The sequence below is a fragment of the uncultured Brevundimonas sp. genome (genome assembly GCF_937870815.1).
Classification (GTDB): domain Bacteria; phylum Pseudomonadota; class Alphaproteobacteria; order Caulobacterales; family Caulobacteraceae; genus Brevundimonas.
In genome coordinates this window covers 1-57671 of the sequence record NZ_CALMZS010000185.1, presented here as the reverse complement: position 1 = coordinate 57671, position 57671 = coordinate 1, and the positions used below count along the sequence as shown (strand labels likewise).

The 57671-nt window shown below is 69.0% G+C and carries 44 protein-coding genes, 3 tRNA genes and 1 riboswitch (1 of these 48 running past the window's edge); of the genes, 30 read left to right on the top strand and 17 right to left on the bottom strand.

Annotated features, from left to right (window positions below):
• A protein-coding gene (metB, locus tag Q0588_RS12480; protein WP_298746560.1) for a cystathionine gamma-synthase crosses the window boundary here: on the bottom strand, positions 1–616 show its 5' portion. The gene continues 560 nt to the left of window position 1, outside the view; only the first 616 of its 1176 coding nucleotides appear in the window; it begins with the start codon at positions 614–616; the stop codon falls past the left edge of the window.
• Positions 613–1677 (bottom strand): homoserine O-succinyltransferase, encoded by a 1065-nt coding sequence (locus tag Q0588_RS12475; RefSeq protein ID WP_298746558.1) that lies wholly within the window; start codon positions 1675–1677, stop codon positions 613–615. Before Q0588_RS12475 ends, metB begins: the two co-directional genes overlap by 4 nt.
• A gap of 77 nt (positions 1678–1754) precedes the next feature.
• Positions 1755–1871, bottom strand: a riboswitch (SAM riboswitch).
• Between the two features lie 435 nt (positions 1872–2306).
• Here Q0588_RS12475 and Q0588_RS12470 point away from each other — a divergent pair.
• The 4 genes from Q0588_RS12470 to Q0588_RS12455 all read left to right on the top strand — a co-directional run bounded on the left by Q0588_RS12470 (position 2307) and on the right by Q0588_RS12455 (position 8128).
• The gene (locus tag Q0588_RS12470) at positions 2307–4037 is read left to right on the top strand and encodes a Gfo/Idh/MocA family oxidoreductase (protein ID WP_298746555.1); all 1731 of its coding nucleotides are present in this window, start codon (positions 2307–2309) and stop codon (positions 4035–4037) included.
• A gap of 3 nt (positions 4038–4040) precedes the next feature.
• Positions 4041–5024, top strand: coding sequence for a homoserine kinase (thrB, locus tag Q0588_RS12465; RefSeq protein ID WP_298746552.1), 984 nt, complete (start codon positions 4041–4043; stop codon positions 5022–5024).
• A complete protein-coding gene (gene thrC, locus Q0588_RS12460; protein WP_298746549.1) occupies positions 5021–6415 on the top strand; it encodes a threonine synthase in 1395 nt (464 codons plus the stop codon). Before thrB ends, thrC begins: the two co-directional genes overlap by 4 nt.
• 420 nt (positions 6416–6835) lie before the next feature.
• The gene (locus Q0588_RS12455) at positions 6836–8128 is read left to right on the top strand and encodes a sugar MFS transporter (RefSeq protein WP_298746546.1); all 1293 of its coding nucleotides are present in this window, start codon (positions 6836–6838) and stop codon (positions 8126–8128) included.
• 207 nt (positions 8129–8335) lie between these two features.
• Here the strand turns inward: Q0588_RS12455 and Q0588_RS12450 are convergent, their stop codons facing one another.
• Both Q0588_RS12450 and Q0588_RS12445 read right to left on the bottom strand, forming a co-directional pair.
• A complete protein-coding gene (locus Q0588_RS12450) occupies positions 8336–9007 on the bottom strand; it encodes a TorF family putative porin (RefSeq protein WP_298746543.1) in 672 nt (223 codons plus the stop codon).
• 106 nt (positions 9008–9113) lie between these two features.
• Entirely contained in the window at positions 9114–10529 is a 1416-nt protein-coding gene (locus Q0588_RS12445; protein ID WP_298746540.1) for an ammonium transporter, read from the bottom strand.
• 488 nt (positions 10530–11017) lie between these two features.
• Here Q0588_RS12445 and Q0588_RS12440 point away from each other — a divergent pair, with 488 nt between their 5' ends.
• Together Q0588_RS12440 and gltB are read left to right on the top strand one after the other, a co-directional pair.
• Positions 11018–12448 (top strand): NAD(P)-dependent oxidoreductase, encoded by a 1431-nt coding sequence (locus Q0588_RS12440; RefSeq protein ID WP_298746537.1) that lies wholly within the window; start codon positions 11018–11020, stop codon positions 12446–12448.
• On the top strand, positions 12445–16995 hold the full coding sequence (gene gltB / locus Q0588_RS12435) for a glutamate synthase large subunit (RefSeq protein WP_298746534.1): 4551 nt from the start codon (positions 12445–12447) through the stop codon (positions 16993–16995). Before Q0588_RS12440 ends, gltB begins: the two co-directional genes overlap by 4 nt.
• A 21-nt stretch (positions 16996–17016) precedes the next feature.
• Here gltB and ppc read toward each other — a convergent pair whose 3' ends face one another.
• The 3 genes from ppc to Q0588_RS12420 form a co-directional block, all read right to left on the bottom strand.
• Positions 17017–19725, bottom strand: a complete 2709-nt coding sequence (gene ppc / locus Q0588_RS12430) for a phosphoenolpyruvate carboxylase (protein WP_298746532.1) — start codon at positions 19723–19725, stop codon at positions 17017–17019.
• A 233-nt stretch (positions 19726–19958) separates the two neighbouring features.
• Positions 19959–20033: transfer RNA gene (locus Q0588_RS12425), tRNA-Asn, on the bottom strand.
• 482 nt (positions 20034–20515) lie between these two features.
• Positions 20516–20589 (bottom strand) — tRNA-Cys (locus Q0588_RS12420).
• A gap of 142 nt (positions 20590–20731) precedes the next feature.
• Here Q0588_RS12420 and Q0588_RS12415 point away from each other — a divergent pair.
• From Q0588_RS12415 to Q0588_RS12395, 5 genes are all read left to right on the top strand, one after another.
• Positions 20732–21361 carry a protein-L-isoaspartate O-methyltransferase gene (locus tag Q0588_RS12415; RefSeq protein ID WP_298746529.1) on the top strand — a complete coding sequence of 210 codons (630 nt, stop codon included), beginning with the start codon at positions 20732–20734 and terminating at the stop codon, positions 21359–21361.
• 126 nt (positions 21362–21487) lie between these two features.
• Entirely contained in the window at positions 21488–22966 is a 1479-nt protein-coding gene (locus tag Q0588_RS12410; protein WP_298746526.1) for a TolC family outer membrane protein, read from the top strand.
• A gap of 167 nt (positions 22967–23133) precedes the next feature.
• On the top strand, positions 23134–23760 hold the full coding sequence (locus Q0588_RS12405) for a DUF2497 domain-containing protein (RefSeq protein WP_298746523.1): 627 nt from the start codon (positions 23134–23136) through the stop codon (positions 23758–23760).
• Between the two features lie 91 nt (positions 23761–23851).
• Positions 23852–26584, top strand: coding sequence for a valine--tRNA ligase (locus tag Q0588_RS12400; protein ID WP_298746521.1), 2733 nt, complete (start codon positions 23852–23854; stop codon positions 26582–26584).
• The gene (locus Q0588_RS12395; protein ID WP_298746518.1) at positions 26581–27315 is read left to right on the top strand and encodes a TlyA family RNA methyltransferase; all 735 of its coding nucleotides are present in this window, start codon (positions 26581–26583) and stop codon (positions 27313–27315) included. The genes Q0588_RS12400 and Q0588_RS12395 overlap by 4 nt, the downstream gene beginning before the upstream one ends.
• A 227-nt stretch (positions 27316–27542) precedes the next feature.
• Here the strand turns inward: Q0588_RS12395 and Q0588_RS12390 are convergent, their stop codons facing one another.
• Complete coding sequence (locus tag Q0588_RS12390) at positions 27543–28232, bottom strand: glycine zipper 2TM domain-containing protein (protein WP_298746513.1); 690 nt, start codon at positions 28230–28232, stop codon at positions 27543–27545.
• A gap of 159 nt (positions 28233–28391) precedes the next feature.
• Between Q0588_RS12390 and Q0588_RS12385 the strand changes: the two genes are divergently transcribed.
• Positions 28392–29636, top strand: a complete 1245-nt coding sequence (locus tag Q0588_RS12385) for an RNA methyltransferase (RefSeq protein WP_298746510.1) — start codon at positions 28392–28394, stop codon at positions 29634–29636.
• A gap of 43 nt (positions 29637–29679) precedes the next feature.
• Here the strand turns inward: Q0588_RS12385 and Q0588_RS12380 are convergent, their stop codons facing one another.
• Genes Q0588_RS12380 through Q0588_RS12370 form a run of 3 tightly spaced genes read right to left on the bottom strand, consistent with a single transcriptional unit; the run spans position 29680 to position 32084 of the window.
• Positions 29680–30030 carry a hypothetical protein gene (locus Q0588_RS12380; RefSeq protein ID WP_298746507.1) on the bottom strand — a complete coding sequence of 117 codons (351 nt, stop codon included), beginning with the start codon at positions 30028–30030 and terminating at the stop codon, positions 29680–29682.
• Positions 30031–30058: 28 nt separating this feature from the next.
• The gene (locus Q0588_RS12375; protein ID WP_298746503.1) at positions 30059–31294 is read right to left on the bottom strand and encodes an FAD-dependent oxidoreductase; all 1236 of its coding nucleotides are present in this window, start codon (positions 31292–31294) and stop codon (positions 30059–30061) included.
• Positions 31295–31337: 43 nt separating this feature from the next.
• Positions 31338–32084 carry an FCD domain-containing protein gene (locus tag Q0588_RS12370; protein ID WP_298746500.1) on the bottom strand — a complete coding sequence of 249 codons (747 nt, stop codon included), beginning with the start codon at positions 32082–32084 and terminating at the stop codon, positions 31338–31340.
• A 199-nt stretch (positions 32085–32283) separates the two neighbouring features.
• Here Q0588_RS12370 and Q0588_RS12365 point away from each other — a divergent pair, with 199 nt between their 5' ends.
• The 14 genes from Q0588_RS12365 to Q0588_RS12300 all read left to right on the top strand — a co-directional run bounded on the left by Q0588_RS12365 (position 32284) and on the right by Q0588_RS12300 (position 46660).
• Complete coding sequence (locus tag Q0588_RS12365; RefSeq protein ID WP_298746497.1) at positions 32284–33222, top strand: alpha/beta fold hydrolase; 939 nt, start codon at positions 32284–32286, stop codon at positions 33220–33222.
• The gene (locus tag Q0588_RS12360) at positions 33212–33562 is read left to right on the top strand and encodes a 2Fe-2S iron-sulfur cluster-binding protein (RefSeq protein WP_298746494.1); all 351 of its coding nucleotides are present in this window, start codon (positions 33212–33214) and stop codon (positions 33560–33562) included. Before Q0588_RS12365 ends, Q0588_RS12360 begins: the two co-directional genes overlap by 11 nt.
• 15 nt (positions 33563–33577) lie before the next feature.
• A complete protein-coding gene (locus Q0588_RS12355) occupies positions 33578–34525 on the top strand; it encodes a catechol 2,3-dioxygenase (protein ID WP_366872949.1) in 948 nt (315 codons plus the stop codon).
• Between the two features lie 36 nt (positions 34526–34561).
• The gene (locus Q0588_RS12350; RefSeq protein ID WP_298746488.1) at positions 34562–34912 is read left to right on the top strand and encodes a non-heme iron oxygenase ferredoxin subunit; all 351 of its coding nucleotides are present in this window, start codon (positions 34562–34564) and stop codon (positions 34910–34912) included.
• Between the two features lie 43 nt (positions 34913–34955).
• The gene (locus tag Q0588_RS12345) at positions 34956–36281 is read left to right on the top strand and encodes a Rieske 2Fe-2S domain-containing protein (RefSeq protein WP_298746485.1); all 1326 of its coding nucleotides are present in this window, start codon (positions 34956–34958) and stop codon (positions 36279–36281) included.
• Positions 36281–36772 (top strand): aromatic-ring-hydroxylating dioxygenase subunit beta, encoded by a 492-nt coding sequence (locus Q0588_RS12340; RefSeq protein ID WP_298746482.1) that lies wholly within the window; start codon positions 36281–36283, stop codon positions 36770–36772. The genes Q0588_RS12345 and Q0588_RS12340 overlap by 1 nt, the downstream gene beginning before the upstream one ends.
• Positions 36773–36803: 31 nt before the next feature.
• Complete coding sequence (locus Q0588_RS12335) at positions 36804–37889, top strand: alcohol dehydrogenase catalytic domain-containing protein (protein ID WP_298746479.1); 1086 nt, start codon at positions 36804–36806, stop codon at positions 37887–37889.
• Complete coding sequence (locus Q0588_RS12330) at positions 37886–39349, top strand: benzaldehyde dehydrogenase (RefSeq protein WP_298746475.1); 1464 nt, start codon at positions 37886–37888, stop codon at positions 39347–39349. Before Q0588_RS12335 ends, Q0588_RS12330 begins: the two co-directional genes overlap by 4 nt.
• A 63-nt stretch (positions 39350–39412) precedes the next feature.
• Positions 39413–40522, top strand: a complete 1110-nt coding sequence (locus Q0588_RS12325) for an alkane 1-monooxygenase (protein ID WP_298746472.1) — start codon at positions 39413–39415, stop codon at positions 40520–40522.
• 69 nt (positions 40523–40591) lie between these two features.
• Positions 40592–41593 (top strand): 2Fe-2S iron-sulfur cluster binding domain-containing protein, encoded by a 1002-nt coding sequence (locus Q0588_RS12320; protein ID WP_298746469.1) that lies wholly within the window; start codon positions 40592–40594, stop codon positions 41591–41593.
• 29 nt (positions 41594–41622) lie between these two features.
• Entirely contained in the window at positions 41623–42726 is a 1104-nt protein-coding gene (locus Q0588_RS12315) for an NAD(P)-dependent alcohol dehydrogenase (protein ID WP_298746466.1), read from the top strand.
• A gap of 80 nt (positions 42727–42806) precedes the next feature.
• Positions 42807–44189, top strand: a complete 1383-nt coding sequence (locus tag Q0588_RS12310; protein WP_298746463.1) for an outer membrane protein transport protein — start codon at positions 42807–42809, stop codon at positions 44187–44189.
• 67 nt (positions 44190–44256) lie between these two features.
• Positions 44257–45741 carry a 2-hydroxymuconic semialdehyde dehydrogenase gene (locus tag Q0588_RS12305; RefSeq protein ID WP_298746459.1) on the top strand — a complete coding sequence of 495 codons (1485 nt, stop codon included), beginning with the start codon at positions 44257–44259 and terminating at the stop codon, positions 45739–45741.
• 115 nt (positions 45742–45856) lie between these two features.
• Entirely contained in the window at positions 45857–46660 is an 804-nt protein-coding gene (locus Q0588_RS12300) for a fumarylacetoacetate hydrolase family protein (RefSeq protein ID WP_298746456.1), read from the top strand.
• Positions 46661–46684: 24 nt separating this feature from the next.
• Here the strand turns inward: Q0588_RS12300 and Q0588_RS12295 are convergent, their stop codons facing one another.
• Both Q0588_RS12295 and Q0588_RS12290 read right to left on the bottom strand, forming a co-directional pair.
• On the bottom strand, positions 46685–47308 hold the full coding sequence (locus Q0588_RS12295) for a 2-hydroxychromene-2-carboxylate isomerase (RefSeq protein ID WP_298746453.1): 624 nt from the start codon (positions 47306–47308) through the stop codon (positions 46685–46687).
• A 66-nt stretch (positions 47309–47374) separates the two neighbouring features.
• Entirely contained in the window at positions 47375–48190 is an 816-nt protein-coding gene (locus Q0588_RS12290; RefSeq protein WP_298746580.1) for an IclR family transcriptional regulator, read from the bottom strand.
• Positions 48191–48287: 97 nt separating this feature from the next.
• Here Q0588_RS12290 and Q0588_RS12285 point away from each other — a divergent pair, with 97 nt between their 5' ends.
• The 3 genes from Q0588_RS12285 to dmpG are packed head-to-tail and all read left to right on the top strand — an operon-like array spanning position 48288 to position 51054.
• Entirely contained in the window at positions 48288–49070 is a 783-nt protein-coding gene (locus tag Q0588_RS12285; protein ID WP_298746450.1) for a fumarylacetoacetate hydrolase family protein, read from the top strand.
• Positions 49067–50011 carry an acetaldehyde dehydrogenase (acetylating) gene (locus Q0588_RS12280; RefSeq protein ID WP_298746447.1) on the top strand — a complete coding sequence of 315 codons (945 nt, stop codon included), beginning with the start codon at positions 49067–49069 and terminating at the stop codon, positions 50009–50011. The genes Q0588_RS12285 and Q0588_RS12280 overlap by 4 nt, the downstream gene beginning before the upstream one ends.
• On the top strand, positions 50008–51054 hold the full coding sequence (gene dmpG, locus Q0588_RS12275) for a 4-hydroxy-2-oxovalerate aldolase (protein WP_298746444.1): 1047 nt from the start codon (positions 50008–50010) through the stop codon (positions 51052–51054). Before Q0588_RS12280 ends, dmpG begins: the two co-directional genes overlap by 4 nt.
• Positions 51055–51145: 91 nt before the next feature.
• Here the strand turns inward: dmpG and Q0588_RS12270 are convergent, their stop codons facing one another.
• The 3 genes from Q0588_RS12270 to Q0588_RS12260 form a co-directional block, all read right to left on the bottom strand.
• Positions 51146–52213: a PA0069 family radical SAM protein gene (locus tag Q0588_RS12270; protein WP_298746441.1), complete on the bottom strand. Its 1068-nt coding sequence runs from the start codon at positions 52211–52213 to the stop codon at positions 51146–51148.
• 180 nt (positions 52214–52393) lie between these two features.
• Positions 52394–52478 (bottom strand) — tRNA-Leu (locus tag Q0588_RS12265).
• 94 nt (positions 52479–52572) lie between these two features.
• Positions 52573–54180 carry an amino acid permease gene (locus tag Q0588_RS12260; RefSeq protein ID WP_298746438.1) on the bottom strand — a complete coding sequence of 536 codons (1608 nt, stop codon included), beginning with the start codon at positions 54178–54180 and terminating at the stop codon, positions 52573–52575.
• Positions 54181–54369: 189 nt separating this feature from the next.
• Between Q0588_RS12260 and hrpB the strand changes: the two genes are divergently transcribed.
• Complete coding sequence (gene hrpB / locus Q0588_RS12255) at positions 54370–56808, top strand: ATP-dependent helicase HrpB (protein ID WP_298746435.1); 2439 nt, start codon at positions 54370–54372, stop codon at positions 56806–56808.
• A 3-nt stretch (positions 56809–56811) separates the two neighbouring features.
• Here hrpB and Q0588_RS12250 read toward each other — a convergent pair.
• The coding region (locus tag Q0588_RS12250) for a M23 family peptidase (protein ID WP_366872942.1) at positions 56812–57671 on the bottom strand (860 nt) is incomplete at its 5' end.

The window sequence follows — 57671 nt, the reverse complement described above, 5'->3', positions numbered from 1 at the left end:
CGTCGGAATGGCCGTTGATGTATTTGGTCGTCGAGTGGACCACGAAGTCGGCGCCCAACCGGATCGGCTGTTGCAGGGCCGGCGACAGGAAGGTGTTGTCGGCCACGACCTTGGCCCCGACCGCATGGGCGCGGGTGCAGATGTCGGCGATGTCGACCACCCGCAACAGCGGGTTCGACGGCGTCTCGATGAACACCAGCCTGGGCTTGAGCGCCAGCGCGGCCTCAACCGCCCCGGGGTCCGCCTGGTCGATGAACAGAACCTCGAAATGCCCCTTCTTCGCCCTGGCGCAGAGCAGCCGACAGGTGCCGCCGTAACAGTCGTGCGGGGCGATCAGCAGGTCGCCCGGCTCCAGCGTCACCAAGGCCAGATCGACCGCCGCCATGCCGGTGGCGACCACCACGGCGCCGGCGCCGGCCTCCAATTCGGCGAGGGTCTCGGCGAGCTGGTCGCGGGTGGGATTGCCGGAGCGGCTGTAGTCGTACCGCCGCTTCTGCTGAAAGCCGGCGAACGAATAGTTCGACGACAGATACAGCGGCGGCATGACGGCGCCGTGGGCCGTGTCCTGATCGACGCCGGTGCGCGCGGCGATGGTGCGGGGGTTCTGGATGGTCATCGGTCGATCTCGCGGAGGGCGGTGCGGAGCATTTCGCCGACCAGGGCGTCCTCCTTCAGGAAGGCGTCGTGGCCGTAGAGGGACGGGGCCTCGATCAGGCGCGACAGAGCCGGCAGCCGGGCGGCCAGTTCGCGGACATCGTCGATCGGAACCAGCCGGTCGGATGTGAAACCGACCAGGGTGACGGGCGTGGCGACGGCCTCGGGCGTGACCCGGTGGCGATCGATGGAGTCCGACAACGACAGCCAGCGCGCCGGGGTCGTGTGGGTGCGATAGGCTTGGCCGCGCGCCGTCAGATATTCGCATACGGGGTATGGATCGCCGGCCGCGGCCGGAGCGGCGCCGGCGAACCGGTGGCCGAACTCCTCGGCGGTGCGGTAGGTCGTCATGGCCAGTTCGCGGGCCAGGGCGACGCCGTCCTCGGGACGGCCGGCGGCGGCGGCCAGCCGCAGGATGCGGCGCTGGATGCCCCGCCAGGCGGTGGCCTGCGGATGGGTGCGATGGGCGGCCGACACCACGATCAGCTGTTCGGCCCGGCGTGGGAACAACTCGCCGAAGGCCAGGGCGATCATGCCCCCGTACGAGGCGCCGACGAAGGCCGCGATCCTCTCCACCCCGAGGTGATCGAGCATCAGGGCCAGCAGCCGGGCCTGATCCTGCGTGGTGATGGTGACCGGCGACCGGGCGCCCTCGGGCGCGAAGTCGAAGGCCAGGACCTGGACGCGGTCGAGGTCGATCGGTCCGCGCCGGGCCACGGCGCCGGACCACCAGCCCAGGCCGTTGGTCTCGGTGCGGTGGACGAACCGGCCGCTGGAGATGCCCCCGGCGACGACGACCAGCGGAGCGCCGGCGCGGCCATGCAGCCGGCCGCGGAAAACCTCCTGGCCGAGCCGTTCGCCGGAGGCGAGACGGAAGTCGTCGGGAACGGCCACGACGATGTCGCGGGCGACCTTGGCGGGGTCGGAGTCCCGCATCGCCTTCGCGGTCGGAATCGCGGCGGAAACAGACGCCGGCGCGGGACTGCGAGGGGCGACGGGAGCGGGGGCGAGGGTGGTCGTCATGGCGGTCTCCGCATCATCCTGCTCGGCAAGACTCTGGTGCGGTGACAGACCGTGGACGCGCCGCCTAATCGACGCTCCACTCATCTCTCGCGGCCGTCCGGAGACGTCCTCGCAGGAGTTGGCACCGTTCGGGTTGGAGCCCGATGGTTGCCCCGGCGTCAAAGGGCCTATCCCTCAGCCGGTCTTGATGAGCGGGTCTAGGTTGCGGATGCGAAGGCCGCGGGTCAAGAGAAATATTCAACCTCAACTCCACGACCGAAAGGGTGCGACTGTGGCAACAGTCCATCTGTCATCCTGGTTTACGCAAGTTTTGTGCTTTTCCAGGGTTGACGCCTTGTGCGGCGCGGGACATCGTAACGGCTGAACCTCCTTCTGGGGACGCCCGTCTTGTCGCTGCTCGCGCACATCGCCGGAACGACCGCCGCCACTCCCGGACCGGCGCGTATCGGCCTGTCCGACACCGGGCTCGGTATGACCATCACCCTCACCCGCACCACTACGTCCATCGGGGCGGAGACGGGCTAGCGCGCCACCAGACGACGCGCACAGACCCTGACCCGCCCGGCCCCCCGGCCGGGTTTTTTTATTTTCGACCTTCATCTTCCTTTCCGTCGATCCCAGAGCCCGAAATGTCCCATCTCGCCGTCCTCCCCGCCGAACCCGATCTTCGGCCTGTTCTCGCCCCTCCCGAGGTGGTCGTATTGAAGTTCGGCAGCTCGATCCTGCGGAGCCCGGCCGATGCGCCGTCGGTGGCCTCGGAAATCTATGGCCATGTCCGGCACGGGCGAAAGGTCGTCGCGGTGGTCTCGGCCTTCGATGGTCATACGGACCGGTTGCTGTCGGACGCGCGGGCGCTGGGACTGGGCCACGAGAACGACCTGCTGCCGGGCTATGTGGCGCTGGGCGAGGAGAAGGCCGCGGCCTTCGCCGCGATCGCTTGCGACCGCATCGGTCTTGACGCCGTGGCCCTTACGGTGCGGGAGTTGGGAATCGTGGCGGAGGGGCCGCTGGAGCACGCCCATCCGTGCGGTCTGCAGGGGGACCGGCTTCGCGAGGCGCTGGCGCGGCACGATGTGGTGGTGGTCCCCGGATTCGGCGCTGTGCGGCCGGACGGCCGGGTGGCGCTGCTTGGACGTGGGGGATCCGACCTGACGGCGGTGTTCCTGGCCGCCGAACTGGGCCTGTCGAGGGTCAGGCTGGTGAAGGATGTCGATGGACTCTACGATCGCGACCCGGCCTCGGCCTCAGGTACGCCGCTGCGGTATTCGCGGGCGTCATGGGATGTCGCGCTCCGGTTGGGCGGGGACCTGGTGCAGCCCGGCGCCATCGACCTGGCCTGCGAGCGCGGCTTGGAAATCGAGGTGGCGGCGCTGGGCCGCGCGGATGCGACGGTGGTGGGCCGTCAGACCGCCCCTCCGGGACCGGCCCCGAAGATCGAGCCGGTCCGTGTCGCCGTCGCCGGTTGCGGCGTGGTGGGCGGAGGATTGCTGGCCCGGCTGCTGAACGACAGCCGCTACGAGGTCGTCGGCGTGCTCGTGCGGAACCCGACCAAGGCGCGCGACGTGGCTTGCCCGGCCCACCTGTTCACCGCCGACCCCGTCGACCTCCTCGGGCGGCGGCCGGACCTGGTGCTGGAAGCCATGTCCGAGGGCGCCGCGGGCCATGCCCTGATCCGCGCCGCCCTGGAACGCGGGATCGACGTGGCCAGCGCGAACAAACAGGCTATCAGCCTCGATCCGGCGGGATTGCGCGATCTGGCGGCGACCAACAACGCCCATCTGGCCTATTCCGCCGCCGTGGGCGGCGGGGCCCCGATGATCGAAACCGTACGGGCCGCCCGCGCGGTCGGGCGGATCACCGGCTTCGAGGCGGTGCTGAACGGCACGGTCAACTTCATGCTCGACCGGCTGGGGCAGGGCGCGTCGTTCGAGGCGGCCCTGGCCGAGGCCCGGATCGCCGGCTTCGCGGAGGAGGACCCTTCGTCCGATCTCGAAGGGCATGACTCGGCCGCGAAGGTCCGGCTGCTCGCGTTCGAGGCGTTCGACCGGGACCTGGAGTCAGACGCCGTGGCGCTTGACGCCCTGACGCCCGACAGTGCGCCGCGCCGGGAAGGCGTCAAGCAGATCGGAGCCTGCCACCAGGTCGATGGCGTGCTGGTCGCGCGCGTATCGCTCGACGAAGGCGGCGCCGATCCCCTCTTTCTCGGCCTCAGGGGCGAGCGCAATGCGCTTAAGGTCTTCGGGGAGAATGGCTGGACGTGGATGTGCAAGGGGCGAGGCGCGGGTCGCTGGCCGACCACCGAGAGCGTGCTGGCCGACCTCGCCGACATCGTGCGCCTCCGCCGACAGCGCACGGCCTGACCGATGGCGATCTTCACCCCGGTTTCGCATGACGAGGCCGCGGCCTTCCTGGCGACCCATGACCTGGGCGGCCTGATCGCCATGGAGGGGATCGTCGAGGGGGTTGAGAACACCAACTACCGGCTGGACACGAGCGTCGGCCGCTTCATTCTGACCCTGTTCGAAGGGCGCACGGACGCCGCGTCGCTGCCGTTCTGTCTCGGGTTGACCGACCATCTGGCGGAGCGCGGTTATCCGGCGGCGCGGGTGATGCGGAACCGGTCCGGGGCCCGGATCGGCGAGATCAATGGAAGGCCCGCGGCGATCCTGGAATGGCGGGACGGGGTGTGGCTGCGCCGGCCCGGGGCGCCGGACGTGGCGCTGGCGGGGCGGCGACTGGCCGACCTGCATCGGCTGGGCGCGGACTTTCCGCTGCGCCGCGCCAATCCGGTCGGCCCCCCCGCCTGGCGGGACCTGGCCAGACGCTGCGCCGAACGCGCCGGGGAGGCGGATCAACCGATGCTGGAGTCGCTCGTTGCGGAACTCGACCGGGCCGAGGCGGTGTTCGAGGGGGCCGCCAGGCTGCCGGGCGGGGCGATCCACGCCGACTATTTTCCGGACAACGTGCTGTTCGCGAACCGTGATATCGGCGGGGTGATCGACTTTTATTTCGCCTGCGACGGAGCCTATGTCTACGACCTCGGGATTGCGTTGAACGCCTGGGGCTTCGACGCCGAGGGGCGTCCCGACCGGGAGGCGATGGGGGCCTTCGTGCGAGGCTACGAGCAGGGCCGGCGGCTGTCGCGGGCGGAACGTGAGGCCCTGCCGGCGCTGGCCGCGGCCTCGGCGCTGCGTTTCACCCTGACCCGGCTGCACGACCGGCTGTTCCACGATCCCGCCTGGGTCGTGACGCCCAAGGACCCGGCGCCGTTCTTTCGGCGGATCGCCTTCCACGCGGCGGCGGACGCGGACACCTATGGCCTGGCGCCGGCGGACGGTGTCCCGTGAAATACATCAGCACACGCGGCGAGGCCCCGGCGGTCTCCTTCACCGAGGCCCTGCTCGGCGGCATCGCTCCCGACGGCGGCCTCTATCTGCCCGAGACCTGGCCGAAGCTGGCCGCCGCCGACATCGCCGCGGCGGCCGGGCGACCGTACGCCGCGCTGGTGCGCGAGGTGCTGGCTCCCTTCGTCGGCGGGACGCTGCCGGGGACGGTGATCGCCCGGGCCGCGGCGCGGCTGGAGGAGACCTTCCATCATGCGGCGACAGCGCCCCTGGTGCAGCTGGAGCCGAACCTGTGGGTCCTGGAGCTGTTCCACGGTCCGACCTCGGCGTTCAAGGATCTGGCCATGCAGCTGATGGCGGGTCTGGCCGATGCGGCCCTGGCCGGGACCGGCGAGCGGCTGCTGTTGCTGACGGCGACCAGCGGCGACACCGGGGCCGCCGCCGTGCGGGCCTTCGCGGGGGCCGACAACATCGACCTGGTGGTGCTGCATCCGCTGGATCGCGTGTCTCCGGTGCAGCGCCGGCAGATGACGACGGTCGGGGCGGACAATGTGCTGAACCTGGCGGTGCGGGGGGATTTCGACGACTGCCAGACGCTGGTGAAGGGCCTCCTGGCCGAACCGTCGCTGCGCGAGGGCCGGAGGGTCAGTTCGGTCAATTCGATCAACTGGGCGCGGCTGGCGGGTCAGATTCCCTACTATCTGGCCGCGGCGTCCGCCCTCGGGGCGCCGGCGCGATCCGTGCGGTTCGTCGTGCCGACCGGCAATTTCGGCGACGCCTTCGCCGGCTGGGCGGCCCGGGCGATGGGCGTGCCGCTGGACCTGATCGCGGCGGTCAACCGCAACGACGCCCTGGCCCGGGCGATCAACGCAGGACGATATGAGCGGACCAACGCCCGGGCCACGGCCAGCGTCAGCATGGACGTGCAGGCGCCCTCCAATTTCGAACGCCTGGTGTTCGAGGCCGGCGGACGCGACGCCGGCCTGACGCGGCGGCTTTTCGAACGCTTCGCCCGCGACGGCGCCGTCGATCTCCCGACCGAACTGCTGGAGGTTCTTCGCGCCCAGCTCGCGGTCACATCGATCGACGAACAGGCGACCCGCGTCGAGATCGCCACGGCCTGGCGCCGCTATGGCCGAACAGTCTGTCCGCACACCGCCGTGGCGCTGGGCGCCGCGCGACGACTGGATCCGCGGGAGGGACCCGTGGTGGTCCTGGCCACCGCCCACCCGGCGAAGTTTCCGGACGTGATCGCCGACGTCCTCGGCTTCGCGCCCGCGGAGCCCCCCACCTTCGCCGCCCTGAGCGGCGGCCCCGAAAGACTGGTCCCGATCCCGGCCGAATACCGCGCGGCGCTGACCGAGATCGGGCGGCTGCTGTCAGGTGATCGCTAGATTCAGACACCCATGGCCAGGGGCCGGAAGAGGGCGAAGCTGACGTTGCCGTTCCGGACGCGCGAAGCGGCCGACGCCGCCCTTGGTGAACCAGTTGAACAAGGCCGCGCCCGCCGGATCGGCCAGGGCGACGCGGATGGCGGGATCGCGCTCCTTCAGGAAGGACCCGACCCCCGAGATGGCGCCGCCGCTCCCGACCGCGCTGTCTTGTCGTCGGCGCCCGAAGCCGCGCTTGCAGCACCTGACGATCCTCCGGCGTCGGCCGGACCAATGCAGCCTTGGGAATCATCCCAATGCTGCATTATGAATCACCACCCAGCGATAGCGAGTTAGTCATCACCTTCATCCGACGTGTGGAATGAAACCGATGCCGCAAGTCCAGCCGCCTGGAACCCTCAACCCTGGAACGGAACTTCGGCGATGATCGACAGCACCAACCCACCGGCCCCGGGCCCGGCCCGGCCCGTGGGACACAGCCACGGCGACGTCGGCTATCTACAGTGGTTCGTATTCGGCCTGTTCTTCATCTTCGGCGGCATCACCAGCTTGAATGATGTGCTCGTGCCCAAGCTGAAGCACCTGTTCGAGCTGAACTATTTCGAGGCCATGCTGATCCAGACGGCCTTCTTCGCCGCCTATTTCATCGTCTCCCTGCCGGCCGCGGCCCTGGTGCAAAGGATCGGCTATATGCGCGGCGCGGTGGTCGGTCTGCTGGTCATGATGGCGGGCTGCCTGTTGTTCATTCCGGCGGCGGGTTCGGGCCTGTTCGCCACCTTCCTGGCGGCTCTGTTCGTTCTGGCCGCGGGCGTGACCCTGGTGCAGGTCGTGGCCAATCCATTGATCTCGATGCTGGGCGAGCCGCGCAGCGCCTCCAGCCGTCTGACCTTCGCCCAGGCTTTCAACTCGCTGGGCACCACCATATTCCCCTACGTCGGCGCCATCCTGATCCTGGGGTCGCTGGCGACCGTCGATGAAACGACCCTGACCGGCGCGGCCCTGACCGCCTACCGCGCAGCCGAGTCAGCCGTCATCACCCACGCCTATACCGGCATCGCCATCGCCCTGGCCCTGGTGGCCCTGGTGGTCTGGTTCAACCGCCGCCGGCTGGTCGAGGAGACCATCCCGGCCACCGGCATGCTGAAGGCCTTCAACCTGCTGCGACGGCCGCGCTTCGCCTTCGGCGCGCTGGGCATCTTCGTCTATGTCGGGGCCGAGGTGGCGATCGCCAGCCTCATGACGAACTATCTGATGCAGTCCGACACCCTGGGCCTGGCGGCCGAAAACGCGGCCAAGCTGCTGTTCTTCTACTGGGGCGGAGCGATGGTGGGGCGGTTCGTCGGCGCGGCCGTCATGCGCGTGGTGGCGCCGTGGAAGGTGCTGACCACCGTGGCGCTGGTGGCCGTCACGCTGATCGCCGTGTCCGCCCTGACCACAGGGACGGTGTCGGGCGTGGCCCTGCTGGCCGTCGGCTGTTTCAACGCCATCATGTTCCCGACCATCTTCACCCTGGCCTCGGCCGGGCTGGGCAGGCGGGCGGCGGAGGGGTCGGGCATCATCTGCATGGCCATCGTCGGCGGGGCCATCGTGCCGCCGCTGACCGGGCTGGTGGCCGACGCCTCGACCCTTCGGATCGCCCTGATCGTGCCGGTCGTCTGCTATGTCGTCATCGCCCTGTTCGGCCATTACTGTCGGCATGAGGAGGGACTGGCGTGACGCCTTCGTCCGATCGCAGGGTCCGTCGTGTGGTCATCGTCGGTCAGTTCAGCCATGGCCCGTTCCCGAAGCGGCCACACACCATCACAACCGCCGACGCCGTCGAGGCATGGGCCTAGGGTCCATACTCAATGCCGCTCATCCCCGCGGGGATGAGCGGCACGGGAGAAATCTCAAGTCCCGCTCGATCCGAATTGAGTCCGGACCCTAGAACAGGACCTTGACCGTCCCCACGACGCGATCATCCGAGATTGGCGACTCCACATCCGTTCCGTGATAGCGCACGTCCACCGCGAGATTGTCGGTGAAGGCGTAGGCCGCCCCCAGGTTCCAGGTCGTATAGTCGTCGGTCAGGTTCAGGAACTGCTCGCCCACCGCGCCCGACACGGTCCATTTGTCCGCCGGGACGAAGGCCCCGTTCAGCTCGACATAGGTCGCTTCCTCGTCGATTCCGAAGAAGTCCGGTGAGAAATAGACCGCGACCCCGGCGGTCACGGGACCCACGGCCCTCGACACCGCCGCCTTGACCTCGACGTAGTCATAGTCCGCGCCGCTGTCGCCGACATAGAGATAGGCCACCAGGCCGACGTCATAGGCGAACCCAGACGCCTCGCCGCGGACACCGCCGTAGAGGTCGATCTCGGCGTCGGTCTCGTCCCCGAAATCGACGTTGGAGGCCCAGGCGCCGGCGTAGAAACCACCGATGGCGACGTCCACCGAGCCCTGGAGCGCCGGTTCCTCGTCGGTCTGGCTGAAGCCGCGGAACACATAGTCGCTGGTGACGACGACATTGGCCGATACGTCCGCGTCCTGGGCCGAGGCGGTCCCGGCCGAGGCGAGCAGCGCCACAGCGGCGGCGCAGGCTGAAAACAGTCTCATGATGCTATCCCCTTGGTGTGCTTGATGATGTTTGACGCTTACCGGTCGATGACCCGACGGGCCGGTTGGGCCGGGCGCGGGGGAGGACCGCGCCCGGCCCGGCTCCTCAGGCGTGCTCGAGAGCTTCGCCGTGGAGCGTGGAGTCCAGCCCTTCGGCCTCCTGGGCCTCGCTGACGCGCAGGCCGGTGGTGAACTTGCAGATCACCAGGATCACGAAGGTGCCCACCGCGCTCCAGGCGATCGTCCACGCCAGGCCGATGGCCTGGGTCGGCAGGTCGGCGCCCTCCGACAGGCCGTTGATCGCGGTGGTGGCGAACACGCCGGTCAGCAGCGCCCCGGCCAGACCGCCGGCGCCGTGAATGCCGAAGGCGTCCAGGCTGTCGTCGTAGCGCAGCAGCTTCTTGATCCAGACCGAGGCCGCATAGCAGACCGGCCCGGCGATCAGGCCGATCATCACCGCCCCCTTGGGATCGACGAAACCGGCCGCCGGGGTGATGGCGACCAGACCGCCGACCATGCCCGACAGGACGCCGATCAAGGACGGCTTCTTCTTCTCCATCACCTCGACCAGCTTCCAGGTCAGGGCGGCGGCGGCGGCGGCCAGCACGGTGTTGGTCAGCGCCACGGCCATCAGGGCGTTGGCGGCCCCGGCCGAGCCGGCGTTGAAGCCGATCCAGCCGACCAGCAGCAGGCTGGCCCCGATCATCGTCAGCACCGGGTTGTGGGCCACGATGGGGCTGTCGCCATAGCCGGTGCGCCGGCCCAGGAACAGGGCGCAGACCAGGCCCGCGACACCCGAGTTGACGTGCACCACGGCGCCGCCGGCGAAGTCCAGCACGCCCGCGGCGCCCAGGAAGCCGCCGCCCCAGACCCAGTGGGCGATCGGCGCATAGACCACCAGCGACCACAGGGCGGTGAACAGCAGCAGGCCCGAATATTTCAGCCGCTCGGCGAAGGCGCCGGTGATCAGGGCGGGCGTGATGATGGCGAAGGTCAGCTGGAAGGCGATGAACAGGAATTCGGGAATGCCGGGCAACAGACTGTGCGCCGTCTCCATGGTCACCCCGTTCAAGAAGATGGCGTCGAAGCCGCCGATGACCTGGTTGACCGTATCGCCGTCATAGCCGCCCAGCGCCACGGCCTTGCCGAAGGCGATCGAATAGCCGGCGACGAACCACACCAGCGAGACCACGGCGAAGACGCCGACCGACTGGGTGATGGTGGCGATGACGTTCTTGCGCCGCACCATGCCGCCGTAGAACAGCGCCAGGCCGGGCAGGGTCATCAGCAGGACCAGCGCCGTGGACGTGCCCAACCAGGCCGTCCCCGCGCCGTCGAGCGCCAGCGCCGCCTGGTGGCCCAGAAGAACCGGCGCGGCCGGCGCCTCAACGGTCGGCGCCACGATGGCCGTGGCCGCCGCCTCGACCGGCGCGGCGGCGAAGGCCCCGCCCACCGTAAACAGCATGGCGATGAGCAGACAGAGGGCGACGACGCCCGGTAGCCGATTCCAGAACTGCGACATGTGAACCCCCTTCATATATCTCGCATTTGCGAACCATTTACCGCATTTGCGAGATGCGCAAGAGGCTTTCCGCATTCGGCGGCAAATTCCGTGCTGTGTTATCAATTCAGACTGGGGTGGAGGGGCAGCTTTGTCCGAATCGTCCAAGGACGGTGCACGATCACACCTCCTTCGCAACGGTCAGGGCGGGACCTGTCCATCCGTGCGCGGGCCAGGCGCCGGGTCGCCGGACGCGCGCCGCGGCGACTGGAGGAGGATGGGGGGGCGGTTCGGGTCACACGTGGCCCCGCCGCGCCAGGGGGCAGACCAAGGATTGAGCCGAAAATGATCCGGTCAGGGCGTGTCGCTGTCATGCGCTGACATATGTTACCAGCAAGCAACGATCCACAATCGGCCAAAAATCGGCATTATGTTGCCGTGCAGGACCAATTTTGTCGCATGTGAAGAATGCGTTTGCCGGTCTCCCCGTAGTTTGCTTTTATGTTGCCATGCAGCATGTCGGTCCAAACGCCTCTCGGGGTTTCGTCTCGGAGCCTCGTCGTCTCGCCAAGAAGACGGCGATGGAACGCGTGTCTGCGTTCGATGAGATCATGGCGCCGCCCCCGCTCGCGACGGTCGAGACCCAGGCCGGGCGCTGCACCGACTGCGGCGTGCCCTTCTGCCAGAGCGGCTGCCCGCTGCAGAACAACATCCCCGACTGGCTGCGGCTGACCGCCGACGGCGACGCGCGCGAGGCGTGGAACATGGCCTCGGCCACCTCGACCATGCCCGAGATCTGTGGCCGCATCTGCCCGCAGGACCGGCTGTGCGAAGGCGCCTGCACCCTGAACGTCTCGGGCTGGGAGGCGGTCACCATCGGCTCGGTCGAGGCCTGGCTGGGCGACCGGGCCTTTGACAATGGCTGGGTCGAGCCGATCCGCCCCGCCCATGATCGGCTGGAGTCCGTCGGCATCGTCGGAGCCGGCCCCGCCGGCATGGCCGCCGCCGACCGGCTGAGAAGCGCCGGCTATCGGGTCACCGTCTATGACCGCCACGACCGTCCCGGCGGCCTGCTGATCTACGGCATCCCCGGCTTCAAGCTGGACAAGGCGGTGGTCCAGCGTCGCGTCGACCGCCTGATCGAGGGCGGTGTGACCTTCGTCACCGGCTGCGAGGTCGGCAGGGATGTCACCCTCGACCAGCTTCGCGAACGCCATGACGCGGTCCTGTTGGCCATGGGGGTGTACAGGCCGCGCACGCTGTCGGCCCCGGGCTGCGGGCCGGGCGACACGGTCGCGGCGCTCGACTTCCTGATCCCTCAGAACCGTCGCGACCTGGGCGACGCCGAATCCGACCGCTGGCCTCACGCCAGGGGGCGCCGCGTGGTCGTCGTCGGCGGCGGCGACACGGCCATGGACTGCGTCCGCACCGCCGTGCGCCAGGGCGCCGAGAGCGTGGTCTGCCTCTATCGCCGCGACCGCGACAACATGCCCGGTTCGGCCCGCGAGGTGGTCAACGCCGAGGAGGAGGGGGTCCGCTTCGAATGGCTGGCCGCGCCCAGGGCCCTGATGTCGCGGGACGGCGCCGTCACCACCGTCCGGGCCGCGCGCATGAGCCTGTCCGAGCCCGTCTTCGGCCGCAGGCGGGAGGTCGTCCCCGTCCCCGGCGCCGATTTCGACCTGCCCGCCGACATGGTGATCGAGGCCCTCGGCTTCGAACCCGAGGCTTTCGCCGAGCATTCCGCCGATCTGGCCCTGACCGACCGGGGCGCGGTGGTCACGTCCCCCGGCGGTTTCGCCACCAGCCTGCCCGGCGTGTTCGCCGCCGGCGACGCCGTGCGCGGGGCCTCGCTGGTGGTCTGGGCCGTGCGCGACGGCCAGGACGCCGCCGCCGAGATCGACCGCCATCTGCGCGCCCGCGTCAGGGAGGTTGCGGCATGAGCTGGAAGGCCACATACGAAACCGGCCGCGCCCGCCTCATTGACGGCCACGCCTATCAGTCCTCCTCCGAGCGCGACGCCTGCGGCGTCGGCCTGGTCGCCGCGATCGACGGCAGGCCGCGCCGCGAGGTGGTCGAACTGGCCATCCGGTCGCTGAAGAACGTCGCCCACCGCGGCGCCGTGGACGCCGACGGCAAGTCGGGCGACGGCGCCGGGCTGATGATCGAGGCGCCCCAGGGCTTCTTCGCCGACGAGATCCGCGCCATCGGCCAGATCCCGCGCCCCGGCCCCATCGCCATCGGCCAGATATTCCTGCCGCGCACCGACCTCTCGGCCCAGGACCGCGCCCGCGCCATCGTCGAGACCGAGGTGCTGCGCGCCGGCTTCTATATCCATGGCTGGCGCCAGACCCCGATGGACCTGTCGGTGGTGGGCTCGAGGGCCGACGCCACCCGGCCCGAGATCGAACAGATCATGCTGGCCCCCCCGGCCGATCTCGAGGGCGAGGCGCTCGAGCGCGAGCTTTACCTGTGCCGCCGCCGCATCGAGCGCGCGGTGCAGGCGGAAGGCCTGCCCGGCTTCTACATCTGCTCCCTGTCGGCGCGGTCGCTGGTCTACAAGGGCATGGTTCGGGCCGAGCTGCTGGACCGGCTCTATCCCGACCTGCTCGATGCGCGCTTCGAGGCGGCCTACGCCATCTTCCACCAGCGCTATTCGACCAACACCTTCCCCGAATGGCGTCTCGCCCAGCCGTTCCGGATGCTGGCCCACAACGGCGAGATCAACACGCTGAAGGGCAATCTCAACTGGATGCGGTCGCACGAGATCCGCATGGCGGCCCAGGCCTTCGGCGACCGCGACGGGGAGGTCAAGCCGGTGGTCCAGCCGGGCGGCTCTGACTCCGCCGCGCTGGACAACGTCTTTGAGGTGCTGGTCCGCGCCGGCCGCCCCGCCCCCATGGCCAAGGCCCTGCTGATCCCGGAGGCCTGGGCCCGCGACGACGGCCTGATGAAGACCGAACACCGCGCCCTCTACGCCTATTGCAATGCGGTGATGGAGCCGTGGGACGGTCCGGCCGCCGTCTGCGCCACCGACGGCCGCTGGGTCGTCGCCGGCAAGGACCGGAACGGTTTGCGTCCGCTTCGGGCCATGGAGACCGTCGATGGCCTGCTGCTGGTCGGCTCGGAGGCGGGTCTGGCCGGCCTGCCCGAGAGCCGCATCAGGCGGCGGTTGCCGATCGGCCCCGGCCGCATGATCGTGGCCGACCTCAAGGAAGGCCGGCTGCTGGACGAGACCGAGGCCGTCGACGCCCTCGCCGCCGATCATCCGTATACGGATTGGCTCGGCAATATGGTCGATCTGGAGCCCCTGATCGGCCCCGGACCCGAGCCCCGCGCCGCTGTCGGCGAGGTCCTCACCCGGCGCCAGATCGCCTCGGGCTTCAGCCGCGAGGATCTGGACCTGCTGCTCGACCCCCTGGTCAGGGACGGCAAGGAGGCGGTCGGCTCCATGGGCGACGACACGCCGCCGGCGGTGCTGTCGGATCAGCCGCGCCCGCTGGCGCATTATTTCCGCCAGAATTTCAGCCAGGTCACCAATCCGCCGATCGATCCCCTGCGCGAGGCCGGGGCCATGAGCCTGAAGACCCGGTTCAAGAACCTGGGCAATATCCTGGCCGAGGAAGAGGCCCAGACCGATGTCTTCGTGCTGGACAGCCCGGTCCTGACCACCGGCATGTACGAGCGGATGCTGGGGGTCGTCGGCGCCGGCTCCACCGTGGTGATCGACTGTTCCTACCCCGTCCCCGAGACGGCCCAGGCAGGAAACCGCCCCGCGGCGGGCGACAGCCACGAGAACGACGCCCGTCCCGGCGCGGCGCTCCGCGCGGCGCTGGACCGCGTCAACGCCGAGGCCGAGGCCGCCGTGCGTGGCGGCTGCGGCCTGATCGTCCTGACCGACGAGCGGGCGTCGGAGACGCGCGTCTCCATCCCCATGATCCTGGCCACGGCGGGCGTCCACGGCCGCCTGACCGACACCGGCCTGCGCTCCTTCGTCTCCATCGTGGTGCGAAGTTCGGAAGTGCTCGATCCCCACGGTTTCGCCGTGCTGGTCGGGGTCGGCGCCACCGCCGTCAACGCCTGGCTGGCCCAGGAGCTGTTCCAGGAACGTCTGGACCGCGGCGCCTGGCCGGGTCTGAGCCTTCACGACGCCTGTCTGAACTACAAGGCCGGCATCGAGGCCGGCCTGATGAAGATCATGGCGCGCAAGGGCATCAGCGTCATCTCGGCCTATCGCGGCGGCTGCGAGTTCGAGGTTCTGGGCCTCAGCCGCGCCCTGACGAGCGAATTCTTCCCCGGCGCCCCCTCGCGCATCTCCGGCATCGGCCTGGCCGGGCTGGAGCAGGCCTCCCTGCGCCGTCACGCCCTGGCCTGGACCGGGGCCGCGCCCTCCCCGGCGATCGGCGGCTTCCTGAAGATTCGGGCGGGCGGCGAGACCCACGCCCATGAAGCGAAGACCATCCACCTGCTGCAGGACGCCTGCAACCGGGGCGACTATCGCCGTTTCAAACAGTATTCGCAGGCCGTCCACGACCAGCCCGACCTGGCCCTCCGCGACCTGCTCGACTGGCGCGAGGGCCTGACCCCCGTCCCCGTCCACGAGGTCGAGAGCGTCTCCGACATCCGCCGCCGCTTCCTGACGCCCGGCATGTCGCTGGGCGCCCTGTCGCCCGAGGCCCACGGCACGCTCAACATCGCCATGAACCGCATCGGCGCCCGCTCGGTCTCGGGCGAGGGCGGCGAGGACCCGGAACGCTATGCGACCCGCCCGGACGGCGACGACATGAACTCGGCGGTCAAACAGGTCGCCTCGGGCCGGTTCGGGGTCACCGCCGAATATCTGAACCAGTGCCGCGAGATCGAGATCAAGATCGCGCAGGGCGCCAAGCCCGGCGAGGGCGGCCAGCTGCCCGGCTTCAAGGTCACCGAATTCATCGCCCGGATGCGGCACTCGACCGTGGGCGCGACGCTCATTTCACCCCCGCCGCACCACGACATCTATTCGATCGAGGATCTGGCCCAGCTCATCTACGACCTGAAACAGATCAATCCCGAGGCCCGGGTCGCGGTGAAACTGGTCTCGGCCTCGGGCATCGGCGCCATCGCCTCGGGGGTCGCCAAGGCCCGGGCCGACATCATCCTGATCGCCGGCCACAACGGCGGCACCGGCGCCTCGCCCCAGTCCTCGATCAAACACGCCGGCCTGCCGTGGGAGATCGGCCTGGCCGAGACCCATCAGGTGCTCAGCCTCAACAATCTGCGCAAGGACGTCGTGGTCCGCGCCGACGGCGGCATGAGGACGGGCCGCGACATCGTCATCGCCGCCATTCTGGGGGCCGAGGAGTTCAACATCGGCACCGCCAGCCTGATCGCCATGGGCTGTCTGATGGTGCGCCAGTGCCATTCCAACACCTGTCCCGTCGGCGTCTGCAGCCAGGACGAACGGCTGCGCGAGAAATTCACCGGCACGCCCGACAAGGTCGTGAGACTGTTCAGCTTCATCGCCGAGGAGGTGCGCGAAATCCTCGCCGGCCTCGGCGCCCGCACCCTGGACGAGGTCGTCGGCCGCACCGATCTGCTGCGTCAGGTCCGCCGCGGCGGCGGCCATCTGGACGACCTCGACCTCAACCCCCTGCTGGTCCGGGTCGAGGCGCCGGAGAAGAAGGCCTGGGCCGCCAAGGGCCGCGCCGAGGTCGCCGACACCCTGGACGCCCGGGTCCTTTCGGACGCCGGCGCCTTCCTCGACCGGGGCCAGAACCTGCAGCTCAGCTATCCGATCGCCAATGTGCAGCGCACCATCGGCGCCCGCGTCTCCTCGGCCATCGTGCGCCGCTGGGGTCCGGCGGGACCGCCGGGCGCCCTGCTGCTGCGGCTCGAGGGCTCGGCCGGCCAGAGCCTGGGGGCCTTCGGGGCCAGGGGCCTCAAGCTCGAACTCACCGGCGAGGCCAACGACTATGTCGGCAAGGGCCTGTCCGGGGCCGAGATCGTCGTCAAACCCATCGAGTGGCGTGAAAACCAGCCGCTGATCGGCAACACCACCCTTTACGGCGCGACCTCGGGCCGGCTGTTCGTGGCGGGCGCGGCGGGCGAGCGGTTCGCGGTGCGCAACTCCGGCGCCGACGCGGTGGTCGAGGGCGCAGGCGCCCATGCTTGCGAATACATGACCGGCGGCTGCGTGGCGGTGCTCGGCCCGGTCGGCTGGAACCTGGCGGCCGGCATGAGCGGCGGAGAATTGTTCGTGCTCGATCAGGACGACCGCGTGGCCCTGGCGCTCAACGGCGACCTCGCCTCGCCCGCGCCGATCGACGAGGCGGCGGCAGGGCGCCTGTGCGCGCTGGTCCAGGCCCACGCCGCCGCGACCGGCTCCCCCCTGGCCCGGCGTCTGTTGTCGGCCTGGACCGACAGCCTGACCCGCTTCGTCCGCATCGTCCCGACCTCCGCCGCGCGACAGGTCGAACCCGTACCCGCTCCGTCAGCCTTGTCGGCTTGACGCTGTCCGTGTTCCGCGGCCTCAGCCGCTGTTTCTCAGACCCGCCGCCACGCCGTTGATGGTCAGCAATATGCCCGCGCGCACGCGCGGGTCGTCGTCGCCGGCCCGCCGACGGCGGATCAGCTCGATCTGGACGTGGTTCAGCGGCTCGACATAGGGCATGCGCAGCCGGATCAGCCGGTCCAGCTCGGGCTGGCCGCCCAGCAGGCGGTCATGGCCCGTAATGGCCAGGACGGCGTCGCGGGTGCGCTCCCATTCGGCCTCGATGACTCCGAAGATGCGTCCGGCCAGGGCGGCGTCCGGAACCATGGCGGCGTAACGGCGGGCGATGCTCATGTCGGCCTTGGCCATGATCATCTCCATGTTCTGGATCAGGGTCCGGAAGAACGGCCAGTCGCGGGCCAGGACCTGAAGCTCCTCCATGTCCGCGTCCCGCACCGCCGAGCCGAAGCCGAACCAGCCCGGCAGCATGACCCGCGACTGCGACCAGCTGAACACCCAGGGAATGGCGCGCAGGTCCTCGATGGCGGTGGAGGATGTGCGCGAGGCCGGGCGCGAACCGATCTTCAGTTCCGAGATCTCGGCGATGGGGGTGGCGGCGTGGAAATAGTCGATGAAGCCCTGCGTCTCATAGACCAGGGCGCGATAGGCGCGCATCGAGGCCTGGGACAGGGCCGCGACAGTGGCGCCGTGCCGGGCGGTCAGGGCGTCGTCCGGCGGCGGGGCGAGAGAGGCCAGCAGGACGCCGGCGGTCAGGGCGTCGAGGTTGCGGCGGGCGACATCGGCTTCGCCATATTTGTTGGCGATGACCTCGCCCTGTTCGGTGATGCGGATGCGGCCCGCCACCGTGCCCGTCGGCTGGGACAGCACGCCCTCGAAGCTGGAGCCCCCGCCGCGCCCGACCGCCCCGCCCCGGCCGTGGAACAGCTGCAGCCTCACTCCAGCGGATTGGGTCACCTCCAGCAGGGCGCGGGAGGCCTGGTGCAGTTCCCAGGTCGAGGTCAGGTAGGAGCCGTCCTTGTTGGAATCCGAATAGCCGATCATCACCTCCTGCACCCCGCGCGCGCGGGCGACGGCGAGGGCGGACGGTTCCTTCAGCAGGCGCTCCAGGGTCGACCTGGAGGCGCGCAGGTCGTCGATGGTCTCGAACAGCGGGGCGGCCTGGATGGGGCAGGCGCCGGGGTCATCGGGCCGGTACAGGCCGACCTCCTTGAGCAGCAGATAGACCTCCAGCAGGTCCGAGGCGGCGTCGGTCTTGGAGACGATATGGGTGCGTATGGCCTGGGGTCCGAAGCGGGCGAGGGCCTCGACGGCGGCCTGGAGGATGGCGCGTTCCTTCAGCGTCTCCGCCGCATAGGCCGCATAGGGGTTGAACAGCGGGCGGCCGGAGGCCAGCTCGGCGGACAGCAGGGCCAGGCGGGCGTCTTCGTCCAGGGCGGCGTAGTCGGGCGCGACGCCGGCGACCCTCAACAGGTCGGCCACGACCCGTTCGTGCACGTCGGCGTTCTGGCGCAGGTCCAGGGTGGCCATATGGAAGCCGAACACGTCCACCGCCGTGATCAACCGCGCCAGCCGGTCGTCGGCGAAGACTTCGCCGTGGGCGGCGGTCAGGCTGGCCCGCAGGATCTCCAGATCGGCGCGGAAGGCGTCCGGCCCGGCATAGGGATCGGCGGCGAAGGCGGCTGGGCGCGGCGCGGTCTGGCCGGTCAGCAGCGGGTGCGCCGCCGACAGCCGGGCGTAGATTTCGCTGAGCGCGCGGCGATAGGGTTCGTCCGCGCGGTGGGGCGAGACGTCGCCGGACGCCTGGGCCAGCGCCTTCAGTTCCGGCGTGATCCCGGCCATCGAACCGGACAGGCTGAGTTCGGCGCCCAGCGCGTTCACCTCGTCCAGATAGAAACGCAGCACCGCGCGCGCCTGGGTCCGGAAGGCGGCCGTCAGCACCGTCCCGTCGACATTGGGATTGCCGTCCCGGTCGCCGCCGACCCAGGTTCCGATGCGGATGAAGGGGCCGAGGTCCGGCGCCGCGAGGCGGCGGCGCCAGTCGGCCAGCTGTTCCGGCGCGACCTTCAGGAACACGCGGTCGAGGAAGGAGACGACGGTGTCGATCTCGTCCTGCACCACCAGGCCGGTCGTCCGCACCAGCCGCGTGGCCCACAGGATCGTCGTCTGGCGGCGCAGGCCCCGGGTCAGGACGTCCGGCGCGCAGGAAAGGTCCTCCCCCGTTCCGGGCGGGTCGCAGGCGTCGAGCAGATCGGACACCGCGGCGATCCGGTCGATGACGCTCTTGCGCCGCACTTCCGACGGATGGGCGGTGAGCACCGGGGAGATCAGGGCGCCTGAAAGCAATTCCCTGGCGTCGTCCAGGGAGCGGCCCGCGGCGGTCAGGCGAACCAGCGCCCCTTCGGGCGTATCGGCCCGCGCGCCCTGGGCGGTCTGCGCCCGGGCCAGACGCTTGCCGGCCCGGTCCTCGGCGATGTTGGCCAGGAGCGAGAAGACCGCGAACCCGTGCGCCAGCCCCACCGCCTGATCCAGCGACAGCTCGGCCAGCAGGGCCTCCAGCTTCGATGCGCCGTGAGAGGCCGGATCGCGATGGTAGGCCACCGAGGCTTGCCGCACCGCCTCGATGCGGTCGTAGAGCTCAAGCCCGCCCTCGGCGCGGATGACCTCGCCCAGCAGCCCGCCCAGCAGGCGGACTTCGTCGCGAAGGCGGTTGTCGGCGGTCGGTGACATGGCGGGTCTCAAGGCGGGGAGATTCGGACCCATAGTGCTACTTCCATTCGCCGGAAAAGGTTGCACCCATCAAACTCCGGGACCAGACGCAAATCAGTCCAGCGGGTGGGGGCCGGCGCCGACGAAATCCGGATCGGGGGGCGAAGCCAAGGCTCCTCCAGACGCTCGTGACGTCCGGAGGAGGCTGTGGAGTGGAAACGGCGACGCACGACGTTCGCGGTTTCGTTCCGAAATGGCTCCGCGGGTAGGATTCGAACCTACGACCAGCCGATTAACAGTCGGCTGCTCTACCACTGAGCTACCGCGGAATACTTCCTCTCGGGAAGGCGGGCGCTATAGCAGCGCGAGTCAGGCTCGCGCAACGGGAAATATCCGATTGGCCGTCGCGAAGCGGCCGGGCGGGGGCGGGGGCACGGCCGTCGTCCCGGGATCGGAGGGGCCGGGGCCGCCGGCCGACCTGCCGCGGGGCCGCGACACCCCCGGCATGCCGATGTCGGGGTGTCGATTCGCCCGATGCGGCGACTGCGGGGGCGATCGCCCTGCATCATTTCACCCGACAGGTGATTGGCCTTCACCAAACCGCGATTAACCCCTCGTATACGTTGATGAACGGCGCGATCTGCGACGCGCCTCTCAGTCCGGGGGAATTGACCATGTTCGGCAGCATTCTGTTCTTCGTGAACCGCAACGCGCGCGGCGCCGTGGCGCTGACCATCGTGGCCGCGACGGTGGGCGCGGCCACGGCCATCGGCTGGATGACGGCGCCGGTCTGATCTGTCGGGGATCGCGATGGAGGCCTGACCGAGAATCGAACTCGGGTACACGGATTTGCAGTCCGCTGCGTAACCACTCCGCCATCAGGCCGTGGCCCCTCCGGATGAGGCGCCGCGTCGTCGCGAGGCGCGTTCGCTATCAGATCGGATTGTCGCCCGCAACGCACAGACCTATAAGCGCGCCAGATTTCCGGCGCGGTGTCGCGCCTTCGCCTGAACGGGACGACCGACAGATGGATTTCGCCGCCGCGCGCAAGGTCATGGTGGACAGTCAGGTCCGGGTCAATGACGTCACGGACCGAGACCTCCAGGCCGCCCTGCTTGCGGTGCCGCGGGAACGCTTTGTCCCGGCCGGGCGCGCCTTCGCCGCCTATGCCGAGATCGAGCCGGAGATCGCCGGCGGCCGCCGGCTGATGCTGGCGCGTGACCTGTCCAAGCTGCTGATGGCGCTGGACCTGCGGGCCGGCGAGACCGCCCTGGCCGTCGCCGGGCCCTACGCCGCCGCGGTGCTGGCCCGGATGGGGCTGAAGGTCACGGCGCAGGAGGCCGACCCGGCGGTGCTGGACGTGGTCGGTCCGGCCCTGGCCGAGGCCGGCGTCGCCGGCGCCGTCGCCCCGTTCGACCGGCCGGTCGGGGCCGGCTACGACGTCATCGTCTCCGAGGCCGCCGTGCCGGCGCGCCCCGACGCCTGGCTGGCGGCGCTCCGGGTCGGCGGCCGGCTGGCCGTCGTCGAGCGGACCGGGCCGGCCGGCAAGGCGGTGCTGTATGTGAAGGGCGCGTCCGGCCTGTCGCGGCGCGAACTGTTCGACGCCGCTCCGCCGGTGCTTGCGGAACTGGCCCCGACCCCCACCTTCGCCCTGTAGCCGCCGGCCGCCGCCTTCGCGGAGGGGGTGAAAAAATCTTAACTGGCGTGGGAGGAAACCGTCCCGCATCAGGCCCATGGGATACAAGGGGCGCGCGATCCCCGTGCGCGCCAGGCAGGAACAGTCATGCTGAAACGCTCTCGCGCGCTCGCCTCGGTCGCCCTCATCGCCGTCGCCGCCGGGTTCGCCGCCCCCGCCTGGGCCGAAACCCTGCAGGAAGCCATCGCCCTGGCCTATCAGACCAATCCGTCGCTGCTGGCCCAGCGGGCCAACCAGCGGGCCCTGGACGAGTCGATCGTCCAGGCCCGCGCCGGCCTGCGCCCGCGGCTCGACGTCACCGTCAGCGGCAATCACGCGCAGAGCTACGGCGATCTGGCCGGCTTCGAGGGCGACAGCGCCTCGGCCAGCATCGGCCTGTCGCAGACGCTGTGGAGCGGCGGCCGCATCGGCCACGGCATCACCGCCGCCGAGGCCGGCATCCTGGCCGGGCGCGAGAACCTGCGCGACATCGAACAGGCCGTGCTCGCCGCGGTCATCCAGGCCTATGCCGACGTGATCCGCGACACCGAAATCCTGCGCATCCGCCAGGCCAACCTCGGCGTGCTCCGGCGCCAGCTCGAGGAGGCCTCGGCCCGTTTCGAGGTCGGCGAGATCACCCGCACCGACGTCGCCCAGTCGGAAGCCCGCCTGGCCCAGTCCGAAGCCGACCTGGCCAACGCCCAGGCCCAGCTGTCGGTCTCGCGCGCCGCCTACGCCGCCGTGGTCGGCCAGTCGCCGGGCGATCTGGCCCCGATGCCGGACCTGCCGGGCGTGCCGGCCGATTTCGACTCCGCTCTCGAGGTGGCGCTGCGCGACAATCCCGGCGTCCGCGCCGCCGCCTACAACCTGCGCGCGGCCGAGGCCAATGTCGCCGCCGCTAAGGCCGAATACATGCCGTCGGCGCGGCTGACGACCACCTATGGCGGCTCCAACACCGACTTTGACCAGATCGGCGACATCGCCGACACTACCCGGTTGACGGCCGGGGCGACCGTCTCGGTTCCGCTGTTCACCGGCGGCCTCAACGGCTCGCGCGTGGCCCAGGCCTTCGAGCGCGCCAACGCCGCCCAGATCAATGTCGAGGGCGAGCGCCGCAACGCCCTCCGCTCGGTCAGCTCGGCCTACGCCCAGGCGCTGTCGGCGCGCTCCAGCCTGGAGGCCGGGAGCGAAGCCGTGCGGGCGGCCACCGTGGCCGCCGAGGGCGTCCGGCAGGAGGCCCAGGTGGGGCTGCGCACCACGCTCGACGTCCTCAACCAGGAGCTGGAGCTGCGCAACGCCGAGGTCACCCTCGCCAGCGCCCGGCGCAACCAGTATGTCGCCCAGGCCAACCTGCTCGCCGCCATGGGGCGGCTGGAGGGGCCCGATCTCGATCCGACCCTGGCCGTCTATGATCCGGCCGCCAACTACCAGCGCGTCCGCAACCGCGGGGCCCTGCCGTGGGACGGCCTGATCGAGGCCGTCGACCGTCTCGTCGCCCCGCCGATCGTCCCCGCCGTCGACGCCGCCGACGCCCCGATCGACCGGCAGCTCAAGTCCGAGATCGTCCAGACCGCGCCGCGGGACTGAGCCGGCGGTCATCCCGGACGGGCGACGCGGACGCGGCCCGTTATCCCGCGGGGCGAAAACGCCCGTTGATTCCAGCGGGCTGAGATGCGACGACGGGGCGGGGCGGGGTCGCGATCCCGCGCCGACCGTTCTGACTTTGCGTACGCCGCGCGCCTCGGGGTTTCGACATGACCGACCAGACCGCCCAGGAACCGACGATGGAGGAGATCCTGGCGTCGATCCGCCGGATCATTTCCGAGGACGACGCGCCTGCGGAAACGGCCCCGGCCGCGGCCGCGTCCGATTCGGAGGCCGGGGCGGCCGCCGTTGACGCGGCCCCGGCCTCCACGGCCCTGATGGACGAGACCCCCTCGGTGCAGGAACCCGCCGCCTCCGAGGAGGACGTGCTGGAGCTGACCGACACCTATGAGGCGCCGGCCGCCGAGAGCATCGGCGACCTCGAGGTCTCGCCCGCGGAGCTCGACATCGAGCCTTTCCCGGTCGAGGCGGTCAGCGAGTCCGTGTTCGCGCCGGAGCCGGACCATGGGGCCGCCGCCGAGGCTCCGAAGACCTATGACACCCTCGTCGGCGACAGCGCCGCGGCCAGCGCCGCCTCCGCCTTCGCCGGATTGGCCTCCTCCCTCAAGAAGTCCGAACCCATGGAAACCTCGACCCCTTCCGGCCCCACCCTGGACGAACTGGCCCGCAGCCTGCTGCGCCCGATGCTGAAGGAATGGCTGGACGCCAATCTGCCGGCCATCGTCGAGGCCCAGGTACGCAAGGAAGTCGAACGCATCGCCCGCAACGCCGGCTAGCTTCACCCGCGACCTGATCAAGGCTAGATCGTTCCGGGGCGGCTCCAGTCGGGGCCGCCCTTTCTCATTCTGCGCGAAACCTTGCCTCCCCATGCTCGACAAGACCTTCGACCCGAAAGCCGCCGAACCGCGCCTCTATGCGATGTGGGAGGCAAGCGGCGTGTTCGCGCCGAAGACCGACGCCGCGGCCGAAGCCTATTCGATCGTCATCCCGCCGCCCAATGTGACCGGCTCGCTGCACATCGGCCACGCGCTGAACAACACCCTGCAGGACATCCTCGCCCGTTATCACCGGATGCGGGGCAGGGCGGTGCTGTGGCTGCCCGGCACCGACCACGCCGGCATCGCCACCCAGATGGTGGTCGAACGCCAGCTGGCCGCCAGCGGCAACATCGGCCGCCGCGACATGGGCCGCGAGGCCTTCGTGGCCAAGGTCTGGGAGTGGAAGGCCGAGAGCGGCGGGACCATCGTCCAGCAGCTGCGCCGTCTGGGGGCATCCTGCGACTGGAGCCGCGAGCGCTTCACCCTCGATGAGGGGCTGAACGCCGCCGTGCGCAAGGTCTTCGTCCAGCTGTTCAAGGAAGGCCTGATCTATCGCGACAAGCGGCTGGTCAACTGGGACCCGCATTTCCAGACGGCGATCTCGGACCTTGAGGTCGAGCAGCGCGAGATGGACGGCTTCTACTGGCATTTCGCCTATCCGCTGGCCGACGGCGTGACCTATGAGCACCCGGTCGCCTGGGACGGCGACGGCCAGCCGACGGAATACGAGACCCGCGACCATATCGTCGTGGCCACGACCCGGCCCGAGACCATGCTGGGCGACACCGGCGTGGCCGTGCACCCGGATGATCCGCGCTACGCCGGGCTGATCGGCAGGTTCGTGACCCTGCCGATCGTCGGCCGCCGCATTCCCATCGTCGCCGACGACTACGCCGACCCGGCCAAGGGCTCGGGCGCGGTCAAGATCACCCCGGCGCATGACTTCAACGACTTCCAGGTCGGCAGGCGGGCGAGTCTGGCGGCGCTGAACGTCATGGACGGCTTCGGCCGCATCACCGCCGCCGACACGCCCGACGTCCCCGCCGACTACGAGGGCATGGACCGCTTCGCCGCGCGCAAGGCCCTCGTCGACCGGGCCGAGGCGGAGGGCTGGCTCAAGGCGGTCGAGAAGACCCGGCACGTCATCCCGCACGGCGACCGCTCCGGCGTGGTCATCGAGCCGTGGCTGACGGACCAGTGGTACGTCGACGCCCACACCCTGGCCCAGCCGGCGATCAAGGCGGTGGAGCGGGGCGATACGGTGTTCGAGCCGAGGAGCTATGAGAAGATCTATTTCGAATGGCTGCGCAACATCGAGCCCTGGTGCATCTCGCGCCAGCTGTGGTGGGGTCACCGCATTCCGGCCTGGTACGGCCCGGGCGGCGAGATCTATGTCGCCGAGACCGAGGACGATGCCCGCGAACAGGCGATGGCCGACTATGATTCCGAGGTCGCTCTGACTCAGGACGAGGACGTCCTCGACACCTGGTTCTCATCCGCCCTGTGGCCGTTCTCGACCATGGGCTGGCCGGAGGATACCGGGGACCTTAAGCGGTTCTATCCGACCTCCGATCTGGTGACGGCGGCGGACATCATCTTCTTCTGGGTTGCCCGGATGATGATGATGGGACTTCACTTCATGGATGAGGTTCCGTTCCGGCGGGTCATCATCAACGGCCTGGTCCGCGACGAGAAGGGCCAGAAGATGAGCAAGTCGAAGGGGAACGTCATCGACCCCCTGACCATCATCGACGAGCTCGGCGCCGACCCCCTGCGCTTCACCATGGCCATCCTGTCGGGCACGCGCGACATCAAACTCAGCCGCCAACGCATTGAAGGTTATCGCAACTTCGGCACCAAGCTGTGGAACGCCGCCCGCTTCGCCCAGATGAACGAGGCCCGCCGCGTCGACGGCTTCGACCCGGCCGCGGTCGACCGGACCGTCAACCGCTGGATCCGCGGCGAGCTGACCAGGGCCGAGCGCCAGGTCTCGTCGGCCATCGAAGGCGGCCGTTTCGACGACGCCGCCTCGGCCCTCTACCGTTTCGTCTGGAACGTCTTCTGCGACTGGTATCTGGAACTGGCCAAGCCGGTCTTCACCGGGGCCGACGAGGCGGCCAGGGCCGAGACCCGGGCGATGACCGCCTGGACGCTGGACCAGACGCTGAAGCTGATGCACCCGGTCATGCCCTTCATCACCGAGGCGCTGTGGGAGCAGCTGGCGGAAGAGGGGGCGACCCGGTCCGAGCCGATCCTGATCGGCGCCGCCTGGCCCGACCTGCCCGACGCCTTCATCGATCCGGCGGCGGAGGCCGAGATCGGCTGGCTGGTCGATCTGGTCACCGAGATCCGGGCCCTGCGCGCCGAGATGAACGTGCCGCTGTCGGCCCGGCCGTCCCTGGCCTTCATCGCCCCGGACGCGGCCACCGCGGAGCGCATCGCCCGCCACCGTGACCTGATCCTGACGCTCGCCCGGGTGTCGGCGGTCGGCGCGGCCGAGACCGCCCCGGCCGGGGCGGTGACCTTCGTCTCGGGCGGCGCCACCGCCGCCCTGTCCCTCGCCGGGATCATCGATCTCGCCGCCGAGCGGGCCCGGCTGGAGAGGGAGATCGCCGCCTTCGACAGCGACATCGGCCACGTCAACAAGAAGCTCGGCAATCCCAATTTCGTCGCCCGCGCCGCGCCCGAGGTGGTCGAGGAGCAGCGCGACAAGCTGGCCGAGGCCGAGGCCGGCAAGGTTCGGCTGCAGGCTGCCCTGGCCCGTCTGGACGCGGTGGGGTGACAAGGGTCCGGCTCGACCAGCTGCTGGTCGCCCGCGGCCTGACGGAGAGCCGGGCGAAGGCGAGGGCGGCGATCGAGGCGGGCGGCGTCACCGTCGACGGCGCGCCGGCGAAGACGGCCTCGCAGCCCGTCAGCACCGATGCGGTCGTGACCTATGCCGACGCCCACCGCTGGGTCGGGCGCGGGGCGTTGAAGCTGGACCACGCCCTGACCGTCTGGCCGGTCGCGGTCGAGGGCCGGACGGTGCTCGACGTCGGCGCCTCGACCGGCGGCTTCACCGAGGTCTGCCTCGAGCGCGGCGCGGCGCGGGTCTATGCGGTCGACGTCGGTTCGGGCCAGATGCATCCCCGCATCGCCGCCGATCCGCGCGTCGTCGGTCTGGAGCGCACCGACGCCCGCGACCTGACCCCGGACCTGGTCCCCGAAGCGCCGTCGCTGATCGTCTGCGACGCCAGCTTCATCGGCCTGTCAAAAGTGCTGCCGGCCGCGCTCGCCCTGGCCGCCCCCGACGCCGACCTGGTCACCCTGGTCAAGCCGCAGTTCGAGGCCGAGGGGCCGAAAGGCGTCGGCAAGAAGGGCGTGGTCAAGGACCCGGAGGCCCACCAGGCGGCGGTCGCCTCGGTCTCGGCCTGGCTGGAAGAACAGGGCTGGTCCGTGCAGGCCATGGTCGACAGCCCCATCGCCGGCGGCGACGGCAACGCCGAATTCCTGCTCTGGGCGCGGCGGCCATAGCCGCCGCTCTTTTCGTTGGGCCCCGGTCAAAAGGCTGCGCCTTTTCAACCCGACGCGCTCCGATGCTGCGCGCGTGCCCCCTGCGCTCAAGCAGCGAGCGACCGCGTCGTGAGCGATAGCGCCCCCTCTCCAAAAAGGAAAAACCCCCGGTGGATTGCTCCGCCGGGGGCCTCCGTCACGCCGCCGATCGACAGGGGGGCTGAAAAATAATCGGCGGCGCGATCCGGTCAGTAGCGGTCCGGGCAGGACTGCTCGTAGCGGGTCACGAGGCGACCTTCGCGCGTATAGGTGCGGGTCTCGACGGTGCGGCAGCCGTAGCGGTCGGCGGCGCCATAGCCCGACTGATAGCCGTAGCCCTGTTCATGGCTGCTGTAGCCCGACTGGCCGTACCGGTAGCGATCGTCCCCGTAATAGCGGTCGTCATAGCGGCGCCGGTCATCGTATCCATAGCGGTCGTCGTACCGGTCATGGGACTGGTAGCCGTAGCGGTCGTCGCCATACCGGCTGTCGTCGTAGCGGTAATCCGAGCCGTAGCGGTCGCAGTCCCGGGCCGAGCTGCCGCCGACGCCGGCCCCGACCGCGGCCCCGAGCACGCCGCCGAGCAGGCTGCCCTCGGTGCGGCGGCCGCGCGCCGCCAGCTGCGAGCCGGCCACCGCCCCGACCGTGGCCCCGATCACCGCGCCGCTGACCTGGCGATCGCTGCGGTAGCTGCGGCAGGCCTGGTCGTAGCGACGGGTCTGATAGGCGTAACGGTCCTGGTAACCGTAGCGGTTGTCGTAGTCATAGGGCTGGCCATAGGCGCCGGTCCCGTAGTTCTGGGGTCCCTGGTACGGATAGGCCTGGGCCGTGGCCGAGGCTGGGGCCAGCAACAGGCCGGCGGCGGCGAGGGCGGCGGCGGCGATGGGTCGGGCGAACATCGGGTCGAATCCTGGCTTCCGTTGCGCGACGGAGGCCGAACGAGCGGCGCCCCGGTCTGTTGCGCTCAGGCTTAGGGGGCGAAAGCTGAACGGCCTTTGAGCGGGTCGTTCATCTTCGTTCATGTTTCGCCGGGGGCGGGGAGTCTCTACAAGCGCGCCATGACGCAGAGGCTGGTCATCACCCGGGTGGGCGGGCAGGGCGACGGCGTGGCCGAGACGCCCGACGGCCCGGTGTTCGCTCCGCTCACCCTGCCCGGGGAAACGGTCCGGGCCGAGGTTCGCGACGGCCGGGCCGAGGCGATCACCCTGCTCGAGGCCAGTCCCGACCGGGTCGAGCCGGTCTCGCCCCATTACGGCGACTGCGGCGGCTGCGCCCTGCAGCACTGGGCCGCCGCCCCCTACCTGGAGTGGAAGCGCGAGCAGGTCCGGCGGGCCCTGGCCCGCGAGCGCATCGAGGCGGAGATCGAGCCGACCGTCGCCGTGCCGCCGGGGACGCGCCGCCGTCTCGCCCTGCACGCCCGCCGCGGCCCCGACGGCGCCGCCGTCCTCGGCTTCAAGGCGCGCAAGAGCTGGCGCCTGGTCGAGATCCGCGCCTGCCCGGTGGCCGATCCGCGGCTGGTGGCCGCCATCCCCGCCCTGACCCGGGTCGCCGAAGCCTTTCTCGAACACCCCAGGTCGGCTCCGACCCTGCATGCGACCTGGACCCTGACCGGGCTGGACGTCGACGTGACCGGCGTCGAGCGGCGCAGCGGCGGCCTGTCCCGCGACGCGCAGATGCGCGCCGTCGAAGCCGCCGCGGCGGCCGATCTGGCCCGCCTCAGCCTGGCCGGCGAGACCCTGGTGATGTCGCGTCAGCCGGTCGTCGCCTTCGGTCCGGCCACCGTGCCCCTGCCGCCCGGCGGCTTCCTCCAGGCCGTGCCCGAGGCCGAGGCGGCCATGGTCGCGCGCGCCGTCGAGGCGGTGCGCGGCGCGAGCAAGATCGCCGACCTGTTCTGCGGGGCCGGGACCTTCACCTTCCCGCTGGCCACAGAGGCGCCGGTGCTGGCCGCCGACGCCTCGGCGGCGGCGATCGCCGCGCTGAAGGCCGGGATCGGCACGGCCCGGGGGCTGAAGCCGGTCGCCGCCGAGGCCCGCGACCTGTTCCGGCGCCCGCTGGCGCCCTATGACCTGCGCGGCTGCGACGCCGTCGTGCTCGATCCGCCGCGCGCCGGCGCGCTGGAACAGACGCAGCAGCTCGCCCAGGCCCGGGCCGCGACCGCGGCCTATGTCTCCTGCAATCCGGTCACCTTCGCCCGCGACGCCCGCGTGCTGATCGACGCCGGCTTCCGCCTGGAGACGGTCACCCCGGTCGACCAATTCCTGTGGTCGGCCCACGTCGAACTGGTCGGCGTGTTCCGGCGTTAGGCCGTGACCGCCTCCCGCGTTCCGGGGGCAGGCGCCGGCTCTGTCAGGGTTGCTGGAAAAAGGCCACGTTGGCGAGAAGCGCCAGGCCGATGAAGGCCAATGACCCATGGGCGGCGACATAGAACATCGGCGCTCCCCTGCGAAAGATAAGCCGAAACAGGGTCAGCCCTCCAACCAGGGCGGCTCCAAACACCCCCAGGGCCCACCAGGCCAGGGTCGGGGGAGCGGCGTCGCGCAGGATGGTCACCAGCAGAAACAGCACCGATGCCGCCGCGAAGCCGCCGTGAACCGCTCCGAAGAACGAGGGAAAGGAACGATGGCGCGCGAGTGCGACGCCCATTCCCGCGCCAAACGTCGCGACCGCGGACAGCAGAATGAAGGCGAGGATATACATGCGGAAATCCGATCAAAGGGAAGCCATCTCACGCCGTCAGGACGGCGTTGGCGGACTTCGGGGAAGCGAGGGCCTTCAGGTCCGTCGAGAGATCCGCGAGAACCTCGGCGTCGACGGGCCGGCGGGAACGAATGATTTTCTTCAGGGAGCCCAGATCACGCGGGGCGTTGATCGCCGTGGCGCCGACCAGCCGGCCGCCGGCCAGGTGCAGGATGCTGAAGCTGCCGGCCGACATATCGCCCCTGACCAGGTCGAGGTCTCCCATGGGCGACCCCGCGACCTGGATCTTCAGGTCGTACTGATCGGACCAGTAGTAGGCGGGCGCTTCCGACGCCGACGCCGTTGGCAGTCCACACAAGGCCATCGCCACGACGGCCGCCTGTTCGCGGGCGCGCGTCCAGGTTTCTGAGCGGACATGGGTCCGCTGCTCTTCGCACCAGGCTCGACTACAATCGCCGATCGCCCAGATATCCGGCAAGGACGTGCGGCCCAGATCGTCCACGAGAATGCCGTTGTCGCACGCCGCGCCCGCCGCGGCCGCGAGTTCCGTATTGGGGATGACGCCGGCGGCGACGAGGATGACATCGGCCGGGATGCGCGCGCCATCATCCAGGACGACGCTGTTCGCCGTGACGGAGGAGACGGTTCGACCGAGGTGAAATTTCACTCCCCGCTGTTCATGGGCTTCGCGCAGGAAAATCGACAACAGCGGGCATCCGCTACGGCTGAGCAGCCGCGGCAAGGCCTCCACGACGGTGACCTGGGCGCCGATCGTCCTGGCCGTCGCGGCGACTTCCAGACCGATGATCCCGCCGCCCAGGATCACGAGTCGGCTCCCGGCGACGAGATGGCTTCTCAGGGCGCGGGCGTCATCGAGGCCGCGCAGGACGCAGACCGGGAGAGCGCCGGCGGTGAGGGACGGGAGGGATCGCGCCCGGGCGCCGGTCGCAAAGACCAGTTGGCCGAAGGTCAGCGAGCCGCCCGTCGAAAGCGCGACGGATCGCGCTTCAGCGTCAACAGCTTCGGCGCGGACGCCCGAGCGGATGTCCACGCGGTCCAGACCCGGCAGCGACAGGGCGACCGCGTCGGCATCGCCGTCGAGCAGGTACGCCTTGGACAGCGGCGGCCGGTCATAGGCGGCATGGGGTTCGTCCTGAAGGACGACGACCGACCGATCGGGCGCGCGAGCCGCCAGTTCCGACGCCAGGGAGAGGCCGGCGACGCCGCCTCCCACGATGACGATCGAAGAATCGGTTCCGGTCATGGAAGCCGCCGGGCCAGCGCGAAATTCAGTACGGCGGCGGCCCTCATGCCTGCAGCAGCCTGTTGTCGTGGATGACCTTGCGCGCGCGCTGCAGGTGTTCCTCAAGCGCCTTTACGGCCCGGTCCGCATCGCGCGCCAGGGCGGCCTCGAAGATTTCGAAATGCTCGGCGTGGACACTGGCCGGCGGAGGACCCTGGGTCGCCGAAAGTCGCCGGTAGCGCTCGGAGTTGTGAAAGAGGATGTCCCTGAGGCGCTCGAGCCATTTTGACGAGGAGGCCGCGAGCAGGGCCTCGTGGAAGGCCTTGTTGCGTTGCTCCCAATCGTCGAACGCGCCTGAAGGATCGACCAGCAGGCGCTCTTCGGCCCTGGTCAGTCGATGAAAGGCTGCGATCAGCCGCGCTTCCCATTCGTCGTCGCCATGGGCGATGCTGTCCCGGATCGCGGCGCATTCAAGGGTGGTCCTGGCGATCGTAAGATCGTCGAGATCCGCCAGCGACATCGGCGCGACGCTGAAACCCTTCTGTCCCTCGGAGATGACGAGACGGTCGCCGATCAGTCTCGTCAACGCTTCGCGTACGGTGCTCCCGCTGACGCCATAGGCCGACTTGAGATACTCAAGCTTCAGCCGGGAACCCTGTGGATAACGGCCATTGATGATGTGCCGGCGAAGCAGGTTGTAGGCCCCCTCGACGGCCGTCTTCGCCCCTCCCTGCGCGTTGCCTCCATGTGCATAGGAAACGTCGGAGTCAAAAATATCAAACTCGGCCGACGCCATCGTCACCTCGCTCATGATTCATCCTATCGAACTCCCTATACCAAAAAAACGGCCTGCTGGAACATTGATGTCAGTTTTGACAAATTTTGGTTGATCCACAAAAATAACGATATTAAGGATCGATCCATAAACGACAGCCGGAACACCGGCGGGATCAAAATGGGAGCGACGCCGTGGACCGCCTGACGATGACTTCCCTTGCCCGGAAAGCGCCGTGCGCCTCCGCGTCATGGTCGGCTCTTCATGGAAGGGAATCGGCATGTCGGTGATCCCGAACAGCGAGATCGGCCGCGACGTGGTCGCCGGCGGGATTAGAACCAATCTTCACGACGAAGGCATCGGCGACCCGGTGCTGTTGATCCACGGATCGGGGCCGGGGGTCAGCGCCTGGGCGAACTGGCGGCCGGTATTGCCCGTGCTGTCCCGCTCGCGGCGGGTCATCGCCCCCGACATGGTCGGATTCGGATTCACCGAAAGACCCGAGGGCATTGTCTACAATCTCGAGACATGGCTGAACCAGCTGCTCTCGCTGATGGACGCGTTGGACATCGAACAGGCCGACATCGTCGGAAATTCATTCGGCGGCGCCCTGTCCCTGGCCCTGGCGATCCGTCATCCGGATCGGATCCGGCGTCTGGTCCTGATGGGTTCGGTGGGCGTGCAGTTTGAAATCACCGAAGGCCTCGACGCGGTCTGGGGCTATGAGCCGTCCATCGCCAACATGCGCAAGGTCATGGACTTCTTCGCTTATGACCGCGGACTGGTGAACGACGAACTCGCGGCCCTGCGCTATCGGGCGAGCATTCAGCCCGGCGTACAGGAAGCGTTCTCATCCATGTTCCCGGCCCCGCGGCAGAGGTGGGTGAACAGCCTCGCCAGCGCGGAGGCGGATATCGCCGGCCTGCCTCACCCGACCCTGATCGTGCACGGCCGGGATGACCGTATCATCCCTCTGGCGACATCCCTTCGGCTTCACGATCTGATCGAGGACTCGCAGCTCCACGTGTTCGGTCGCTGTGGCCACTGGACGCAGATCGAGCACGCCGCGCGGTTCTCGAAACTGGTCGAGGAGTTCCTCGATGAGGCCGGTCCCATGACGGTTAAGGCCGCCAATCAAGCGCCGGCGCTTGCGGTGGCGGCCCATGGCCGATGATCATGGCCAAGCCGCCGCCCACCGGGTCCGGGTCGAGGACAGCGACCTGTCCTATTTCTGCCGCGAAAGCGACAGTGTCCTCATCGCCATGGCCCGCACCGGGCGGCGCGGCATTCCGGTCGGGTGCACGCGCGGGGGCTGCGGCGTCTGTGTCGTCGAGGTCGTGGCCGGACGCTGGAAGAAGTTGTTCCCGATGACCCGGGCCATCGTCAGCGAAGAGGCGGAACAAGGCGGGCGGGTCCTGGCGTGCTGTATAGCTCCGGAGTCGGAGCTCCGGATAAGGGTCGTGGGCAAGTTGAGCAAGAATGTCACGGGTACGGTAGTCGCCCGGGTAACTTAATACAGGGAAGGTCAGATGGGTATCATGCGGATCGGACACGTGAATATGCGTGTCATGGATATGCCGGCGGCGCTGGATCACTACACTCGGGTGCTCGGCCTGACCGTGACCCATCAGGACGGGGATGGCACGGCCTATCTGAAATGCTGGGACGAGTGGGACAAATACTCCCTGATCCTCAGCCTGTCCGACCGTCCGGGCCTGGAATACCTGGCCTACAAGGTCGAACACGACAGCGATCTGGACCGACTCGCCGAACGGATTCGGGCGACGGGGCGGTCGGTCGAAGAGGTCGAGGAAGGCGACATCCCGTTCTGCGGGCGCGCCATTCGTTTCAAGCTGCCCACCGACCACACCATGGTGCTGTTCGCGCAGAAGGTTCAGGTCGGAACCGATACCGGATCGGTGAATCCCGAGCCCTGGCCGGAAGGCAAGACCGGTATCGCCGTCCACTGGCTGGACCATGTCGCGCTGATCGGCGAGGTCAATCCCGAGGCCGGCGTCAATCGGGTCCAGGAGGGTTATGAATTCCTGACCAAGACGCTCGAGTTCCATCTCAGCGAGCGGCTGATGGTCGGGCCGGAATACGGAATCATGGCCGGCGCCTTCATGTTCCGGGCGACGAAGCCGCACGACATCGCGATCCTCGGCGGTCCGTCCAACGGCTTCCACCACCTGTCGTACTTCCTGGACGACTGGAAGGACATACTGGTCGCGGGCGATATCCTGGCCCGCAACAAGGTCCGCCTCGAAATCACGCCGACCAGGCATGGGATCACGCGCGGCGAGACGATCTATTTCTTCGACCCCTCGGGCAACCGGAACGAGACCTTCGCCGGGCTCGGCTATCTGGCGCAGCCCGACATGCCGGTCATCACCTGGACGGAAGAGAACATCCCCCGCGGCGTATTCTACCACACCGGAGAGATGATCGAGTCCTTCCAGACCGCCTATACAACTTAAATATAGGTACAGTGTTATTCCTGGGGCCACCTGAAGATGAATACGTTACTGAAAATTGAGAGAGGTGACGCCGACGTTTTCTCGCCGCTCATCGCCGTCGATGCCGTCGACCCCGACTGTGTGGTCCAGGTCAATGTGCCGGGGCGTGAACCGCTCGCCGTGTATAATCTGGACGGCGAGTATTTCGTAACCGCGGATACTTGCACCCACGGAGAGGCCTCGCTGTCCGATGGCGAGGTTCTTCCCGACGGCACCATCGAATGTCCTTTTCACGGCGGATCTTTCGATATCCGCTCGGGGCGTCCCTGCAAATATCCCTGCAGCATCGCGATCGCGACCTATGCGGTCGAGATTCGCGACGGACAGGTCTTCGCGGCGCTGGATTGAGCGAGATCAGAACAAGAATCTCGAGAGATGTGGGAGAGCTTGAATGTATGACGGCGGCATGAAGGACGACTTCATCGACCACGACGCGTCGGGTACGCGTCGCGTCGATCGGCGAATTTTTTCGGATCCAGAACTTTTCGAGCGCGAATTCAAGCAGATCTGGGAGAAGGTCTGGGTCTATGTCGCCCACGAGAGTCAGATTCCGAATCCCAAGGATTTTCTGACGACCTGGGTCGGCCGGGTGCCGGTCATCATTAACCGCAACAAGTCCGGCCAGCTGAACGCCTTCGCCAACATCTGCCCGCATCGCGGCGCCACATTGTGCCGCACCTCCAAGGGCTCGACGGCCAATTTCGTCTGTCCGTTCCACGGCTGGGCCTTCAATGCCGACGGCCGTCTGATGGCTCCGATGAATGAGGCGGCCGGGGGCTATCCCGAAGGGTTCGACAAGGACAAGCTCGGCCTGCGCCGGCTTCGCCTGGAGAGCTACCGAGGCTTTCTTTTCGCGTCCCTGAACGAGGCGGTCGAACCGCTCGAGGACTATCTCGCGGACAGCAAGGCCTTCATCGACATCATCGTCGACCAGTCGCCGCAGGGCATCGAAGTCCTCAAGGGCTACTCGACCTATACCTATGAGGGCAACTGGAAGCTGCAGGCCGAGAATGGCGTGGACGGCTATCATGTGGCGTCGGTGCACGCCAACTATGTCGAGACCCTGCAGAACCGCGCCGCCTCCAAGAGCGTCGGCCAGAAGACCAGGGCGATGAACGTCGGCGACCTGCCGAACGCTCGCGGCGGTTTCTACGATCTCAACAACGGCCATACGATCATCTGGTCCGACTGGACCAACCCTCAGGATCGGCCCCTCTATCCGGTCCGGGAGGAACTCAAGGCGCGGATGGGCGAGGAGAGGGCGGAGTGGGCCGTCGGGCGGCTGCGCAACCTGCTCATCTATCCCAATGTGTTCCTGATGGATCAGACGAGCAGTCAGATCCGGACCTTCCGGCCCCTGTCGGTCTGCAGGACCGAGGTCACCATCTACTGTTTCGCCCCGGTCGGGGAGGCGCCCGCCGCCCGCGCGCACCGGATTCGGCAGTACGAGGACTTCTTCAACGCCAGCGGCATGGCGACGCCCGACGATCTCACCGAGTTCGGCGAATCCCAGAAGGGCTGCAACGCCCACACCGCGGTGCGCTGGAGCGAGATGTCCCGCGGCGCGGCCCACGAGATCGACGGGCCGGACGCCCTGGCGACGGCCCTTGGCATCTCGCCGGGCAGGAGCGGAATGAAGATCGAGGACGAGGGCATCTTCATCGCGCAACACGCCCGCTGGGCCCAGCTGATGGCCGATGAAGCGGAGGGTGCGTGATGGCCGATGAGACTCTTCGCCACGCCGTTCAGGACCTCATCGCGCGCGAGGCCCAGGCTCTGGACGACAAGGACTGGGACGCCTGGCTCGGCCTGTTCACCGAGGACGTCGAATACTGGGTCCCGGCCTGGGATTCCGAGCACGTCCTGACGACCGATCCCCAGGGGGAAATGTCCCTGATGTACTATTCGGCCCGAAGCGGCCTCGAGGATCGCGTGTTTCGTCTGAGAACGGAACGGTCGGCCGCCTCGATGCCCCTGCCGCGCACCTGTCACATTACCTCGAACGTCCTGGTCGACCACGGTGAGACGGGAATCACCGTGAAGACCGCCTGGGTCGTCCACAGCAATCGTGGCGGCGTCCTGAATCATTTCTTCGGTCGATCCGAATATCTGCTCATCCAGGTCGAAGACGAACTCAAGATCAAAAAGAAGAAGACCGTGGTGATGAACGATATCATCCCCACGGTGATGGACATTTATTCGATATGACCATTCCCACCCCAAGTCGAAAGATGCCGTCATGCTAGCCATCTGCAAGACCGAACCGGTGCGGGGCGGAATCGCCGTCCAGGACGTCGTGGCGCTCGGCAAGCCGACCGGCTCGAACGTGCGCCTGCGGGTCGAGGCGGCCGGCATCTGCGGCACCGACCTGCTGATCTACAAATGGGGCGGCTTCGCGCACCGCATGGCGCTGCCCACGGTCCTCGGACACGAGATCAGCGGCGTGGTCGAGGCGATCGGTCCCGGCGTCACCCGCGTGGCGGTCGGCGATCGCGTCAGCGTCGAGAGCCATCTGCCCTGCGGCCGTTGCTACACCTGCAATCGGGGCTGGAGTCACGTCTGCCCCAATACCCGTTATCCGGGGGTGGATTTCGACGGCGGCTTCGCGTCCCATGTGATGTTGCCCGAGCAGGTGCTGTTCCCGGTGCCGGGCGACATCGGTCCGCTCCAGGCGGCGATGATGGAGCCGTTCGGCATCGCCGTCCACGCCAGCCAGGAGGGCAGCGGCGTGTCGGGGCTCAACGTCCTCATCAGCGGCTGCGGACCAATCGGCCTGATGAATGTCGCCGCCGCCAAGGCCCTGGGCGCCAATCGCATCGTCGCGCTGGATATCAATCCGCTGCGTTTGCGGGCCGCCGAGACCATGGGGGCGGATGTCACCGTCGATGTCTCGAAGGGCGCGGCCGCGGATGCGGTGGCCCAACTGACGCGCGGCCGCGGGATGGATGTCGCGATCGACTATTCGGCCCAGGCCGGCTCGATCGACGCGCTCGAGCCCCTGATCACCCACGGCGGCGAATTGCGCCTGCTGGGGGTGCCTTCCGAACCGGTTCCCGTCAATCTCGAACGGTGGCTCTTCAAGGGCCTCGTCGTCCGGAGCCTCCATGGCCGGCGGCTGTTCAGCTCCTGGGAAACGGCCACCCGGCTGCTGATCGACGGCCATGTCGATCTTCTGCCCCTCGTCAGCCATCGGCTGCCGCTCTCGGACGCCCTCGAGGGCTTCGATGCGGCCCTGCGCGGCGAGGCCCTCAAGATCATCTTCGAACCCAACGGGCCCGCAGGCACAACGCCCGCCAAAAATCTAGAACGGGAGATACGTCCATGAACGCGCCTATCAAATCCGACGCCTGGACCGGTAAATTCTTCAGCCAGGGCTGGTCGGCGGGATCTGGCGGCGTCGCCGAGGTCGTCGAGCCGGCGACCGGCGAGGTCCTCGGCCAAATCGGCATCGCCGACGCCAAGGACATCGACGCCGCGGTGGCGTCGGCGCGCTCAGCCCAGGAGGCCTGGGCCGCCACGCCCTTCGACCAGCGGGCCGCCATCATCCGGAACGCGGCTGAGGTGCTCAAGCGGCGCGCAGCGGAATTCGTGCAGTGGAACACGCGCGAGTGCGGCTCGATCCCGCCGAAAGGCGAGTATGAGGTCGGGATCACCTACGAACAGATGCAACAGGCCGCCGCCCTCGCGGCGCTGCCCAACGGCAGCCTGTTTCCATCCTCCGTGCCGGGCCGGACGAACCTTTGGCATCGCGTGCCGCTGGGCGTGGTCGGCGTCATCGCGCCCTGGAATTTTCCGCTGTTCCTGGCGATGCGGTCGGTCGCCCCGGCCCTGTCCCTGGGCAATGCCGTGGTGCTGAAGCCCGACCTGCAGAGCGCGGTCACCGGCGGCGTCCTGATCGCGGAAATCTTCGAGGAGGCCGGACTGCCGGACGGGGTCCTGCATGTGTTGCCGGGCGGGGCCGAGACGGGCGACGCCCTGGTCCGGCATCCCGATGTGGCGATGATCTCCTTCACCGGATCCACAGCCGTCGGCCGCTCGATCGCGGAGATCTGCGGCCGGATGCTGAAGAAGGTCGCCTTGGAGCTGGGCGGGAACAACGTCCACATCGTCCTGCCGGACGCAGACTTGGACGGCGCGGCCAGTTGCGCGGCCTGGGGCAGCTTCCTGCATCAGGGCCAGGTCTGCATGGCGGCCGGTCGTCATCTGGTGCATCGCAGCGTGGTCGATGAGTACGCCGCCAAACTGGCCGCGCGCGCCGGCGCCCTCCATGTCGGCGATCCCAACGCTGGACCTTGCCATCTCGGTCCGCTGATCAACGACCGCCAGGTCGCCCGGGTTCATGAGGTGGTGACCGCCTCGATCCAGGCCGGGGCCGAGGTCCTCGCCGGCGGCGTCCACGAAGGCCGTTTCTATCAGCCCACGGTGCTCAAGGGCGTCACGCCGGAGATGTCGGCCTTCCAGTCGGAGATTTTCGGGCCGGTGGCGCCGATCACCGTCTTCGACACCGAGGACGAGGCCATCGCCCTGGCCAACGGCAGCGACTACGGCCTGGCCGCGTCGATCCACACCGCGTCGGCGGCCCGCGGGCTGGCGCTGGCCAAGCGTTTGAAGACGGGCATGGTCCACATCAACGACCAGCCGATCAACTGCGAGCCCCAGGTGCCCTTCGGCGGCATGGGCGCGTCGGGAAGCGGCGGGCGTTTCGGCGGACCCGCGAGCATCGACGAGTTCACCCAGGCCCAGTGGATCAGCCTCGTCGAAAAGCCGGTGATCTATCCCTTCTAGAAACAGTCGAAAATCGACCTGTCTGAACGACGTTCAGGCAGGCGGTCCCTGGGAGATTTGAAAATGGATGCGCTGAGATACTATGTGACGTCATTGGTTACGGCGGCCGGCATCGCCGGGTTTGTGATGGGAGGACCGTGGGTCTGGCTCGGAGCCTCTACCTTTCTGGTCCTTATGACGCTGGACATCATCCTGCCGTCGGACACGGCGATGCGGCGGATTCGCTTCGGTTTGGCTGCGGATCTTCCGCTTTATCTGCAGTTCCCGCTGATGCTCGGGCTCTATGCGGCCTTCATCGTCGGGGTGCTTCAGGGCCAGATCGTCCTGAGTTCGCCCGCCCAGTTCATCGGCTCCGTCCTGAGCATCGCCTGGCTCAGCGGGGTGCCGACCCTGCCGGTCGCGCATGAACTGATGCACCGCCGGAACTGGCTCCCGCGTCGCCTCGCCCAGGGTCTGTCGACCTTCTACGGCGACCCCAATCGCGACATCGCCCACGTGACGACCCACCATCTGGAGCTCGACACCCATCGCGACAGCGACACGCCCCGGCGCGGCCAGACCATCTACGCCTTCATCGTCCAGGCGACGGTCGGCGCCTATTCCGACGCCGTGCATCAGGAGGCGGAAACCCAACGCCGTCAGGGCCGGTCGGCATGGGATCTGCGCAACCGCACCTATCAGCAGATCGCCCTGCTTCTGCTGTTGCCGGCCGTCGTCGGCCTGACGGCGGGACCCCTGGCCCTGGCCGCCACCGTCCTGGCCATGATCATCGCCAAGGGCCTGGTGGAGGGGTTCAACTATTTCCAGCACTACGGGCTCATCCGGGTCGAAGGCACGCCGATCGAAATCCATCACGCCTGGAACCATCTGGGGGCCGTGGTCCGTCCGCTCGGTTGCGAAATCACCAACCACATCAACCACCACCTCGACGGGCATACCCCCTTCTACCAGCTCCGCCCCGAGCCCCAGGCGCCCCAGATGCCGTCGCTCTTCATGTGTTTCGCGATCGGCCTGATTCCGCCGCTCTGGTTCAACCTGATCGCCAAACCCAAGCTGAAGGACTGGGATATTCGGTTCGCCAGCCCGGGTGAAAGGGCGCTGGCGCAGCAGGCCAACGCCAAGGCTGGATGGCCGCAGTGGATCGATGAGCCGTCCCTGCTCCCGGCCGAGTAGCATCAACGATTGATTGTCAGGATCCCCGTGTTCGGTTTTCTCAAATCCAAGCCTCCGACGACCGTCTCTGTGGCCGGCCAGGGTATGGTCATCGAGGTCGCACGGGGAAAAACCTTGCTCGAGGCGGCTCTGGCCCAGGGGGTCGGCTTTCCGCACGACTGCAAGGTCGGGACCTGCGGAACGTGCCGCTATCGTCTCGATGACGGCAAGATCTCGGAGCTGACCTCTTCGGCGATGGGGTTGAGTCAGGAGCAGTTCCAGGCCGGATACCGGCTGGCCTGCCAGACTCTGCCCAGAACCGATCTGACGATCACGCTCGACACGGCGCTGGAGCGGACCCATCCCGTCGTCGAGGTCGGCGGCCGGGTGGCGAGCCAGGCCCATCTGACGCACGACATCGTCGAGCTGAGGGTCGACCTGGACGAGCCGATCCGGTTTCAGCCCGGCCAGTACGCCGAGCTGCTGATCGACGGCGTGGCGGCGGCGCGGAGTTATTCCTTCGCCAACCCGCCCCATGCCTCGAACGCCAGCGTGTATTTCCATGTGCGGCTGGTGCCGGGGGGACAGTTCACCGGCTGGCTGTTCGCCGCGTCCAGACTGGGTCAGGCGGTGACGGTGCGGGGGCCCTACGGCCAGTTCGGCCTCAAGCCCGGAGCGGCGCCCATCGTCTGTATCGCGGGCGGCAGCGGCCTCGCGCCGATCAAATGCATGCTCGAGGGCGCGTCCCCGGAAGCGCGGCGACGTCCGGTCGTGGTGCTGTTCGGGGCGCGGACCGAACGCGACATCTACGGTCTGGACGCCTTTGAGGCCTTGAGGAACGCTTGGGAAGCCGACCTGACCTTCACCCCGATCCTGTCGGCCGAGCCCGCCGAGTCCTCCTGGACCGGCCGGCGAGGATTGGTGACCGACTATATCCAGACCATCCCGGACATCGACCATGCACAGGCCTATCTCTGCGGCCCGCCGCCCATGGTGGACGCCGCCGAGTCGGCTCTGTTGAAGGCCGGACTGACGCCCGACCGAATCTTCGCGGACAGGTTCTTCGACAAGAGCCAGGCCGCGGCGGCCTAGAAACTCACAACCACACAGGGAAGACTCACATGGACATCCAAGCCGCTGTCGTGCGCCAATCGGGCGGACCCTTCGTGCTCGAAGACGCCAGGCTGAACGAACCGGCCGACGACCAGATCCTGGTCAAGCTGGTCGCCACCGGACTCTGCCATACCGACCTGATCTGCCGGGATCAGCACTATCCCGTGCCGCTGCCGATGGTGTTCGGCCATGAAGGCGCGGGCGTGGTCGAGAAGGTCGGCCGCTCGGTCACCAAGGTCGCGCCGGGCGACCATGTGGTGCTGACCTTCTATACCTGTGGTCGATGCGAGGCTTGCGTTTCCGGCGACCCGACCAGTTGCGCGAACTCGTTCGTGCCGAACTTCATGGGCCGCGGCGTGGGGGGCGAATGCACCATTCACGACCATGACGGCGGCGAGTTGAGCGCGAGCTTCTTCGGCCAGTCCTCCTTCGCCACCCATGCGCTGTCCTACGAGCGGAACACCATCAAGGTCAGCAAGGACGTGCCGCTCGAAATTCTCGGGCCGCTGGGCTGCGGCATCCAGACCGGCGCGGGATCGGTGCTGAACGCGCTCAACCCCTCCGCCGGATCGACCATCGCGATCTTCGGCGCGGGCGCGGTGGGCCTCTCGGCCGTGATGGCCGCGGTGATCGCCGGCTGCACCACGATTATCGCGGTCGACGTAAAGGAGAACCGGCTGGCCCTCGCCACCGAGTTCGGGGCCACCCATGTGATCAACGCCGGGACCAGCGATCCGGTGGCGGAAATCGCCAAAATCTGTCCGGGCGGAGTCGCCTACGCCCTGGAGACGAGCGGCATTCCCGCCGTCCTCGGTCAGGCGATCGCCAGTTCGAGCATAGGCGGCGAGATCGGCATCGTCGGCGCGCCGCCCATGGGCGCCACGCTTCCGGTGGATATCAACTTCCTGCTGTTCAACCGAAAGCTCAGGGGCATCGTCGAAGGCCAGGCGAACTCAGAGATTTTCATCCCTCGGCTGATCGCCCTCTACCAGCAGGGCAAATTTCCCTTCGACAAGCTGATCAGGTTCTACGAGTTCGATCAGATCAATCAGGCGGCGGCCGATTCCGAAGCCGGGGGCACGTTGAAGCCGGTTCTGAGAATGCCGGCCTAGCCGGGTTCCGACGAAGCAAGACCGCCGCCGGGTTGATCCCGGCGGCGGGCATCAAAACCACAACAAAGGGGAGGACTGTGATGTCAAGGATTCATCTGCTGGCGACGGCCATGGGCCTGGGCTCGGCGCTCGTCTGCAATACCGCCTTCGCCACCGACGTGTTCATTCTCGAGGGGCGCGGCGCCAAGTCCAGGGCCATGGGAGGCACAGGGGTGGCCTTCGACGTCGGGCCCGCCGGCCTGATGCTGAACCCGGCCACCATGTCTCTCGGCGCGCGAGGCTCGCTCTTCTCGGGCGGCCTGGACATCATCACCGCGGACATCGCGGCCGATGGCCGGGCTTCGAACGAATATATCGAATCCAGGGATGGCGGCGCCAACAACGGCCCCTATTTCATTCCGGAGGTCGGCTACGTCTGGCGCGGGGAGCGTTGGTCCTTTGGCATCGGGGCCTTCGGCCAGGGCGGTCTGGGGGTTAATTACGGCTCGGACTCCTTTCTCTCGGACGGCGCCTCGGGGACGCCGACGGGCCTTGAAAACTCCGCCAGGCTTCTGGTCCTCGACATTCCGATCTCGGCCAGTTTCGACGTGACGGACAAGCTGTCCATCGGCGCCAGCCTCGATCCGGTGTGGGCCGGCCTCAACCTGAACCTGCTGCTGGGCGCCAACCAGGTCGGGGCCCTGATTGGCCAGAACCGTGTGCAAGGGACGTTGCTGCCCGTGCTGGGAACCCTTCCGGCGCTGGACGCGGTCCATATCGGCACGGTCGCCGACGGTCCGGTTTCCGGCGGGATCGACGCCTGGGGTCTGGGCGGACGGGTGGGGCTCGTGTATCGCGCCACCCCGGCCACGACCCTCGGCGCCTCCTATACCTTCAAGACCGCGCTCGACGACCTCAGCGGGTCGGCCACCGTCACGGCGGTCGATCTTCTGGCCGGCCAGGTGCCGCTGCAGGGCGAACTGCTGTTGCGGGACTTCCAGATGCCCGCCACGGCGACGATCGGCGTCGCGCACCGGATCAACGACCGCCTGACGGTGTCGGCCGATCTGTCGCGCGTGTTCTGGTCCGACGCCATGAAGGATCTGAACGTCGGCTTCACCACGGCCGCCGGCGCGGATCTGTCGGTGGCCCTGCCGCAGACCTACGACGATCAGACCATCCTGGGCGTGGGGGTCGAATATGTCTCCGGTCCCTGGTCGCTGAGGGCCGGCGGGCGAGTGGCCAACCAGGCGCTGCAGGATGAACAGCTCTTCGCCATCGTCCCGGCCATTCCGACCAGGCATGCCTCGTTCGGCGTCGGCTATGCGATCGACGGGCGATCCAGCCTCGACCTCTCCTATACCCATGCGTTCGAGGAGACGATGTCCAACAGCGGGCCGCCCAATGCGATAGAGCCGTTGTCGGTGTCGCACTCCCAGAACAATGTCGCCGTGTCCTATACGATCCGGTTCGGCGCCATCTGATAGTCGATGATCGGCGGGATCCGGGATCGCGGCGAGCGGTCTTCTGCACGCCTCACTGGAGTTGTCCATGACCGCCCGGACCTTGCTTAATTTCATCGCCGGAGAATGGGTGAGTGGTTCCGGAGGCGTGTTCGACAATGTCTCTCCCGTCGATGGGACGGTCATCTGCCGCGTTTCGGCGGCGGGAGAGGCGGACGTCGACGCCGCCGTCCAGTCGGCGCGCGCGGCGGCCAAGGGTGACTGGCGTCGCCTGTCGGCCGAACAGCGCGGGGCCATCCTCCATCGCGTCGCCGACGGGATCATGGCCCGGTTCGATGAATTCGTGGCCGCGGAGTGCGCCGACACGGGCAAACCCAGAAGCTTGGCGAGCCATCTCGACATTCCCCGAGGCGCCGCCAACTTCCGGGTGTTCGCGGACCTGGTCAAAACGATCAGCTGCGAATCTTTCCAGATGGCCACGCCGGACGGACAGGGCGCCCTGAACTATGCGATCCGAAAGCCAAGGGGCGTGATCGGCATCATCTGTCCGTGGAACCTGCCGCTCCTGCTCATGACCTGGAAGGTCGGGCCGGCCCTCGCCAGCGGCAACGCCGTGGTCGTCAAACCCTCGGAGGAAACCCCCTCCACCGCCAACCTTCTCGCGGAGGTCATGGCGGCGGCGGGGGTCCCGCCCGGCGTCTTCAACGTCGTCCACGGTTTCGGTCAGGACGCCGCGGGAGAATTCCTGAGTCGCCACACCGGCGTCGACGCCATCACCTTCACCGGAGAAACCCGGACCGGCGCGGCGATAATGGCCGCGGGATCGAGCCGGGTTCGCCCGGTCAGTCTGGAACTGGGCGGCAAGAACCCGGCGGTGGTCTTCGCCGACTGCGACCTGTCCGCCGCAGTGGACGGGGTCGTCCGTTCCGCGTTCGAGAACGCAGGCCAGGTCTGCCTGGGCACGGAGAGAGTCTTCGTCGAACGGCCCGTCTTCGACGTCTTCGTCGAACGATTGTCCCAACGGGCCCGGGCGTTGAGGATCGGCCCCCCCGAGGAAGACGTCCAGATGGGGCCGCTGATCAGCCTTGAACACCGGGAGAAGGTGTTGGGCTATTATCGACAGGCGCGCGGCCTCGGGGCCACCATCCACGCCGGCGGCGGCGTGCCGGAGATGCCTGCGCATCTGGCGGGCGGAGCCTGGATCGAGCCCACCGTATGGTCCGGCCTGGACGACGACTGCGCCGTGATGACCGAAGAGATTTTCGGGCCTTGCTGCCACGTCTCCCCCTTCGACACCGAAGAAGAGGTGGTTCGGCGGGCCAATGACACAGAATACGGTCTCGCCTGTTCGATCTGGACCGAGAACCTGTCGCGAGGATTGCGTCTGTCGGCCGCGATCGAGGCGGGCGTCGTCTGGGTCAATGCCTGGTTCCTGCGAGACCTGCGCACCCCTTTCGGCGGGACCAAGATGTCTGGCGTCGGCCGCGAGGGCGGCGTCCACAGCCTCGAATTTTACACGGAACTGACCAACATCTGCATCAAGAACGGGGTCGCGCCCGCCTTCGCCTCATGACGCGCGAATCGCGCGGCGCGACAGCTTGGGGCCGTCCGGCGGCCGCGCGGCGCGGGCGAGGATCCGGCCCGGCGACGCCCCAGTCCCACCCTGACGGCCGCCGGAGTCGATCGCCATGATTCATATCCCCGATCCGCAAGGCTCCATGCCCCTGGACCAGATCGCCCAAACGCTCGACGCGGCCGCCCGGCACGGCCGGGCGACGCCCCAGGTGTCCGGGACGCGCACATTGTCGGTGGAGGACGCCTATGCGGTCCAGGCGATGTCCATCCAGCGCCGGATCGACCGTGGCGAGCGTCTGGTCGGGATCAAGATGGGCCTGACCAGCCTGGCGAAAATGGCGCAGATGGGCGTGTCTGATGTCGTGTGGGGGCGATTGACCGACGCGATGACGGTTCGTAACGGCGACGTCGTCGATCTTGCCGGACTGATCCATCCCCGGGTCGAGCCCGAGGTGGCCTTCCTGATGAAGCATGCCCTGTCGGGGCCGGCGACCCGGGAGGAGGCCCTGGCGGCTATCGAGGCGGTCTGTCCCGCTCTGGAGATCATCGACAGCCGCTATGAGAATTTCAGGTTCGACCTGGCCGACGTCATCGCCGACAATGCGAGCAGCGCGCGATATGTGCTCGGCGAATGGCGGGCGCCCACCCTTGAGGTCGCGGATCGGCTGATGACGATGAGCATCGACGGCCTGACCGTTCGGACCGGATCGTCGAGCGACATCCTGGGCCATCCCTTGGACAGTCTCGCGGCGGGCGCCCGCCTCGTGGAACAGTCCGGCCTGCGCCTCGAGCCGGGATGGATCGTCCTGGCGGGCGGCGCCACGGCCGCGGAGCCGCTCTCGCCGGGCCGGACCATCCGCCTTGATGTCGAGGGGCTCGGGTCGGTCCAGTTCACGACCGCCGGAAGCCCTGCATGAGCGCCATGGCGGCGGCGTGGCATGTCAGCCTCCATCCGCCCCTCGCTCGCGGAGGTGGTCGTCCAGAAAGTCCAGCCGATCATTGCCCCAGAACAGCTGGTCGCCGACGCCGAAAGTGGGCACGCCGAAGACGCCCTCCGACTGGGCGTCCCGCCAGTGTCCGTCGAGCCGCGCGCGTATGGCCGGGTTTTCATGGGCGGCTTCAAGGGCGATCCGGTCGATTCCGACCGTGTCCGCGATCGCGGCCAGGACATCCACGTCGCCGATGTCGCGCCCATGGCCCCATTCCGCGTCCATGACCGCGATCACATAATTCCGAAGCAGGCCACGCGCCTCGGCGATCACGGAACCGGCGGCGGCGCGGCTCGGGTCGGTCGTGGCGGGCGGCGGGCTGAACGGCAGATTCATGCGCTCGGCCCAGCGGGCGACGTCCTGGCGGACCAGCGGAATCCGGGACCTGGCCCGCTCGGGCGGCGACCGGCCGTCCCAGCCCGACAAGGGGCGCCAGTCCAGCCGCGCCCCCCGCCGGTCCAGCACCTCCCACATGCGATGGGACGCCAGGTAGCAGTAGGGGCTGCGGAAATTCCAGTAGACGCGGACGTTCAGGGGCGCCGCGCCGGCGCCGCCGGCATTGGGAGACGTGGGCATGAGGGTGATCCGGATGACGTGCTGTCGGGATTCTACAGGGATCGCCGCTGCGCCGCGCGGCCTTTCTCACGCAGACGGCGCGCTTCCCAGGGCTGAGGCGATCTCGTCGGCGCAGGCGCGAAGCGCGGACAGCACCGCCGCGTCCCGGCGCGGGTCCGGGTCCGCGGCCATCGAGGCGGATATCGCGGCGATCGGCGCGCCGCCGGACAGCGTGAGCGGGACGGCCAGGCAGCGCAGGCCATCGGCGGCTTCCTCGTCGTCGATCGCCCAGCCCTGGCGCCGGACCTGGTCGAGGCAGGCCGCGAGGGCGTCCAACTCGGTGATCGTGCGGTGGGTAAAGGGTACGAAGGGGCCGGCGGCGAGGTAGGCCGCCAAGGCGGCATCGGGCAGGGCGGCGAGAAGGACTTTTCCGACGCCGGAGCAATAGGCCTCCAATTGCCCCCCCTCGCGCGTGAACCGCGCGGCCGGATCGGGCGAGGGCGACTTGACCAGATAGGTCACCATGTCGTTCTCGAACACGCCGAGGTGGGCCGTGAGGCCGATCCGTCCCACCAGACGCTTCAACGGCTCTCTCGCGACCCGGGCGAGCTGGCCGTTTCGCGTGATCGCCGGATCAGGGTCCGCGAGGGCGAGGCCGATGTCGTAGCGTCCGCGCGCCACGCGGATCACCAGTCCCTGTCGCTGCAGTTCGGCGACGAGCCGATACATCGTGGTTCGCGGCAGACCCAGACCGGCGGCGAGTTCGGCGAGCCTCGTCCGGCCCCTGTCGACGAGGACGAGCCGAAGCAGCGCCAGGCCGCGGGCAAGAGCCTTGGCGCCGTCGGGGTCCGCGCGGGACGCAGTCATTTCCACCATCCCCAGGTTGACAGATTGTCTCACCATATGGGTCAAACCTGCGACTGCCAATTGGGGGATCGCGGCGACAGGCCTATCCCTTGTTCAGCGAGGCGTCCAAAGGCGGCGTCGCAGGGAGAGGACGATGGCGGATCTTGAAGGCGTCGCGGAACGGCTGCGCGCGGCCTATGCGGCGGGGGCGATCGCGCCCCTGCGGGGCGACCTCGAGCCGACGGACATCGAGGGCGCCTATGCCGTTCAGGCAATCAACACCCGCTATTGGACGGGCCAGGGCCGTCGCGTCGTCGGCCGAAAGGTCGGGCTGACCGCCAGGGCGGTGCAGGCCCAGCTCGGCGTCGACCAGCCCGATTTCGGCGTTCTGTTCAACGACATGGCCCTGCCGGATGGCGGGGTATTGCCGGCCGGAAAGGTTCTCCAGCCCAAGGCCGAGGCCGAGATCGCCTTCATCCTGGGGGCCGACATCACCGACGTCGCCGTCACCGCTGAAGACGTGGCCGGATCGGTGTCCGAGGCGGTCGCCGCCATCGAGATCGTCGACAGCCGCATCGCGGACTGGAAGATCGCCTTCGCCGACACGGTCGCCGACAACGGATCCTCGGCGTTCTTCGTGCTCGGGTCCGAACCGAAGCTGCTCTCCGGCCTCGACCTCTGGACCTGCGGCATGGCCCTGGAGGTCAATGGCGAGGTGGTTTCGCTCGGAGCCGGCGCGGCCTGCCTGGGCCATCCCCTGAACGCCGTGGCCTGGCTCGCGCGCATCCTGGCCGAGCGGGGCGAGCCGCTGCGGGCCGGGGATATCGTCCTCAGCGGCGCGCTCGGCCCCATGGTGTCGATCAAGCCCGGGGATGTGGTCAAGGCGACGATCGGCGGCCTGGGAACCGCGAGTTTCACCTATGGAGAACGGTCATGAACAAGGTGAAGGTCGCCATCATCGGCTCGGGCAATATCGGCACCGACCTGATGATCAAGATCATGCGTCTGTCCGGCGTGCTGGAGATGGGCGCTTTCGTCGGGGTCGATCCCGAGTCCGACGGCCTGAAGCGGGCCGAGCGGCTGGGCGTGCCGATCACCTCGGGCGGTATCGACGGCCTGGTCGCCATGCCCGGCTTCGGGGACATCAAGATCGTGTTCGACGCCACCTCGGCCGGCGCCCACGAGAAGCATGACCGGATCCTGCGGGAACACGGCAAGGTCGTGATCGACCTGACGCCGGCCGCCATCGGGCCCTTCACCATTCCGGCGGTGAACGGCATGGCCAATCTGGATGAGCCGAACGTCAACATGGTCACCTGCGGCGGCCAGGCGACGATCCCCATCGTCGCCGCCGTCAATCGGGTGTCCCCGGTGATCTATGGCGAGATCGTCGCCTCCATCGCCTCCAGATCCGCCGGCCCGGGCACCCGCGCCAACATCGACGAATTCACCGAGACGACCAGCCGGGCCATCGAGAAGGTCGGCGGGGCCCGGCGCGGCAAGGCCATCATCGTGCTGAACCCGGCCGAGCCGCCGCTGATCATGCGCGACACCGTCTATTGCCTGGTCGGACCCGGCGCCGACGCCGGGGCCATCGAGGCGTCGGTGCTGGAAATGGTCGCCGAGGTGCAGTCCTATGTCCCCGGCTATCGGCTGAAACAGGCCGTCCAGTTCGAGGTCATCGGCGACAACGCCCCGCTGCGAATTCCCGAGATGGACGGCGAATTTTCGGGGATCAAGGTGTCGGTCTTCCTCGAGGTCGAGGGAGCCGCCCACTACCTGCCCGCCTATGCCGGCAACCTCGACATCATGACCTCCGCCGCGCTGAAGACCGCGGAACGGATCGCCCTGCGCCAAGCTGAAAGAGTCGCCGCATGACCACCCAAACGCCCGCGCCCGTCGGCGTTCCGGCCGGCAAGCTCTACATCCAGGACGTCACCCTGCGCGACGGCATGCACGCGATCCGTCACCAGTACGGCCTGGACCACGTACAGGCCATCGCCCGGGCCCTTGACGCCGCCAGGGTGGACGCCATCGAGGTCGCCCACGGCGACGGGCTGTCGGGGTCGTCGTTCAACTACGGCTTCGGCGCCCACACCGACTGGGCCTGGATCGAGGCGGTGGCGGAGGTGCTGGAGCACAGCGTCCTGACCACGTTGCTGCTGCCCGGCATCGGCTCGGTCCACGATCTGAAGCACGCCTATTCCCTGGGCGTGCGATCGGTGCGGGTCGCCACCCACTGCACCGAGGCTGACGTCTCGAAACAGCATATCGAATATGCCCGCGAGCTCGGCATGGATGTTTCGGGCTTCCTGATGATGAGCCATATGAACCCGCCCGAGGCCCTGGCCCGGCAGGCGCTGCTGATGGAATCCTACGGCGCCCACTGCGTCTATGTCACGGACTCCGGCGGGGCCATGACCATGGAGGACGTCGCGGCCCGGCTGCAAGCCTATGACCGGGTGCTCAAGCCGGAGACCCAGCGCGGCATCCACGCCCACCACAACCTGTCGCTGGGCGTCGCCAATTCCATCGCCGCGGTCCAGAACGGGGCGGTCCGCGTCGACGCCTCGCTGGCCGGCATGGGGGCCGGGGCCGGCAACGCCCCGCTGGAAGTATTCATCGCCGCCGCCGAGGTGTACGGCTGGGAGCATGGCGCGAACCTGTTCGCCCTGATGGACGCGGCCGAGGACCTGGTGCGGCCGCTGCAGGACCGGCCCGTCCGCGTCGACCGCGAGACCCTCACCCTGGGGTACGCCGGGGTCTATTCCAGCTTCCTGCGCCATGCCGAAAAGGCGGCGGCTGAACACGGCCTGGACACCCGCACCATCCTGATCGAACTGGGCCGGCGCAAGATGGTCGGCGGTCAGGAGGACATGATCGTCGATGTCGCCCTGGACCTCGTCGCCGCCCGGGGATGAGCGGCGGCTCCGCGGGCCGTCGCCGGCCGCTCTGCGGACCGGGCCGCCCGCGCGCGACTGGACAGGGCAGGCAGGCGGGATCGGCGACGGATCACTCGAACAGTTCCATCTGAGCCCTCATCCCATTCGGAACACGGAAGCGGGTCACGTCCAGATCGTGCCGCGATCGGTTCAGGCCGTAGCGCTTGACCGCCGCCCGGAAGCGCGTGGCGATCAGCTCGGCGACCGGGCCGGTCCCCTTCATGCGCTGTGACCAGTCGGCGTCGTAGTCCTTGCCGCCCCGCGTCTGGCGGATCAGCGACATCACCCGGGCGGCGCGGTCCGGGCGGGCGTCGGCCAGCCACTCGCGGAACAGGTCCTTGATCTCGAGCGGCAGCCGCAGCGTCACATACATGGCCGAGGTCGCGCCGGCCTTCGCCGCCGCCTCCAGCACCGCCTCCAGTTCGTGATCGTTCAGCCCCGGGATGACCGGCGCGAAGCCGACCCCGACCGGGCAACCCGCCTCGGCCAGCCGGCGGATCGCCTCCAGCCGTTTCGTCGGGGTCGAGGCGCGCGGCTCCATGGCCCGGGCCAGGCCGCGGTCGAGGGTGGTGATCGACACGAAGGCCGAGGCCAGCCCCTCGCGCCCCATCGGCCCGAGGATGTCGGCGTCGCGCGCGATCAGCACCGACTTGGTGATGATGCTGAACGGATGGCGGAAGCGCTGCAGCACCTCGAGCATCGACCGCGTCGACTTCAGTTCGCGCTCGACCGGCTGATAGGGGTCGGTGTTGCCGCCTATGTGGATGCGTTTGCAGACGTAGCGGGGCTTGCAGAGCTCCTGCTCCAGCAGACGCGCGGCCTCGGGCTTGAAGAACAGCCGGCTCTCGAAATCCAGGCCCGGGGATAGGCCCATGAAGGCATGGGACGGACGGGCGTAGCAGTAGATACAGCCATGTTCGCAGCCCTTGTAGGGGTTGATGGACCGGTCGAAACCGATGTCCGGACTGGTGTTTCTGGCGATGATGGTCCGGGCGTGCTCGGGCGTCAGGGTGGTGCGCAGGGGCGCCGCCTCGACATCATCGGCCGTCCAGCCGTCATCGAAGGCCTCGACGGTCTCCGGTTCGAACCGCCCGGTCGCATTCGACCGCGCCCCCCGTCCCTTCGCCGCTTCCGCCATGGAGGGACTGTATCGGGAAAAGAGAACAAAGCAAGAACTTTTGCGCCCGCTCAAGGCCCTCGAAGCTCGGCCGTTATTTCCGAGCAGCCCTGCTACGCCAAGGCTTCGCAGGGCATCCTGCTTCGCGCCTTGACGCCTCGCAGGACAAGTCCTGCGAAGCGCCTCAGGCGCGAAGCAGGATGGTGCGGATGAGAGGACTCGAACCTCCACGCCTTGCGGCGCTGGAACCTAAATCCAGTGCGTCTACCAGTTCCGCCACATCCGCATAGGTTCGCCCCGGCTGTAGGGCAGGGCGGGGAAAAGCGAAAGGCCCGGGATCGCTCCCGGGCCCTCGCCGTGTCGTCGGCCCGATCCGGGGATCAGTCCCTGTGGTTGTCGGTCGGCGACGGGGCGCCGGGCATCGGCGGCACCGGTCCGGGAGGCGCGTCGGCGTCCAGTTCCGGCACCTGGAAGATGCCGCGGCCGAGGTGGCTCTTGCGGATGCCGTAGAGCAGATAGATCACCAGGCCGACGCCGCCCCAGATCGGCAGCACCATCTTGGCGTCGTGCGGCAGGTTCCAGAACAGGAAGGCGCAGCCGGCGGCCGACAGCGGGGCGATGATCCAGACCAGCGGCGTCCGGAACGGGCGGCGCCGGTTGGGCTCCTTGACCCTCAGCATCATCACCGCGATCGACACCATGAAGAAGGCGAACAGCGTGCCCGAGTTGGAGATGTCGGCCAGCTGGCCGACCGGGAACAGGGCCCCGGCGATGGCCACGGCGATGCCGGTGAACAGGGTGACGATATAGGGGGTCTTCCACTTCGGGTGGACCTTGGCGAGGCCCTCCGGGAGCAGGCCGTCGCGGGCCATGACGAAGAAGATGCGGGTCTGGCCGTAGATCATCATCAGGATCACCGAGGGCAGGGCGATCATGGCCGCGGTGCCGAGGGCGTTGCCGACGGCGGGGAAGTTGATCTCGCGCAGGACGTGGGCGAGGGCCTCGTTGGAGCACACCAGCTGGCCGGCGTTCTCGGGCAGGGCGCAGGCGGCGATGAAGCCGGCCGAACCCGGCTGGACCGCTTCCCCCGCGGCGCCGATCACCGGCTGGGCGCCGATGGCCCCGACCGCGCCGACGGCGACGAGCAGGTAGAAGACGGTGCAGATGGCCAGCGAGCCGATCAGGCCGATCGGCACGTTGCGCTGCGGATTCTTGGTCTCTTCCGCCGCGGTCGAGACGGCGTCGAAGCCGACATAGGCGAAGAAGATCGAAGCCGCGGCGCCGATGATGCCCATGCCCGAAGATTCGCCGAACAGCCCGTTGGGCGCGAAGGGCTGGAAGTTCGAGGCCTTGATGACCGGCAGGGTCAGGATGATGAAGGCGGTCAGGGCGGTGACCTTGATGGCCACCAGGACGGCGTTGACGCGGGCGCTTTCCGTGGTGCCGATCATCAGCAGCAGGGTCACGGACAGGGCGACGACGATGGCCGGGATGTTGACGATGCCGACCGAGAAATCAGGGGTCGGCATGAAGCCGTTCATGCTCCAGGCCGGGCCCGCCTGGAGCAGGTCCGGCCAGTCGAAGCCCAGCGCGTTCTCGAACAGACCCAGCACATAGCCCGACCAGCCCACCGACACGGCCGACGCCGCGACGGCGTATTCGAGGATCAGCGCCCAGCCGACCATCCAGGCCAGCAGTTCGCCCATCACCGCATAGGTGTAGGTATAGGCCGAGCCCGAGACCGGGGCCATGGCGGCCAGTTCCGAATAGCAGAGCGCGGCGACGGCGCAGACGGCGCCGGCGAGCACGAAGCTCCACATCATGCCCGGTCCGGCCTTCTGGGCCGCCGCGGCGGTCAGGACGAAAATCCCGGTGCCGATGATCGCGCCGACGCCCAGCAGCGTCAGTTGAACCGGGCCGAGCGAGCGATGCAGCGACTTCCTCTCGGCCGTGGCCAGAATCGCGTCGAGCGACTTAACGCGCCACATGAATACCCCTCCGACTTCGCGCCGCCCTCTGCGGCCCGGCGCGGACGCTAGCGGCGCTTGTTCGCGCTGGCAACGCGGTTTCCAATGGATGAACAGCCGACGACGCTTTCGTGACCCGGTCGGTTGCGGCTAGACCGCGGGTCCCTGTCCCGCGCGGCCGCCGCGCCTCGCGCCCCCCCGAGCCGCCCGATGCTGCCCATCCACGCCGTCCTCGAACCGCTGAAGGCCGCCCTGGCGGCGACCGGCGCGGTCGTGCTGGCGGCGCCGCCCGGGGCGGGCAAGACCACGGTGGTGCCGCTGGCGCTGCTCGATCAGCCGTGGCTGGCGGGCGGCCGGATCCTCGTCCTCGAGCCCCGGCGCCTGGCGGCCCGCGCCGCGGCCGAGCGGATGGCCTCGACGCTCGGCGAAAAGACCGGCGAGACGGTCGGCTACCGCACCCGCCTGCAAAGCCGCATCGGCCCGAAAACCCGCATCGAGGTGATCACCGAGGGCGTCTTCACCCGGATGATTCTCGACGACCCGGGCCTCGACGGCGTCGGCGTCGTGCTGTTCGACGAATTCCACGAGCGCAGCCTCGACGCCGACCTCGGCCTGGCCCTGGCCCGCGAGACCCAGACCCTCCTTCGCGACGACCTGCGCATCCTCGTCATGTCGGCGACCCTCGATATCGCCGGCGTCGCCCGGTTGCTGGGCGGCGCCCCGGTGATCGAGGCGGAGGGGCGGATGTTTCCGGTCGAGACCCGCCATCTCGGCCGCAACGCCGCCGAACGCTTCGAGGACGCCATGGCCCGCGCCGTCCTGCAGGCCCTGGGCGAGGTGACCGGCTCGGTGCTGGCCTTCCTGCCGGGGCAGGGTGAGATCCACCGCGTCGCCCAGCGCCTGGCCGAACGGCTGCGCGATCCCGCCGTCGACGTCGTCCCCCTCTACGGCGCCCTCGACAAGGCGGTGCAGGACCGCGCCATCGAGCCGGCCGCGCCGGGTCGCCGCAAGGTGGTGCTGGCCACCCCGGTGGCCGAGACCAGCCTGACCATCGAGGGCGTGCGCGTGGTCATCGACGGCGGCCTGTCGCGCGTGCCCCGGTTCGAGCCGTCCAGCGGCCTGACCCGGCTGGCCACCGTCAGGGTCAGCCGCTCCTCGGCCGACCAGCGGCGCGGCCGGGCCGGGCGCACCGGGCCGGGCGTCTGCTACCGCCTCTGGGACGAGGAACAGACCCGCGGCCTCGTTCCGCACCAGCGTCCCGAAATCCTCGAGGCCGACCTGACCGCCTTCGCCCTCGACCTGGCCCGCTGGGGCGCGCGGACCACGGAGGGGCTGGCGCTGCTCGACCAGCCGCCCGCCGGCGCCTTCGCCGAGGCCCGCAAGGTGCTGCGGCGGCTGGGCGCCCTCGACGACCAGGGCGGCCTGACGGAGCACGGCCGCCGCCTGACCCGCATCCCCCTGCCGCCGCGTCTGGCGCACATGGTCGCCGTGGCCAGCGACGCCGGCGACGCCCGGCTCGGCGCCCGCATCGCCGCCGTGCTGTCCGAGCCGGGTCTGGGCGGAAACGACCCCGATCTGCGCGAGCGGCTGCGCGGGCTGGAACGCGACCGCTCCCCGCGCGCCCGCGACGCGCTCAGGCTGGCCGACCGCTGGACCCGGGCCGCCGGGGGCGGGCAGGGCGGCGAGGCCGAGCCCGGCCCCCTGCTGGCCGAGGCCTTCCCCGAACGCGTGGCGAAGGCGCGCGGCAGGCCGGGCGAATTCCTGCTGGCCTCCGGCCGCGGGGCCTTCGTCGATCCGGCCGAACCCCTGGCCCGCGAGCCGTGGCTGGCCGTGGCCGAGCTGGGCGGCGGCGACAATGCTGAAGGCGGGGCCCGCGACCGCATCCGCCTCGCCGCGCCCCTCGATCCCGCCGCGCTGGAGCCCCGCATCGAGGTCGAGGACCGCCTGACCCGCGAGCCGTCCGGGCGGATGGTGCTGCGCCGCATCCGGCGCATCGGCGCCATCGTCGTCGACGAGAACATCGTCGGCGCCCCGGACCGGAGCCAGATCACGGCCGCCCTGAAGACCGAAGTGGAACGCGACGGCCTCAAGGCCCTGCGCTGGGGCGAGCGCGCCTCGGCCCTGCGCGCCCGGCTGGCCTTCCTGGGCACGCTCGACGACGGCTGGCCCGACGTGTCCGACCAAGGCTTGCTCGCCGGACGCGAGACCTGGCTGTGGCCGCTGCTGGACGGGGTCCAGGCCCTCGAGGCCGTCCCCGACGCCGCCCTCGAGCAGGGGCTGGGCGGCCTGGTCCCGTGGGACCGCCGGCGCGCCCTCGACGAACTGGCGCCGGCCCGGCTGGAGACCCCGCTCGGCTCGGCCGCCATCGACTACGCCGCCGAGGGCGGTCCGCGCGTCGACATCCGGGTGCAGGAGCTGTTCGGCGTCACCGTCCACCCGACCGTCGGCGGCGGCCGCGTCCCCCTGACCCTCGCCCTGCTGTCGCCGGCGCGCCGCCCGGTGCAGGTGACGAAGGACCTGCCGCGTTTCTGGAAGGGCAGCTGGGCCGCCGTCCGCGCCGAGATGCGCGGCCGCTACCCCCGCCATCCCTGGCCCGAGGACCCGACGAAGGCCGAGCCCACCACCCGCGCCAGGCCGCGCGGGACGTGACCGCTAGCTCGCGCTGTTCAGCAGCCGGCCGTAGCTGTCGACCAGGCTGGAATAGGTCGGCACGAACATCACCGTCGCCGCCCCGCCGCCGGCGGCCACCGGCGCCTTGATCTCGAAATGCAGGTGGATGGTCGTCGCATTCCCCCCGAAGTCGGCCGACACCTTGCCCAGATGCTGCCCCCGCGTGACGTCGCGCGAGGCGGAGGTGGGGAACAGGGCGCGCACCCCGGCCATGTCCAGATGCAGATAGCGGTAGATGCGTCCCGAATCGCCCAGCAGGGTGACGGTGTAGCTGCCGATCGAGGTGATCCGCCCGTTCTCGGCCGCCACGGCCGAATGGACCTTCTTCTCACAGGTGGCCGGGCGGATGTCCTGGCCCTGGTGGCCGCGGCCGGCCGGGCACATGCCGTTGGTCCACGACCGGGTCTCGCAGAAATTGTCCCGCCACGGATAGGCGTAGTTGCGCGCGTCGCACTGGCCGCCCGGCCCGGGGGCCAGATAGCCGCCGTAGCCGTAGACCTGGGAATTGGCGTAGGCGGGCGCGGCCTCGATCGGAAAGCGCATGCCGGCGGCCCACAGGGTCGCGTCGGTCGCCCCCGAGCCGGAGCCGGGATAGAGGCCGCCGCCCGGCTCGTGCGGCCAGCTGACCGGCTCCGGGGCCGGCGGGGTCTCCGGCCCGGCGGGCGCGGCCGGATCGGGATCGCCGGCCAGCGGCTCCTCCACCGGCCCCGGATCGCCGGTCTCCGGCGCGCCCGTCTGCTGGCAGCCGCCCGGCGCGCAGGCCGTCAGCGTCAGCAGCAGCCCCGCCAGCGCCAGCCGCCTCACGACCCGCCCCCGCCGATCAGCCGCAGCCCGGCGGCGAA

Excerpts from the sequence above, each read along its gene's own strand:
- Q0588_RS12280 (WP_298746447.1), top strand. The coding sequence starts at position 49,067 with ATGAACAAGGTGAAGGTCGCCATCATCGGCTCGGGCAATATCGGCACC.
- Q0588_RS12260 (WP_298746438.1), bottom strand. The coding sequence starts at position 54,180 with ATGTGGCGCGTTAAGTCGCTCGACGCGATTCTGGCCACGGCCGAGAGG.
- Q0588_RS12410 (WP_298746526.1), top strand. The coding sequence starts at position 21,488 with ATGCTGAAACGCTCTCGCGCGCTCGCCTCGGTCGCCCTCATCGCCGTC.
- Q0588_RS12370 (WP_298746500.1), bottom strand. The coding sequence starts at position 32,084 with ATGAGCGAGGTGACGATGGCGTCGGCCGAGTTTGATATTTTTGACTCC.
- Q0588_RS12470 (WP_298746555.1), top strand. The coding sequence starts at position 2,307 with ATGTCCCATCTCGCCGTCCTCCCCGCCGAACCCGATCTTCGGCCTGTT.
- Q0588_RS12305 (WP_298746459.1), top strand. The coding sequence starts at position 44,257 with ATGACCGCCCGGACCTTGCTTAATTTCATCGCCGGAGAATGGGTGAGT.
- Q0588_RS12285 (WP_298746450.1), top strand. The coding sequence starts at position 48,288 with ATGGCGGATCTTGAAGGCGTCGCGGAACGGCTGCGCGCGGCCTATGCG.
- Q0588_RS12355 (WP_366872949.1), top strand. The coding sequence starts at position 33,578 with ATGGGTATCATGCGGATCGGACACGTGAATATGCGTGTCATGGATATG.
- Q0588_RS12335 (WP_298746479.1), top strand. The coding sequence starts at position 36,804 with ATGCTAGCCATCTGCAAGACCGAACCGGTGCGGGGCGGAATCGCCGTC.
- Q0588_RS12440 (WP_298746537.1), top strand. The coding sequence starts at position 11,018 with ATGCAGCATGTCGGTCCAAACGCCTCTCGGGGTTTCGTCTCGGAGCCT.
- Q0588_RS12340 (WP_298746482.1), top strand. The coding sequence starts at position 36,281 with ATGGCCGATGAGACTCTTCGCCACGCCGTTCAGGACCTCATCGCGCGC.
- Q0588_RS12390 (WP_298746513.1), bottom strand. The coding sequence starts at position 28,232 with ATGTTCGCCCGACCCATCGCCGCCGCCGCCCTCGCCGCCGCCGGCCTG.
- Q0588_RS12380 (WP_298746507.1), bottom strand. The coding sequence starts at position 30,030 with ATGTATATCCTCGCCTTCATTCTGCTGTCCGCGGTCGCGACGTTTGGC.
- Q0588_RS12450 (WP_298746543.1), bottom strand. The coding sequence starts at position 9,007 with ATGAGACTGTTTTCAGCCTGCGCCGCCGCTGTGGCGCTGCTCGCCTCG.
- Q0588_RS12375 (WP_298746503.1), bottom strand. The coding sequence starts at position 31,294 with ATGACCGGAACCGATTCTTCGATCGTCATCGTGGGAGGCGGCGTCGCC.
- Q0588_RS12290 (WP_298746580.1), bottom strand. The coding sequence starts at position 48,190 with ATGGTGAGACAATCTGTCAACCTGGGGATGGTGGAAATGACTGCGTCC.
- Q0588_RS12300 (WP_298746456.1), top strand. The coding sequence starts at position 45,857 with ATGATTCATATCCCCGATCCGCAAGGCTCCATGCCCCTGGACCAGATC.
- hrpB (WP_298746435.1), top strand. The coding sequence starts at position 54,370 with ATGCTGCCCATCCACGCCGTCCTCGAACCGCTGAAGGCCGCCCTGGCG.
- Q0588_RS12455 (WP_298746546.1), top strand. The coding sequence starts at position 6,836 with ATGATCGACAGCACCAACCCACCGGCCCCGGGCCCGGCCCGGCCCGTG.
- Q0588_RS12350 (WP_298746488.1), top strand. The coding sequence starts at position 34,562 with ATGAATACGTTACTGAAAATTGAGAGAGGTGACGCCGACGTTTTCTCG.
- Q0588_RS12360 (WP_298746494.1), top strand. The coding sequence starts at position 33,212 with ATGGCCGATGATCATGGCCAAGCCGCCGCCCACCGGGTCCGGGTCGAG.
- Q0588_RS12295 (WP_298746453.1), bottom strand. The coding sequence starts at position 47,308 with ATGCCCACGTCTCCCAATGCCGGCGGCGCCGGCGCGGCGCCCCTGAAC.
- Q0588_RS12445 (WP_298746540.1), bottom strand. The coding sequence starts at position 10,529 with ATGTCGCAGTTCTGGAATCGGCTACCGGGCGTCGTCGCCCTCTGTCTG.
- Q0588_RS12385 (WP_298746510.1), top strand. The coding sequence starts at position 28,392 with ATGACGCAGAGGCTGGTCATCACCCGGGTGGGCGGGCAGGGCGACGGC.
- thrB (WP_298746552.1), top strand. The coding sequence starts at position 4,041 with ATGGCGATCTTCACCCCGGTTTCGCATGACGAGGCCGCGGCCTTCCTG.
- Q0588_RS12270 (WP_298746441.1), bottom strand. The coding sequence starts at position 52,213 with ATGGCGGAAGCGGCGAAGGGACGGGGGGCGCGGTCGAATGCGACCGGG.
- Q0588_RS12475 (WP_298746558.1), bottom strand. The coding sequence starts at position 1,677 with ATGACGACCACCCTCGCCCCCGCTCCCGTCGCCCCTCGCAGTCCCGCG.
- Q0588_RS12325 (WP_298746472.1), top strand. The coding sequence starts at position 39,413 with ATGGATGCGCTGAGATACTATGTGACGTCATTGGTTACGGCGGCCGGC.
- Q0588_RS12315 (WP_298746466.1), top strand. The coding sequence starts at position 41,623 with ATGGACATCCAAGCCGCTGTCGTGCGCCAATCGGGCGGACCCTTCGTG.
- Q0588_RS12330 (WP_298746475.1), top strand. The coding sequence starts at position 37,886 with ATGAACGCGCCTATCAAATCCGACGCCTGGACCGGTAAATTCTTCAGC.
- dmpG (WP_298746444.1), top strand. The coding sequence starts at position 50,008 with ATGACCACCCAAACGCCCGCGCCCGTCGGCGTTCCGGCCGGCAAGCTC.
- ppc (WP_298746532.1), bottom strand. The coding sequence starts at position 19,725 with ATGTCACCGACCGCCGACAACCGCCTTCGCGACGAAGTCCGCCTGCTG.
- Q0588_RS12345 (WP_298746485.1), top strand. The coding sequence starts at position 34,956 with ATGTATGACGGCGGCATGAAGGACGACTTCATCGACCACGACGCGTCG.
- Q0588_RS12415 (WP_298746529.1), top strand. The coding sequence starts at position 20,732 with ATGGATTTCGCCGCCGCGCGCAAGGTCATGGTGGACAGTCAGGTCCGG.
- Q0588_RS12310 (WP_298746463.1), top strand. The coding sequence starts at position 42,807 with ATGTCAAGGATTCATCTGCTGGCGACGGCCATGGGCCTGGGCTCGGCG.
- Q0588_RS12405 (WP_298746523.1), top strand. The coding sequence starts at position 23,134 with ATGACCGACCAGACCGCCCAGGAACCGACGATGGAGGAGATCCTGGCG.
- gltB (WP_298746534.1), top strand. The coding sequence starts at position 12,445 with ATGAGCTGGAAGGCCACATACGAAACCGGCCGCGCCCGCCTCATTGAC.
- Q0588_RS12400 (WP_298746521.1), top strand. The coding sequence starts at position 23,852 with ATGCTCGACAAGACCTTCGACCCGAAAGCCGCCGAACCGCGCCTCTAT.